This is a genomic window from Streptosporangium fragile, from assembly GCF_039534445.1.
Lineage (GTDB): Bacteria > Actinomycetota > Actinomycetes > Streptosporangiales > Streptosporangiaceae > Streptosporangium > Streptosporangium fragile.
This window is the reverse complement of record NZ_BAAAVI010000031.1, coordinates 1-55,055: the sequence shown is the minus strand read 5'-3', so window position 1 is coordinate 55,055 and position 55,055 is coordinate 1. Positions and strand designations below refer to the sequence as shown.

Sequence of the window (55,055 nt, the reverse complement as noted above, 5' to 3'; positions counted from 1 at the left end):
ACCGTGGCATGTCGACCGCCGAGTACGCAGTCGGCACCATCGCCGCCTGTGCCTTCGCCGCGCTCCTTTTCAAGGTGGTGACGAGTTCGGAAGTCCAGCAGATGATCACGGCGCTGATCAATCGGGCGCTGACAGTGGCCGGATGATCCGGCGGTGACGATGCTCGCCGCCCGCCGGTCGAGAGGGTCGGTGACCGCCGAGACCGCCGCGGTGTTACCCGCCCTGATGGTGGTGCTGGCAGCCGGGCTGTGGGCTGTGGCGGCGGTCGAGGCACAGCTGGAGTGCGTGGACGCAGCTCGCGCAGGAGCTCGGGCCGTCTCGCGTGGTGAGTCGTTGGAGCAGGTCCGGAGCAGCGTCCTGTCCGCGGTTCCATCGGGCGCGCAGGTGGTGGTGACCCGAAGTGTCGATGTGGCCCGGGTGGAGGTGTCGGTGCAGGTCAGGCCTCGATGGGGGGTTTCGCTCCCAGGCGTCACCGTTCGTGCGACCGCGGTCTCCGCTCTGGAGCCGGGAGTGGGCCGATGACCGCGGGGCCGCTTCCTCACCGGTGGAAGCAGGCCGGTGACTGCGGGCTGCTTTCCCCGCTTGAAAGCAGATCGGCGCTCGTGGGGCGCCTCCCTTCGAGCGGAGGCAGGCCGACGACCGTGGGCTTGCGAGCGGGGCGGGAGCAGGGGTCGGCGACGATCTGGACGGTCGGATTGGCAGCGTTGATATTCGCGGTGGCGATGGCGGTCGTGCTCGCGGGCTCGGCCAGGGTCGCGCGTCACCGGGCGCAGGGCGCCGCCGATCTCAGCGCGCTCGTCGCCGCCCGGCTGGCCTTCGCGGATCCTGAGCGGAGCTGCGTGAAAGCGTCCCTGCTCGCTGTGGGTAACGGTGCCGAGGTCATACGGTGCTCCGTCGGCGATGACGGGGTCGCCGACGTCCAGGTCGCCGTGCGGCTCTCGCTCCCCGTGCCGATTGGATCGGGCGGGGTGCGCGTCACGGCCAGGGCGCGTGCCGGGCCTGTTCACATCGCAGATCTTGGTGACTGAGACGAGCGCGCCCATGTCTCGTGTCACCGGCGGAGGGTCTTCCAGGACGAATAAGTGATCTCCCGAAACAAGGTCGCAATCGAATCACGAGTTTTTGGATGACATGTCCAAGAGCTGAAATCCTCACGTAAGGTTCCGCTTACCTGTGATCCGCCTGCTTTCAGCGGGGTGCGGAACGGTGAACCGCAGTTCATCCGGCCGTGCGGCGTAGCCGAGCGATCCGCCTCCCGCCACGATCACGGTTTCGCGGACCGGGCCGGTGCGAACCGGCCTGGGGGTGCTGACGCATCCGGTCACCGCGCGATCGTCGGCAGGGCAGGTGGCCGGACGGCGCACGACTCTCGACGAAGGGAAACGTGGTGACGACGGTTCGCAGACTGGTCGCTGTGGCCGCGATCGCGCCGATCATGTCCATGTCCGCGGTGCTCGCCGCCGCGAGTCCGGCGCAGGCCGTGGCGAGACTGGACGTCCCCTCCCGGGTGACCTCCGGTCAGACGGTGACGATCTCCGGCACGGTCGACCTTCTCTTTGACGCGATCCTGTTCGTCGACGGTCGGCAGGTGGCCAAGGGAGACAGGAAGGTCTCCTACCCATGGGATCCCAGCGAGCATCGCAACGGCAGTCATGAGATCAGGCTTGAGCAGAAAGGCAAGGTCCTCGGCGCCGAATGGCATCAGGTCAGGGAGACCCTCGTGCAGGCCGCTCCTCCGGCCACCCCGAGCGGGGTGGAGGCCCGGATACAGGGCGGAGGCGTGGTCGTCACGTGGAACAAGGGACCCGAGCCCGATCTCCGGGGATACGAGATCTTCGTGAGCGGAGCCGGCAGGGTCGGCTCGGTGCGGGTGGACAACGCCTGTTCCGGGGGCTCCTGCCGGGCGGCCCTCGCCGTCCCGGCCGGCGCCGCAGGCCGACGGGTCGGGTTCACGGTGCAGGCGCTACGGAGTGACGGCGGCGGGGGCACCCTGTCCTCAGGCGAGTCGGCTGCGGCCTCGGTGAGCATCCCCGAGGCCACGGCGTCGCAGACCGGCCGGAACCCGAGCGGTCAGCAGAGTGGGAGGGGAGAGAAGGAGAACGGGAGCCGGGAGAACTCAGGCCGGCGTGACTCCACCGGAACCGGTGGTGAGAAGGGCACCACGACCGCCGGAAAGAACCGGGACGGCAAACAGGCCGGCATCGAGGATCTTCCGCAGCTACCCGCCAACCCCACGACGGCTCCGCCCCAGGCGCAGAAGACGGCCGTCACGCCCACGAGGGCGCCACAGCCCCAGAACACGGTCAAGAACGGCCGCGAAGGCATCCGTGCGGCCGCGAAGCGGGGCGATGACGGCGACGGCGCGGGGAGGAAGACCACGGACTCTGTGGAGAAGGCCGACGATTCCGTGGCGACCACGACGGATGCCCTGCCGTCCGCGGACACCGGTATCACCGCCCAGTCGGCCGGCTCGCCGACCGGAGGGCTGTCCCAGTACGGCATCATCATCGCCGGTGGTCTGATTCTGCTCCTTCTCGGCGTACACGGTGGTGCTTGGCTTCGCCGTCGCTTTCTGACCGTGGAGGCCGGTGATACCGCCGATCCCGGCGCCGCCACCACGACCGCGAACTCAGCGGCCGGTGACACCCGGGCGGAAGGGAACGCGGACGTCCGGACGGCGTCTCGAACCGCGGGTACGGGTGCCGCCACGGCCGCCACCGGTGGGTCGCAGCCGACGGGCACGCGCAGAACCGGGCCAGTCGGCAGAACGGAGGCGGCCGGTTCGGTTGGTTCGATTGGTTCGGCCGGTAGGGCTGTCACGGTAGGTGCTTCCGGTAGGGCCACCAGGGCCACTCCGCCTTCACCCGTCGGTATGAACGGTTCGGGGAACGCGAACGATGCGGGGAGTGCGATCGATAGGGGCGGCACACCGGCAACGAACGGGACGGACGGCAGTGCCCGGGTACGGGACACGAGCGGCACACGCACCGTGAACGGAGCGAACGGCAGGACCAGCGCCCGGGTCGGGACAGGCGCGGGCGGCGCCGCTGCCGCGGCCGTGTCACGCCGGCCCGCGGTCATCCTCGCGGTGGTCAAGACCCGCTCCTCCGGTTCGGCCGCGCAGAACCGGTCGTCCGGTTCGCACGGCTCGTTGCCCGGTTCCGACGCGTCCGGTTCCCGTGAGCTGTCGCCCGACTCGCCCGGCTCACCCGGCTCGGAGGCTCCCGGTCCGCGGTGTCTGCCGTCCGGCTCACATGACTCGCCGTCCGGTTCCGACGGGGCGGACGCACGCGGGTCGCTATCCGGTTCCCCCGACTCGGAGTCCGATTCCCATGAGCCGGCACGGCGTGTTCCGCCCCGGCAGGGGCCGGCCCGGCCTGGTACGTCAGCGGTACCTCACCTCTCTGCCGAGTGCGCCCGAGCCCATCAGGCCCATCAGGCCCATCAGCCTTCGCCGTCTGACCCCCCAGCTCGGCGTTTTCCGGACGAGCATGCCCAGCGCCCCGTGGAGAGCAGGACATCGAGCGAACAGGTCTCGACCCCGTACACCGCGGATGAGCACGTCCCTGCCCGTCGTATTCCGGCCGAACGCCGACCGGTCCAGTGGGTTTCGGGCTCTGATGTGCCGCTCCGACCGATATCCGTCCAGCCGGCGTCGATCCGCCTGACCTCGGTCCACAGGTCCCCTGCCCGATATGGGGAGATCGAGGCGGATCATGTCCGCGAGACCCCTTCCGGGGAGGCCCTCAACGAGGTGGATCGCGCAAACGGGGGAGACCTCGGAACCGATCCCGGCTCTCGCCCCAGCCCCGGGCCTGGCCTCCACCTCAACCCCGGGCCTGCTCTCCGCTTTGGGCCCGGCTTCGGGTCAAACACTGAGTCCGGCTCCGGGTCCGGGTCCGGGTCCGGGTCTGGCTCTGGTTCCGGGTCCGGGTCTGACTCTGGTTCCGGTTCCGGTTTCGGGTCTGACTCTGGCTCTGGTTCCGGTTCCGGTTCCGGTTCCGGTTCCGGTTCCGGTTCCGGGTCTGGGGCTGGCTCTGAGGCTGGGTCTGGTTCCCGGTCCCGCCCGGACCCCACTCCTGACCGGTGGGACGGCTACCTGCCACCTGCTCCGCGCTCCCTGGAGGACAGCGGGTTCTGGGAGCGTCCGCAGCCGGGCGCCAACGATTTCTGGGCAGTCGATCGCGACGAGTACGACGACCACCCCAGGCGCCATGACCACGATCGCGACGACCGTCACGCTTACCACGATCGCCATGATCACCACGCTTACCACGATCGCGACGACCGCCATGCCTGCCGTGATCGCGACGACCGCGGCGTTCACCACGACAAGTCTGATGATCATGATTGCTCCGGTCCGCACGACTGGAACGATCATCACGATCGGAGCGATGGTCGAGCTGATCGTGTCAGCCGATACGGTGGTCGGCCGGTGAATCACCGTCACCACGATGACGCCTTTTCCTGACCGCAATGTTTCCGGCCTCATCGCGCTTTCCGCTTTGCCCGGCTCCGCGTCCCGAGGTCCTGCCGACTTCGTGTCCCCGGGGTCTTGTCGGCTTCGTGTCCTGAGCTTTTGCCGGCCTTGTGTCCCCGGGGTTCTGGCTCCGCGTTCCCGGGGTCTTGCTGGCTCCGCGTTCCTGGCTCCGCGTTCCTGGGGTCCTGGCTTCGCGTCCCGGGATCCTGGCGGCTTCGCATCCCGGGGCTCTGCCGGCTTCGCGTCCCGGGGCTCTGCCGACTCCGCATCCTGAGCCCTTGAACGTTCGGAGACAGGTCACGAAGGGCTCCTGTCCTGCTTGGGGCTACCGGTCCGTCGGGGTCACCCGGCCGGGGTGCGGGTCGAGATCGAGCAGGACGGCCAGGAGACGGAGGGCTCCGGCCTTGTCGAGGGGTTCGTTTCCGTTGCCGCACTTGGGCGACTGGATGCAGGAGGGGCAGCCGCGCTCGCACTCGCAGGAGGCGATGGCCTCGCGGGTGGCCGTGAGCCAGTCGAGGGCGCGGGCGTAGCCGCGTTCGGCGAAGCCCGCGCCGCCCTCGTGGCCGTCGTACACGAAGACGGTGAGCAGCCCGGTGTCGGGGTGCAGTTCGGTGGAGACGCCCCCGATGTCCCAGCGGTCGCAGGTCGCGAACAGCGGCAGCAGGCCGATGGAGGCATGCTCGGCCGCGTGCGCGGCTCCGCCGAGGTCGATGCCGTCCCGGGCCAGGGGGGCGACCGCCGAGACGGGCAGTGTCCACCAGACGGCGCGGGTCCGCAGCGTGCGCGGGGGCAGGTCCAGGGGTTCGTCACCGAGGAGTTCGCCGCTCTGGGTCCCGCGTTTGAGGTAGGACACGACCTGGCTGGTGACCTCCACCGTGCCGAAGTGGAGTTCTCCCGGTCCGAGGGCGTGCGAGCGGAGCGACTCGATGACGGAGATGTCGGTGACGTCCCTGGCGAAGGTCGTGTACTCGGGCCTGCCCGCCTCGACCAGGGCGACCCCCGCCGGGAGGTCGAGCTCGGCCACCAGGAACGTCTCGCCCTGGTGCACGTAGACGGCGCCGGTGTGCACCGTCGTGTGGGCGGAGGACTCGTCCACGGTGCCGAGCAGCCGCCCGGTGGACATCTCCACGACCTGCACCGGCGCGCCGCCCGCGCCGCGGATGTCGGCGAGGTCGGCGGCCCGCTCCCGGCTGGTCCAGTACCAGCCCGTGGCGCGTTCGCGCAGCAGCCCGTCCTTGACCAGGGTGGCGAGCACCTCCTCGGCGGTGGGCCCGAAGGTCTCCAGGTCGTCGCGGGTGAGCGGGATCTCCGCGGCGGCCGCGCACAGGTGGGGGGCGAGTACGTAGGGGTTGCCGGGGTCGAGCACGATCGTCTCCACCGGGCGGCCGAACAGCGCCTCGGGGTGGTGGACCAGGTAGGTGTCGAGGGGGTCGTCGCGGGCGATGAGCACCGCCAGCGCGTCCGTCCCGTCGCGCCCCGCCCGTCCGGCCTGCTGCCAGAGCGAGGCGCGGGTGCCGGGCCATCCGGCGATGAGCACGGCGTCCAGCCCGGACACGTCGACGCCCAGCTCCAGCGCGTTGGTCGTCGCCAGCCCGAGCAGGTCGCCCGAGCGCAGGGCTTTCTCCAGGTTCCGGCGGTCCTCCGCCAGGTACCCGGCCCGGTAGGCGGCGACCTTGCCGGGCAGGTCCGCGGGCAGGCCCGCGCCGGCGACGAGGTCCTCCAGCTTGGCCCGCGCGGTGAGGGACACGGTCTCGGCGGCCCGCCGGGAGCGGACGAAGGCCAGCGTGCGGACGCCGGACAGGACGAGGTCGGTCAGGAGTTCGGCGCTCTCGGCGGTGGCCGGGCGGCGCAGGGGAGCGCCCCCCTCGCCCCGCAGATCGGTCAGGGGTGGCTCCCACAGGGCGAAGGTCGTCGCCCCCCTGGGGGAGGCGTCCGCGGTCACCTCGGTCATCTGAAGGCCCGTCAGGCGGGTCGCGAAGGCGCCGGGCTCGCTGACGGTGGCCGAGGAGAGCAGGAAGGCGGGCCGGGAGCCGTACCGGGCGCAGACCCGGCGCAGGCGGCGCAGGACCTGCGCGACGTGCGAGCCGAAGACGCCCCGGTAGCCGTGGCACTCGTCCACGACGACCATGCGCAGCCGCCGCCAGAAGGCCGTCCACTGCGCGTGCCGGGGCAGGATGCCGCGATGGAGCATGTCCGGGTTGGTGAGGACGTAGTTGGCGTGCTTGCGTACCCAGATCCGCTCCTCGAAGGAGGTGTCGCCGTCGTAGACGGCCGCGCGCGCTTCGGGGGCGTCGAGTTCGCGCAGGACACGGTACTGGTCGGCGGCCAGCGCCTTGGTGGGGGACAGGTAGAGGATCGTGCCGCCGTCGAGCACCGCCGACAGGGCGGGCACCAGGTAGGAGAGCGACTTGCCGGACGCGGTGCCCGTGGCGATGATCACGTTTTGGCCACGGTGGACCAGGTCGGCGGCCTCGGCCTGGTGCGGCCACAGCCCGGGGACACCGTGGTTCGCCCAGCGCGTAACCAGTCGCTCGTCGACCCAGTCCGGCCAGCGCACTTCCCCCGCCTGACGTGCGGGAACGTGCTCCACGTGGGTTACGCGCTCCCGACGTGCGGGAACGCCGAGCAGGCGGTCGAGCGCGGTGCCCGCGCGGAGGGGCGAAGATGAGAGCGGAGTCACTGGTTTCCAGTCTTGCATCTGTGGGCAGAGTCGCCGGGAATCGTGATTTCGTATAGACACTGAGCGTACGCATGGTTGAATGCCGCGCGTCAGGGCTTGTCATCCGGGCCGCAGGTCGGTCCCGGGAGGCTCGCCCAATCAGTACTTCGCAGGCAAGGCGCTGGAGGATCTGTGGATCTGAAGTTGGACCACCATTCCGAGGACCGTCTCACCATCGTTGAGGTCGAGGGTGAGATCGATGTCTACACCGCGCCCAGATTGCGTGAGCTCCTGATCGACCTGGTCAACAAGGGGAACTTCCACCTGCTCGTCAACATGGAGAAGGTCGACTTCCTTGACTCCACGGGCCTTGGGGTCCTGGTCGGCGGGCTCAAGCGAGTTCGGGCGCACGATGGCTCACTGGAGCTGGTCTGCACCCAGGAGCGCATCCTGAAGATTTTCCGGATCACCGGCCTGACCAAGGTCTTCGGGATCTACGCCTCGGTTGAGGAGGCCAAGGAAGCTCACGGTCGAGACAAGTAGTCGTGGCTACCGTCGAGCTGACGTTCAGTGCTCTCCCCGCGCACGTCCGGACGGCGCGCCTGGTCGCCACGGCGATCGCACGGCGCACCGGTGTGGAGGAGTCGCTGCTGGACGAGGTACGGCTCGCTGTCGGCGAAGCGTGCTCACGGGCCGTGGAGGCGCACCGTCTCCACTGTCCGGGAGAGCCGATCCGGATCGAGCTACGTGATGACCTGGGGCGCTTCGAGGTGACCGTCACCGACTCCGCACCCAGTGACGAGTTGGAGCACGATCGCGGACTTCTGGGGTTCGACGATCCCTTCGGGCAGCTCCCCGATGCCCTGATGTCCGGTTTCGGCATCGCGGTCATCGCGGGGCTGGCCGACGACGTTCAGGTCTACCCGAGCCAGAAGGGCATGCGCATCCGCATGAGCTGGCCGGCGACCCCGAACGGCCTGTCCCCGGTCTGACAGACGACTTCGGCAGCCGGGCGCGTCCCTGTGGACGCGCCCGGCTGTTCGTATAGGTGTCTCTAATTTCGGTCAAAACATAATTTGCGGATATGTGGCCAGAAATAGGGAAGAAACGGGCGTGCGCGGGTTGGGCGTGGCGGTCTAAATGACCTTATAAGCAGGACGGTCGACAGAAGGCGCTTGACGCGTTGTCAATTGGGGGCTTGGAGAGGCTTCATATCCGCCTCTTCGCTGCGTAGACTCCCGGCACCGGCCAAGGTTTATCCTTCGGGGCGGCCCGCGAGCGAGCCACTCCGGAGGGGTCTGCGGACGCAACTGGAAGCGGCACTGCCAACCAATCCCGGATGTGCGCCGCTCCACCCGCCTACCACCTGAAGCAGCGCACTCCGGGCAGGACGTCTACCCGTCTTGCCAAGGAGAGTCGGATGTCTGTGCTCCATCTCGCCGCTGTCGACGAGCCAGCGGTATCCCTGAGCGGTTCCCATTTCACCATCGTGATCGTGGTCGCCGTCGTGGCCCTGCTCGCACTCGCCGTCGCCGGCGCCCTGGTGCGGGAAGTGCTGGCCGCCGGTCAAGGCACCGAGCGTATGCAGAACATCGCACGGGCCGTCCAAGAAGGCGCTTCCGCGTATTTGACGCGGCAGTTCCGGACGCTCGCGCTCTTCGTCATCCTGATCCCGTTCCTGCTGTACCTGCTTCCCGCCGAGTCGACCGGGGTCGCGATCGGTAGATCGCTTTTCTTCGTGGTCGGCGCGCTGTTCTCCGCGCTGACCGGATTCATCGGCATGTGGCTCGCGGTCCGCGGCAACCTCCGCGTCGCCGCGGCCGCTCGGGAGTCGGGCGAGAAGGTCGCGATGCGCATCGCCTTCCGCACCGGTGGAGTAGCAGGCATGATCACCGTCGGCCTCGGTCTGCTCGGCGCGGCCGTGGTCGTGATCACCTACGGCGGTGAGGCCCCGGCCGTGCTGGAGGGCTTCGGTTTCGGCGCCGCGCTGCTCGCCATGTTCATGCGGGTCGGCGGCGGCATCTTCACCAAGGCCGCCGACGTGGGCGCCGACCTGGTCGGCAAGGTCGAGCAGGGCATCCCCGAGGACGACCCGCGCAACGCCGCCACCATCGCCGACAACGTGGGCGACAACGTGGGCGACTGCGCGGGCATGGCCGCCGACCTTTTCGAGTCCTACGCGGTCATGCTGGTCGCCAGCCTGATCCTGGGCAAGGTGGCCTTCGGCGTCGAGGGCCTGGTGTTCCCGCTGATCGTGCCGATGATCGGTGTGCTGACCGCCATCATCGGCATCTTCACCACCGCCCCGCGCAGCCGCGACCGCAACGGCATGGCCGCGATCAACCGCGGCTTCTTCATCTCCGCGGCCATCTCGGCGATCCTCGTCGCCGTCGCGGCCTTCCTCTACCTGCCCAGCAGCTTCGCCGGGCTGACCGGCGTGAGCCCGGAGATCGCCGCGATCACCTCCGACCCGCGTCTGATCGCGGTCGGAGCGGTGCTCATCGGCCTCGTGCTGGCCAGCGCCATCCAGATCCTCACCGGCTACTTCACCGAGACGAACCGCCGCCCGGTGAAGGACATCGGTGAGAGCTCCCGCACCGGCCCCGCCACGGTCATCCTGTCCGGCATCAGCGTCGGGCTGGAGTCGGCGGTCTACTCGGCCCTGGTCATCGGCGCCGCCGTCTACGGCGCCTTCCTGCTGGGCTTCGGCAACGTCACCATCGCCCTGTTCGCCGTCGCCCTGGCCGGCACCGGCCTGCTGACCACGGTCGGCGTGATCGTGTCGATGGACACCTTCGGCCCGGTCTCCGACAACGCCCAGGGCATCGCCGAGATGTCCGGTGACGTCGAGGGTGAGGGCGCCCGGGTGCTCACCTCGCTGGACGCCGTCGGCAACACCACCAAGGCCATCACCAAGGGCATCGCGATCGCGACGGCGGTGCTCGCGGCGACCGCGCTGTTCGGCGCGTTCCGTACGGCGATCGAGACCCAGCTGGCCGCGGCGACGGATTCGGTGAAGGAGGCGCTGGGCGGTTTCGGCACGTTCAGCCTGAGCGTCGACTCCCCGAACGTGCTGGTCGGTCTGGTCGCCGGCGCCTCGGTGGTGTTCATGTTCTCCGGCCTGGCGATCCTGGCGGTCGGCCGCGCGGCCGGACGGGTGGTCATGGAGGTGCGCGAGCAGTTCCGCACCAAGCCGGGGATCATGCAGGGGACGGAGCTGCCCGACTACGGCAGGGTCGTCGACATCTGCACCCGTGACTCGCTGCGGGAGCTGGCCACGCCCGGCCTGCTCGCCGTGCTGACGCCGATCGCGGTCGGCTTCGCACTCGGGTACGCCCCGCTCGGCGCGTTCCTCGCCGGCGCCATCGCCTGCGGCACGCTGATGGCGGTCTTCCTGGCCAACTCCGGCGGCGCCTGGGACAACGCCAAGAAGCTGGTCGAGGACGGTCACCACGGCGGCAAGGGCTCCGAGGCCCACGCGGCCACCGTCATCGGCGACACCGTCGGCGACCCGTTCAAGGACACCGCGGGCCCGGCGATCAACCCGCTGCTGAAGGTGATGAACCTGGTGGCACTGCTGATCGCCCCGGCGGTGGTGGCGTACGCGGACAACGCGGCGCTGCGGATCGGCATCTCGGTGCTCGCCCTCGGCATCGTCATCGCGGTGGTCGTCGTCTCCAAGCGTCGCTCGGCCGGCATCGCGCCGGAGCCGGGGAGCAGCGTGGACCGCGAGCGGGAGCAGGTCGTCTCCAGCTGAGCAAGGCTTGACGGAAGGGGTGCACGGGTTTCGTGCACCCCTTCGGCGTGTGCGGGGCACCCCGGTGGGAAACTGAGCGCTGTGACTCCTCCACTTTCCGGCGGGAGCGGTTCCCCGTCTCCCTTCGCCGAGCGTCCCCTCGCCGAGCTTCCCCCGGCTGAGACGGGCGACGGCCGGACCCCGGCCGTCCGGAACGACAGAACCACGGCGGGGAGGTGATTCCTCTGACGGAAAAGCAGCCCTCAGGGGGCAAGGGACTCCTGCTCATCCTGCTGGCGATGGCCGCGGTGTTCGCGGTGCTCGTGGGCCTCGCCATCTGGGCGTCGAGGTGACCGTGCGCACGCTGATCGTTCTACGCCACGCCGCGGCGGCCCAGGTCCCCGGCCTCGCCGACCGGGATCGGCCGCTCACCGAGGGCGGTGAGCGCGACGCCCGCATGGCCGGGGAGACGATCGCCGGCCTGGGGCTCCGGCCCGACCTGGTGCTGTGCTCGCCGTCCGCGCGCACCAGGCGCACCGCCGAACTGGCCCTTCCCGGCGCGGACGTCGTCGTGGAGCCGGACATCTACGAGGCGTACGCCGACGAGTTGCTGATGATGATCCGGCGGAGCGACCCGGAGGTGCGCACGCTGGTCCTGGTCGGCCACAATCCCGGCGTCCACCAGCTGGTCCAGGACCTCACCGCGAGGGACGGGCACGCCGGGTTCCCACCGGGCGCGTTCGCCGTCATCGAGGTCGACGGGGAGTGGGCCGAGCTGGACGGCGGGCGCAGGGTCGCCCGGTGGAGCCCCGGGGAGCGCTGAGCACCGGGGAAGGCCCGTGGTGACCGCGGTGATCGGCCTTGGTCCGGTGTACCGCGCCACGGCTGGTGATCGGGGACGGCCCGTGGTGACCGCGGTGATCGGCTGGTGATCGGTCTTTGCCCGGCGTACCGCGCCACGGCCGACCGGGCGGTGCCGAGGGTGCCGGGCACCACCGTGGGCGCGGCGGCGTCCCGCGGTGGACGCGGGACGCGGGGACGGCCGCTCGGCGGCCGCGGGCGGCACGCTCGCGCTTACCGGGCGCGGGCTTCGCTGCCCGCGGTGCCGCCGTGCGGCCCGCGCCGCACAGCCCGCGCCGTACAGCCTGGCCGCGTAGTCCGTGCCGCGCGGAGGCCGTATGACCGGCCGCGCTCAGCGCTCGACGGCGATGACGCCGTCCTCGGCGTCGGCCTCCTCGACCTCGGCGCGGGGGATGCCGAGCAGGTAGAGGATCGAGTCGAGGTAGGGCACGTTGACGGCGGTGTCGGCCGCCTGGCGGACGACGGGCTTGGCGTTGAACGCGATGCCGAGACCGGCCGCCGCGATCATGTCCAGGTCGTTGGCGCCGTCGCCGATGGCCACGGTCTGGCTGATCGGGATGCCCGCCTCGCGGGCGAAGCGCTCCAGGGCCCGCGCCTTGCCCGGCCGGTCGACGATCTCACCGACGACTCGCCCGGTGAGCACGCCGTCGACGACCTCCAGCGTGTTGGCCGCGGAGTAGTCGATGCCGAGGTCCTCGACCAGGGCGTCGGTGAGCTGCGTGAACCCGCCGCTGACGATCGCGAACCGGTAGTCGAGCCGCTTCAGGGTCCGTACCAGCGTGCGGGCGCCGGGGGTCAGCACGACCTCCTTGCGGACCTTTTCGAAGACCTCCTCGGACAGGCCCTCCAGCAGCGCGACGCGGCGGCGCAGTGACTCGGCGAAGTCGAGCTCGCCGCGCATCGCCTCCTCGGTGACCCGGGCGACCTCGTCCAGGCAGCCGGCGTGCGCCGCCAGCAGCTCGATGACCTCGGCCTGGATGAGCGTCGAGTCGACGTCCATCACGATCAGCCGCTTTGCCCTGCGGTGCAGGCCGGACCGCTGCACGGCCACGTCGACCTGCTGGACGTGCGCCTCGGCGGCGAGGTCGGCACGGAGAGTGTCGGGGTCGGCACCGGACACGGACAGCTCGATGCACGTCACCGGGTAGCTGGACAGGCGTTCGATCCGGTCGATGTTGGCACCGGCCGCGGCGATCCGCCCCGCGATGCCCGCCATCGCGGAGGGCTGGAGGGGAGCGCCGAGCACGGTGACGTTGAGCCGCCCCCGCCTGCGCTTCTCCTTCGGGTCGGACCCGGTGGAGAGTTCCACGTGCAGGCCCAGGTCTTCGGCGGTGCGCTCGACGGCGGTCCAGAGCGCACCGAGGGTGCCTCCGGTACCGGTCGGTGTGTCGCCCGCGTACGAGACGAGGACGCCGAGCGTGAGCCGGTTGCGGATGACGACCTGCTCAACGTCGGCGACGACGACGGGGAAACCCGCCAGGACCGAGAAGAGTCGGGAGGTCACGCCCGGTCGGTCCGGGCCGGTCAACGTGATCAGGAGCGTGCGCTGGTTCATCGTGTCCTACGCTACTTGGCTCCCGATTCGGCCGTTAATGCGGTTCACCATCCGGACGCCTGGAGTTCGCGACCCTCCCAGGTCCCGCGTCATCTGCGACTGTCTTCATGAATCCATGACGACCCTTCCCGCTGAGCCGCGCGTCGCTCGCTACACCGTCGGGCTCGCCGGTACCGCTGCCGAGATGAGGCAGGCACAGCGCCTGCGTCACCGGGTTTTCGCCGAGGAGATGGGCGCCCGGCTGAACAGCCCCATCACCGGCCTGGACGTCGACCCGCTCGACGCCTACTGCGACCACCTGCTGGTACGGTGCGCCGACACGGGTGAGGTCGTCGGCACCTACCGGCTGCTCGCCCCACGCCGGGCCGACCGGCTCTACTCCGACTCCGAGTTCGACCTGGGCGCGCTGGAGGGGATACGGCCGGGCATGGTCGAGGCGGGCAGGGCCTGCGTGCATCCCGACCACCGGGGCGGCTCGGTGGTCGGGCTGATGTGGGCGGGCATCGCGCGCTACATGATCGCCGGGGGGTACGGCTGGCTGGGCGGGTGCTGCTCGGTCCCGGTGGCGGACGCCGCCGGGATCATGGAGCGGGTGCCGCTCTCCCCGCCGGAGTACCGGGTCACCCCCCGCCGTCCCTGGCGGGCGCACCGCACCCTTCCGCCGCGCACCGGGATGCGCGCGGCCTCCGCGTCCCCGGCTTCCCGGGGCGGTGCGACCCCGGCGTCGTCACACGCCGAGGCCGGTACGGCTTCGACACCGCCGCGCGCCGGAACTCGTACGGCCGCCGCGCCCCCGGCTTCCGGGGGAGACACGGCCACGTCGCCGCTCCCGCCGCTGCTCCGCGCGTACCTGCGGTTGGGGGCGTGGGTGTGCGGTCCCCCGGCCCACGATCCGGACTTCGGCACGGCCGACTTCTTCGTGCTGCTCCCGATGGGGAACGTGCACCCGCGCTACATGCGCCACTTCCTGGGCGGGGCGTCGTGAACCCGTGGCTGCCGGTGGCGCCGTGCATGCCCGCCACCTGCCTCACACCGCCGGACGCGAGGGCCGCCTGGCCGCGCAGGACCCTGCGGCTGATGGCCATGGCGCTGGTGCTCCTGGCCGGGGTGGTGCTCGCGTTCGTCGCCGCCGGTCTCGGTACGGGGAGGCGGATCCGGCTGACGAGCCTCTGGTCCCGGGCGGCGCTGCGGGCGATCGGCGTCCGGGTGGAGGTGCGGCAGGGGTTCGCCTTCCTGGCCGGTTCGGCCGCCGGGCCTCCGGTCGTCCCGGTGGCTGGTTCCGGTGCCGTTCCGGTGACCGGTTCCGGTGCCGTTCCGGTGGCCGGTTCCGGTTCCGTTCCGGTGGTCGAGCCCCGCGCCGTTCCGGTGGCCGGTTCCGATGCCGCTCCGGCCGCGCCGCCGCTGATCGTGGGCAACCATGTGTCCTGGCTGGATCCGCTCGTCATGGCGGCGGCGTGGCCGTGCCGTCTGCTGGCCAAGCGCGACGTCCTGAGATGGCCGCTCATCGGCGTGCTGGCGGCGGCCGCGGGGGTGCTGTTCATCGACCGGGAGCGGCTGCTCGCACTGCCCGGCGCCGTGGACCGGATGGCCGCGGCGCTCGCCGGAGGTCATCCGGTGGCGGCCTTCCCCGAGGGGACCACGTGGTGCGGCAGGGAGATGGGTGCCTTCCGCCCGGCCGTGTTCCAGGCGGCGCTGGACGCGGGAGCCCCGGTCAGGCCGGTGGCGCTCAGGTACCTGGGACCGGCCGGTGTCCCCGCGACCGGGTCCGCCTTCGTCGGGGATGACATGTTGTGGGCCTCGGTGCGCCGCGTGGTCGCCATGCGGCGGCTCACGGTGGAGGTGACGGTGCTGCCCGAGGTCCGGGGGCGCGACCGCAGGGCGCTGGCCTGGGCGGCCGAGTCGTCCGTCGCCTCGGTGACGGTCACCGGCGTCGCGCACGACGTCCCGGTCGCCGCCTGAGCCGCGAACGTCACGCTCGACCGACCCGTCCCGGCCGTTCTCGACCGCCCTGTTCGGCTGGTCTATCCTGGCTGTTCTTGGATGCGCTGTTCGGCCGGTCTGTCCTGGCCGTTGTCGACCGTCCTGTTCGGCTGGTCTGCCCCGACTGTTGTCGGATGCCCCGTTCCGCCGGTCTGTCCTGAGCATTTCCGGACGTCCCGCTCGGTCGGTCTGCCCCGAGCGTCGCCGAACGCCTCGTTTCCCCGGCCCGCCCCGGCCGATCGCGTCTCTCCCGCCCCGGCCGATCGCGTTTCTTCCGCCCCGACCGTCCGCGCCGGGCGTGTCACTGGCCCGGAGACGTCTGCTCTCTGCCCAGCTCCGCCGTGACCTCGGCCGCGGTCCGTTTGAGCGCCTCGGCGAGCGGCGAGTGGGTACCCGCCGGGACGGAGGAGGTCGTGCCGACGATCGCCATCGCGGCGATGAGGACCGAGCCGCGGAACACGGGGGCGGCGATGCTGCGCACGCCGTTGACGGACGGGGTGTTGGCCGAGATGTTGTCCTCGCGGATCTTCACGAGTTCCCGGCGGAGTTCGGGGGAGGCGTTCAGCTGCTCTTCGAGCCCGGGAACCTCCTCCGGCGGCAGGAAGGCGCAGAAGACCCGGCCCTGGGCCGACTCCGTCCTCGACAGCCGGGAGCCCATGCGGACGCTCACCCTTATGGTGCGGTCGGTGTTGTCGTCGACGCGCACGACGACGGCGGTGTCGCCGTCCCAGACGCTCAGCACGACGGTCTCGTCGATCTCCCTGACGAGCCGCTGCATGTACGGCCCGGCGATGCCGATCACGGGCATGCCGACGCGGGCGGCGGCGGACAGTGTCAGGATCTGCGGGCCCAGTGAGTACAGCGCTTCGCGCTCGTCGTAGCGCAGCAGGTTGCTCTCGCGCAGGGCTTTGGTGTATCGGTGCGCGGTGGCCTTGCTGGTCCCTAAGCTGGCGGTGAGCTGGTTGAGCGTCAGGTGCGGGCGGCTCACCGTGAACGCGCTGAGGATCATCGCGGCCCGCTGGACTGTCTGGATCGCCGGAGTTCGGTTCTCGCCGGCGGCACCCTGCCGGGTAGGCGCGCTGTCGTCACCCATGTCGCTTCCTTCGGGTTGTGTATGGAGGCACATCGTCGGGCGAACATTTTGTATTGTGAGACACCATCCTGTCATCCAAAACGCTTAATGTCGATGGCCCGTTCGCCGAGCGCGTGCCGGAGGGCGATCCCGGCGTACAGCCGCGCGAAGCGTGACAGCGTCTCCAGGGCGAAGACATCCCGCCGGGGGTCGGCCGGGTCCGCGGCGACGACCGGTCCGACCCGGGCGGTCGGGATCCCGTTGCCGCGGAGCACCACCCCGTCTGTCGAGCCCTTCCAGCCGGAGACGGCGGGCGGGGGCTCCCCGTGCTCGTCGTGCCAGGCGGCGACCGCCTGACGGATGACCGGGGCGTCCGGCGGGGTCACCCCGGCGGGGTGGACCATCCGGGCGTCCACGGCCACCCGGGAGCCGGCCAGTGGCCCGCCGGCGATCCCGGCCCGCAGCCGCGCCAGCACGGTCCCGGCGATCTCGTCCGGGTCGTCGCCGGGGACGGCGACCAGGTAGAGGTGGAGCTCCACGATGCCGGGCAGCAGGTCCGGCTTCTCCGGCATCCCGCCCCGGATCGCGCCGATGCCGACCTCGGCGGCGAGCTGGTGCCCGGCACCGGCCTTGGCGGCCAGGTGCTCGGCCCGCCACGCCTCCAGGATCGCGGTGGCGACGCCCACGTTGGCGAGGAGCCCGCCGGTGTCGTCCCGGGCGAGCACCGGCCGGTAGGCGCCGCCCAGCCGCACGCGCAGGAAGACCGCCCCCGGCTCCTCGTGGAGGACGCCGTGCGGGCCGCACTTGGCGACCACGGCCGCGGCGGGCAGAGGGTGTGACCGGAGGTGTTCGCCGATGCCGGTCGGTTCCGCCCGCTCCCGGCGGGCGAACGGCGACGAGTGGGTGCCTCCGCCCGCCAGGAGCAGGCGGAGGCGGTGCGGCAGGCCGGCGTGCCGGAGCGCCGCCGCGGCGGCGGTGTACCCCGCCAGCGCCGCGGCGGCGGGAGCGCGGGCGACGCCCAGGCCGAAGCCGCTGAGCAGGCCGGACACCGGATCCAGGGAGAGCGGCGCGACCGGTTCGTCGATCCCGGTCGCCCACCGGTCGTCTGCGATGTCGCCGGACAGCGAGGTGTCCAGATGGGAGTAGACGAGCAGTTCGGGCCCCGTGTCACCGGCGGTGGACGTCAGGTTCGCCCCCTCGTCTCCCACCTCCTCGACATGCCACGGCAGCTCGGGCCACCGGCTCCGCGCCCACGCCGCCAGCCGGATCGCGGTGGCGCGTTCCCGTCCCCGGCGGCTCGGGCCCTCGGCCAGCACCCGGATCGCCTCGACGATCAGATCACCGGAGATCGCGGCGGCGGCGGTCTGCCGCAGGTGCCGCAGGGCGTCGGTTGTCATGCCCACATGTTAACTCCATGCAAGACGCCATCTCGTATATTGACAAGCTTTGCGAGCGGCTCCTACTGTTCCCCCACGTTGACGACGAGGGAGGACTGATGGTCTACGTCGTGACTGACGCGTGTGTGGATGTGCAGGACAGGTCGTGTGTCGAGGAGTGCCCGGTCGACTGCATCTACGAGGGCGACCGGATGATGTACATCCATCCGGACGAGTGCGTGGACTGCGGCCGGTGCGAGCCGGTCTGTCCGGTGACATCGATCTTCCATCACGACGACCTCCCGGCGGAGGCGGCCCGGTTCGCCGAGATCAACGCCGGGTTCTTCGCCGGACTGGGCTCGCCGGGAGGCGCCAGGAAGGTGGGGCGGACCGGCCGGGACCATCCCGCCGTCGGCTCCGGTGACGGATCATGACGGTGCACGATGTCGACCTGGTGATCATCGGGGCGGGCCCGTCGGGGCTGTACGGCGCGTACTACGCGGGTTTCCGCGGCATGTCCGTCGCCGTGATCGACTCACTGCCCGAGCCGGGCGGCCAGATCTCCGCGCTGTACCCGGAGAAGGAGATCTTCGACGTCGCCGGGTTCCCCGCGGTGAAGGGACAGCGGCTGATCGACGAGCTGGTGGCGCAGGCGGCGCAGGCCGATCCGCTCTTCCTGCTCGGCGAGAGCGCCCTCGACCTGTGGCACGGCGAGGACTCCGTGGAGGTCGTCACCGACGCGGGCACCCGGGTGCGTGCCAAGGCACTGCTCCTGACCGGGGGTATCGGCACCTTCACCCCGCGGGAGCTGCCCGTGGGCGACGGCTACCTGGGCCGCGGCCTGCGCTACTTCGTCCGCAGACTGGACGAGGTGGCGGGCCACGACGTGGTGGTGGTCGGCGGCGGCGACTCCGCGGTGGACTGGGCCCTCGCCCTGGAGCCGCTGGCGCGCTCGGTGACGCTCGTGCACCGCAGGCCCGCCTTCCGCGCGCACGAGCGCAGCGTGGCCACGCTGCGGGCGTCGTCCGTGCGGGTGCTGACACCGTACGAGGTCGCCGAGATCAGCGGCGAGCCCCACGTCGGCGAGGTCGTCGTCGAGCGGGTCAAGGAGGGCGACCGCGTCGCGCTGCCCGCCCAGACGGTCGTGGCGGCGCTCGGCTTCATCGCCGATCTCGGCCCGATCCGGCAGTGGGGCCTGGAACTGCGCAAGCGGCATGTGCTCGTCGACCGGTCCATGAGGACGAGCCTGCCCCGGGTCTTCGCCGCCGGTGACATCAGCGACTACGACGGAAAGGTTAGGCTGATCTCAGTCGGGTTCGGTGAGGCCGCCGCCGCGGTCAACAATCTGGCGCCCCTGGTGAACCCGGCGTTCGACACGGTGCCCGGCCACTCTTCCGATGCGGCCTGAGTTCCGATGCGGCCGGGGTTCCGCAGTCGGTAGAGTCCCGTCCGGTACCAGCACACGGTTTCGCGCTGAGGAGTCGGCATGGCGGCGGATCAGGCACACCTCGGCGGCGCCGACGCCGCGGACGAGGCGCCCGCCATCCAGACGGTGCAGCGCGCCGCGCTCATCCTGAGCAGCTTCACCGTCGAGCGCCCCTACCTCAACCTCAACGAGATCACCGCGCGGCTGGGGGTGAGCAAGCCCACGGCCCATCGGTACGCCAGGGCGTTGCGGGCGGCCAACCTGCTCCGCTACGACCCGCACAGCGCGCTGTACTCCCTCGGTCCCCAGCTGCTCGGCCTGGAGGCCGCCGCGCGGGCCGGGCTGCCCATCGCCGCCGCGGCCGAGCCGTACCTCGAGACGCTGATGCGTGAGATCAACCAGACGGTCGTGCTCAGCGTCTGGAACGGCGAGAGTCCGGTGGTCGTCGGCTGCGTGGACAACACGGTCGGCGACATCCGGCTGAGCGTGCGCACCGGGTCCCAGCTCGACCTCGTGCGCTCTGCCCAGGGCCGGGTCTTCTGCGCCTACCTGCCCCCGGGGGAGGTCCCCGGGCTCGCGCGCCGGCTGCGGACGTCCCCGGAGCTGCGCGAGCTGCTGCAGGAGATCCGGCGCACCGGCGTCGCGGCCAACTCGCCGGTGGACCACGGGGTGCGCGTCCTCGCCTCACCCGTCTTCGAGGGCGACCAGGTGGTGGCCGCGATGGCGGTCGTCGGCACGGTGAGCTCGCTCGCCGGTGACCTGGAGCGGCAGGTCGTCGACGCTCTGCTCAGGGTGGCCCGCGCCCTCTCGCGGGAGCTGGGCGGCGTCGCGCCCGTCTGAGCGGGTCCTCCGGGGTCCGTCCGGGAGGCTCCGGCGGTGTCCGCTCCTCTCGGAGTGCCCACGGCGGTTCCCCGCGGTGGTTCCGCGTTCGGGTGCACCCGCGGAGGTCTCCGCCCGCCCGGGGATGTCCCCGGGGCGCTCACACCTGCCTGAAGCGCACGTCCGGACGTGGTGGTCCCCGCGCGCATCCGGGGCGCGTCTCCGGACGTGGCGGGCCGCGCGTACCGGCTGATCACGCCTCCTGCCCAGCGGCTCCACCCCATCGCTGAAAGCTTCACAACACGCCCGTAATATGACGCAATGCGAGATGTGGTTTCGCATCTTGACACACGTTGAGCGTTCCTCGTACGTTCGTGAAGCCCGGCCGCCCTGGCGCGGCGGTGGAGATCCCGTCACCGGTGAGGACGCCCGTCCGACGCCCCGATCGAAGACCGTCCCTGTGAACCCTCGCCGCCCCCGTTCCCGGCAGGCGGCGAGAGGACTAGGAGCAAGCATGGGTAAGCGACATGCGGGGAGCGTCACGGCTCTCACGACCGTTCTCCACGCCGGTGCCCGAGGTGGGGACCGGCCTTCGCCTCGGGAGGCCGGGGCGTGAACCTGCTGGTGACGCCGGAGGGCCTGGCGCGGCTCGACGGTGACGGCGCCGTCCTGCTCGATCTGCCCTTCGCCGACGTGGCGGCCATGCTCGCCGCCGGCGAGGGTTTCGCTCCCGCGCGGGCCGCGCGGGAGCGGGGCCGGATCCCGCTGGGCGAGCTCCGCGCGCCGCTGCGCCGCACCGGGGCCATCTGGGGCGTGGGGCTGAACTACCTGTCCAAGGCGCGTCTGACCGGGCGGCCGATCCCCGACGACCCCATCCTCTTCCTGCGGCCGCCCTCGGCGGTGTCCGCGCCGGGGGAGGAGGTGGTGCTGCCGGTGGATCGCTCCCGTCAGGTGGACTACGAGGGTGAGGTCGCCTTCGTGATCGGGCGGCGGATGCACCACGTCCCGCCCGGCGAGGTGTGGGACGGCGTCGCCGGGGTCACCGCGGCCAACGACATGACCGCTCGCGACGTCATGGCCGCGACCGGGACCCCCACCCTGGCCAAGTGCTTCCCCGGCTTCGGCGCGCTCGGCGCCTCGGTGCTCGATCTCTCGGAGGTCGACGACCCGGAGAGCATCGCCGTCAGCACCAGCGTGAACGGGACCGTCCGGCAGGACTCCAGCACGGCGGAGCTGATCTTCAGCGTGCCCGAGCTGGTCTCGCGGATCTCCCGTTTCGCCGTACTGGAGCCCGGAGACGTGGTGCTGACCGGCACCCCGGCCGGTACGGGCCAGGACCGTCAGGTCTTCCTGAGCCCCGGCGACGAGGTGGAGGTGTCCGTCGCCGGGGTGCTGCCGTTGCGCACCCGGTTCCGCTGAGCTCCGCCCGCTTCCCGAGTTCCCCGCGTCCCCCGAGTCCACCCGAGCTGAAAGACAAGAGATGACCGAGACTTCATTCGACCTGGTCCTGTCCGGCGGCACCGTCTTCGATCCCGTGGCGGGCACCCGCACGGTCACCGACGTCGCCGTGAACGGGGACCGGGTGGCACGTATCGCGCCCTCGCTCGCCGCCCGGGGCAGGGAGGTCGTCGACTGCGCCGGCGCGTGGGTCCTGCCCGGCCTGGTCGAGGCGCACACCCACATCTTCGAGAGCGTCTCCAAGGTCGGCGCCCCGCCGGACGAGGCCCACCTGCGCCGCGGCGTGGTCGCCGCGGCCGACGCCGGGACGGCCGGCGCCTCGACCTTCGCCGCCTTCGAACGGTTCGTGGTCCGGCCCGCCGAGATGCGCGTGGTCAACTTCCTCAACGTCTCGGTGCTCGGGCTGATCGACTTCCGTTTCGGTGAACTGCTCAACCCGGCCACGCTGGTCCCCGAGGACGCGCTGGCCGTGGCGCGGGAGCACCCGGACGTGGTCCGGGGCTTCAAGATCCGTCTTTCCGAGGACGTGGTCGGCCCCGCCTGGCGCTCGTTGCTCAAGACCTCCCTGCAGCTCGCGGCCGACGCGGGACTCCCCCTGATGGTCCATATCGGGGAGACGGAGGAGCCGCTGCCGGAGGTCCTCGGGCTGCTCCGCCCGGGGGACATCGTCGCCCACTGCTACACCGGCAAGCCCCACGGCATCCTGGACGACGGGAAGGTCCTGGCCGAGGTGCTCGACGCCCGGGCGCGCGGCGTGCTCTTCGACAGCGCCCACGGCAAGAGCAACCTCAGCTTCGAGGTCGCCAGGAAGGCGATCGCGGAGGGCTTCCTGCCCGACCTGCTCACCTCCGACACGAGCGGGCGGAACTGGCGCGGGCCGGTCTTCGACCTGGTCACCAGCGCGGCCAAGCTGCGGGCGCTCGGCATGTCGATGGACGAGATCGTGCCGCGGATGACCATCGCCCCGGCCCGGCTGCTCGGGCTGGACGCCGAGGGGTACGGCACCCTCGCCGAGGGCGGCCCCGCGCACGTCACGGTGCTGCGGGACACCCCGGAGACGACCCTGCCCGACGCGGCGGGCAACTCCATCGTGGCGCCCAGGCTGGAGCCGGCCCTCGTCCTGCACGGCGGGCGGCGGGTGGAGACGACGCCCTGGCGTGGCCTGGACCAGGACCGGTGACGGCGGGTGGAGACGACGCCCTGGCGTGGCTTGGACCAGGGCCGGTGACGGCGGGTGGAGACGGCGCCCCGGCATGGTCTGGATCGGGGCCGGTGACCCCGGTCACCGGCGTGCGGCGGCGGCTGCGGGCCGCGCTGACCGGCGGGGACCGGGTCGTGGGCACTTTCGTCAAGCTGCCCACCGTCGACTGCGTGGACCTCGCCCGGCAGGCCGGGTTCGACTTCGTCGTCGTCGACCTGGAACACTCCTCGCTGCCGGAGGAGAAGGCGCTCTCCCTGGTGCGGCACGCCGCCGCGACCGGGATCGCGGCCCTGGTCCGGGTGCCCGCCGTGGAGGCGCCGCTGATCAACAGGGTGCTGGAGGCGGGCGCGGCGGGGGTGCAGCTCTCGACGCTGACCGGCGCCGCGCAGACGGCGGCCCTGATCGCCGCCACCCGGTACGCCCCCCACGGGCAGCGCAGCGTCAGCCTCTCCCACCCGGCCGCCGCCTTCGGCGCCGTGGACCTGGCGGCCTACCTGGCGGCGGAGGCGGCCGATCCACCCCTGCTCGTCGGGCAGATCGAGACCGCCGTCACCGCCGACCCGACGGCGGAGCTCCTGGCCGGCCTAGACGTGGCCTTCGTCGGGACCACCGACCTGGCCGTCAGCATGGGGCTACCCGGACGGGAGGCGCTGCTCGCCCGGGTCGGCGAGATCGTCGGCACGGCCCTGTCCGCCGGGGTGGCGCCGGGCGGCTGGGTGGCCCGCGCGGACACCGGGTCCGTCGCCGGGAGCGGGCTCGGCGCGGCACGCTACCTCGTCGTCGGCTCGGACCTGCAACTTCTCGGATCGGCGCTACGCGAGGTGATGGCCCAGTGGAAGGGATGACCATGTTCAATCAGCAGCTGTACGCCACCGCCGTCAACTGGGACGACATCCCCGCCACGCAGATACGGCCGGGTGTCCTGCGCAAGGTGTACTCCACCGACGAGGTCATGCTCGCCTGGCACGAGCTGGCCGTCGGCATGCGGCTCAACCCGCACAGGCACGACGACTTCGACCAGCTCGTGCTGATCCTGCAGGGCCGGTGCAACTACTACGTCGACGGTGTGCCGCACGAGATGTCGGCGGGTTCGATGTTGCTCGTGCCCAGGGGCGCGGAGCACTATGTCGAGCCGACCGAGGGCCCGTGCGTCAACGTCGACGTTTTCAGCCCGCCGCGCGCGGACTTCCGGGACTCCGTCTGGCTGCCGGAGAGCGGCTGAGCGCACCCGGGCGTGTCCCGGGCGCCGCGTACCCGGGCATGGCCGGGGCTCCCGCGTACCCGGGCGTGTCCCGGGCGCCGCGTACCCGGGCATGGTCCGGATCCCGGCACGCCCCGGGTGCGACCCCGGTCCGGCGCTCCCGGTCCGGGGTCTCCGGCCTGAGCCGCCCCGCCCCGGCACGTGGAGCGCCGAGGCGCCGGTCGGCGGTCCTCCGGCCACAGCCGGGTCGCCTGTGCCGGGCGCGGTGTGGAAGCCGCGGACCGTCCGGGTGGCGCGCGGAGCCGGCGGTCCTTCCGACGCCTGATCATTTCGGCATGGAAACGACTCCGCCCCATGGTTCGATGTCAAAATACTTCGGTGAACGATCCAGACCTGGGCGTACGAGAGATGATCGATCAGTGGGCGGTGCGGCGGCCCGACGTCGACGCCCGGCCGATGGCGCTGTTCGGGCGGCTCAGCAGGGCCGATACCCTGGCGGGCGCCGCCATGGCGGCCACGCTGCGGCCCCATGGGCTCAACCGTGGCGAGTTCGACGTCCTGGCGACCCTGTACCGCCGCGGTACGGAGCTTTCCGCGGGGGCGCTGGCCTCGTCGCTGCTGCTCTCGCCCGCGGCGACCACGAACCGCCTCGACAGGCTCGAAGCGGCGGGCCTGCTGGCCCGGGTTCCCGACCCGGCCGACGGCCGCGGCGTGCTCCTGCGGCTCCTGGACTCGGGGCGCGTCCTGGTGGAGAAGGCCGTCGAGGACCACGTGCGCGGCCTCCAGGCGCTGCTCGGAGGGCTCTCGGACGACGAGCGGGACCAGCTCTCCCGGTTGCTGGCCCGGTTGCTGCAGAGCATGGCCGCCCGGTAGGGGGACAGGTCAGAGGGAGGGTGCGGGGGCCTTGCCGGGCGCGCTGTCCGGGAAGGCCGGCCGGGCCGTGCGCGCCGCCAGCCGGAGCGGAACGCCCGAGGTGGGCATGGCCAGGTTCATCGCGCGGCTCCTCGGGGAGGGGCGGGGCGGCTCCGCCTCCGGGATCGGGCCGGGGAGAGACGGGGCGCCTCCAGGTCTGGGGGTCAGGCTAGCGGTGAGAGATTCGTATCGTCAACGGAGATGGCATCCCGCTTCGTGACACGATTACGCTCCGAAGTCAGCCTTCCTGATCAGGCAGTGCACCCCCTTGACCGAGTCGACGACCTGGCTGACCTCGAAGTCCGCCGCCGCGCTGAGGTAGGCGAGCGCCTTGGCGCGCTCCATCCCCTGGGTGAGCTCCAGGAAGCTCACGGCGGCCCGTACGGCCTGCCGCATGGCCTCGTTCAGGTCGGTGTGCAGTCCGACGGGGATCCAGTGGGTCGCGGTCTCGGCGAACGGCTCGCCCAGCGCGCCGACGAGCGCCCCCGCCTCCTTGGCCGGGATCACCGACAGGCGCACCGTCGCGCGGAGCGGTGCCTCCAGCGCGGTCAGCGCGACCTCGCCGTCGCCCTGGGCGTAGTGCGGGTCGCCCGCGTAGAACCCGGCTCCGGGAACCTGGACCGGCAGGTACAGGCTCGACCCCACCTGCAGTTCGTTGATGTCGAGGTTCCCGCCGAAGGAGCCGGGCGGCACCGAGTGGACCGGGTCGCCCGTGTCGGCGGCCACCCCCATCAGGCCCAGGAAGGGCGCGAGCGGGAAGCGCGCCGCCCGCCCCGCGCCGAACGGGATCACCCCGTGCAGGCGTCCCGCCTCCTCGACCACCTCGGTGAAGACGCAGACGCTGTTGTACTCCCGGGGGCCGTCCCCGAGCGGGCCGGTGTCGGGTGCGGTCTCGGGGAACTCCCCGGGCAGCGCGCCGTACCCGTGGCGGCTGCTGATGAACCCGTACGGTGCCCGGAGCAGCAGGCTGAGCACCTCGACCCTGAGCACGTCGCCCGGCTCGGCCCCGGCGACCGAGATCGGTCCCGTCACCACGTGCGGGCCGTCCTCGTCGTAGTCGTGGGCGACGTCGGAGGCCGCCAGGTCGCGGGCGTCGGTGAGCACCCGGTCGGCGCCGACGCCGAACCCGGCGAGGTACGAGACCGGGTCGCGGCCCTGGTCCTCCAGGATCCCCTCGTGACTGAGAGTGTCGATCGTGACGGTGTCGCCGGACTCGACGCGCAGCACCGGCTCGTGGAGGCGGTTGGGCAGCCGGCCCCACAGGCAGGTGTCCGCGCTGGTCGGAAGGTAGTGATCGCCGTCGATACGGCCGGTCTTGGGGTGGAGCATTGTCCCTCCAGGGGATCCGTCGCTTTCACCGGCTGAGAAAACTGGAGGAGTGTTGCGACGCCGTTAACGGGGCGTAACCGAAGATTTCGGCGACGAGGCTCGCTCTTGACACCGTGAGGGCGCAGTAGCAGCATCACATAGCGAGATGGCATCTCGAATTCTCGTTCACGGTCCGCAGGAAGGCTGGGCACCTCGATGACGCAGCTGACACAGGGGTATTCGATCTCCTCCCTCGTGGAGGAGGACGAGGAGGCGTTGTCGTTCAAGGTGCACCGGTCCGCGTACAGGTCCGAGGAGGTCTTCCGGGCGGAGATCTCGCGCATCTGGGGGCACACCTGGCTCTACCTCGGGCACGAGACGGAGATCCCGAAGCCCGGCGACTTCAGGACCCGGACGCTCGGCGGCCGGCCCCTGATCTTCTGCCGCGACTCCTCGGGCGAGATCCAGGTCTTCTTCAACGCCTGCACCCACCGGGGCACGATCCTGTGCCGCCACAGCGAGGGCAACACCAAGTTCTTCCAGTGCTTCTACCACGCCTGGGCGTTCAGCAACTCGGGCGACCTCGCGGCGCTGCCCGGCGACGACGCCTACGCCGACTCGGCGGCCTTCCGCGAGGCGATGAAGCTGCGCTCGGTCCCCAGGATCCAGAGCCACGAGGGCTTCGTGTTCATCGCCTTCGACCCCGACGTACCCGACCTGATGACGCACCTCGGCCGGGCCGCGCACTACATGTCGCTGACCGCGAGTATCGGCCCGGCGGGCATGGAGACCCTGCCCGGCGTGCAGCTGTACGCGGTCAAGGGCAACTGGAAGCTCGCGGTCGAGAACGCGATGGACGGCTACCACTTCGCGCCCACGCACAACACCTTCGTGGGCTACCTGCGCGAGACCGGCTTCGCCGTCACCGACGACGACCAGTACGCCTACGACCTCGGCGACGGCCACGGGCTGCTCATCCTGACCGGCCACAACGGGCGGATCGGCATGGTGTGGGAGCCGCGGTTCGGTGAGGCGGAGAAGGAGCGCATCGTCGCCAAGCGCCAGGAGATGGAGGACCGGCTGGGCCCCGAGCGCGCCGCGGAGGTGGCCGACGCCAGCCGCATCCTCTACGTCTTCCCCAACCTGCTCCTGTTCGACCTGGAGGCGCTGACCATCCGCCAGCTCGAACCGGTCGCGCCGGGCCGCACGGACGTGCGGGCCTGGCAGTTCGTCGAGGTGGACGAGCCCGCCGACGTGCGGGCCCTGCGGATCAAGACGATGGTCAGCTTCGTCGGCCCCGGCGGCCTGGCCACGCCGGACGACATCGAGGCGTACGAGGCGGTGCAGCGCGGGATCGAGGCGACCGCCGACTCGGCCGACCCCCGCTACGACTGGAGCGACATGTCGCGCGGCATGGCCAACGAGAAGAAGGGCAACCAGGGCCGTTCCATCGACGAGGGTGCCATGCGCAGCTTCTGGCGGCACTGGGCCTCCGTCCTCGGTGAGGACTGAGCGGGTGGACTCGTCGGTAAGGACCGGGCCGGTGGAAAGGGAGAGCAACGTGGGCAGCAGGACCGTCACCCGAGCCGAGGCGGAGGACTTCCTCTACCGCGAGGCGATGCTGCTCGACGAGTGGCGCCTCGACGAGTGGTTCACCCTCTTCGAGGAGGGCGGGCGACTGGAGGTCGTCACCACCGACTGGAAGGGCTGGGACAGCGCCTCGGCCGGGTCCTTCATGTGCGACGACTACGACCTCATCAGGGCCAGGGTGAAGCGGCTCAAGAGCCGCAAGGCCCACGCGGAGAACCCGCACTCCAGGACCCACCGGATGATCTCCAATGTGATCATCCTGGAGCAGGGCGACACGACGGTCTGGGTGGCGGCGAACTTCATCGTCCACCGCTACCGCGACGGCGGCGCCTACACCTACGTCGGCCGTTACGAGCACGTCCTGCTCGTCGACGACGAGGGGCTCCGCTTCCGGGTCCGCAGGTCGATCCCCACCATGGAGGCCATGGACGCGGGCGCACGGCTGAGCTTCATCCTCTGATGATCAAGCACATACTGCTGTTCCGCTTCAGGGAGGACGTGCCGGCCGAGACGGCGGCGGCGGTCCTGGCGGAGCTAGAGACGTTCCCCGGCAGATATCCGGCGATGCGCAACTGGGCCAGCGGCCCCAACATCAGCACCCGCGACACGAGCATGACGCACGGCTTCGTCGTGGAGTTCGACTCCGAACAGGATCTCCTGGACTACCTGCACAGCCCCTCCCATGAGGAGTTCGTACGGCTGCGCTGGCGGCCGGTGATCGAGCGGCAGGCCATCGTCAGCTTCCCCTGCTGACGCCCCACGACAAGGAAGAGGAAGACCACCATGGCAGCTGACGACCGCCGCCGAGGGCCGTTCGGGATGGAGTACGCGAGGATCGCGGTGCCGGACATGGCCGCGACCATCGAGTTCCTCCAGTACCACGTGGGTCTCCAGCTCGAACAGCACAACGACGAGTACGCCTATCTGCGCGCCGACATCGAGCACCACTGCGTGGAACTGCTCAGCGCGCCGGACCTGGAGACGTCGAAGACCGTCGCGGTCGGCTTCAGCGTGGAGTCCGACGAGGTCCTCGACGACCTGCAGGAGAGGGTGACCGCGGCCGGGCTGGAGGTGCTGCCGCTGCACGACAGGATGAAGGGGCTGTGCGAGCGCGGCTTCGCCGTGCGCGACCCCAACGGGCTGATCGTGGAGCTGTTCACCGAGTTCCAGGAGTACGCCGAGCCGCCCCTCGTCGAGCTGCGCCCGCTCGACCTCGTGCACCCCTTCATCGCCACCGACAAGTACGACGAGTGCCTGGAGTTCTACACCAAGGTGCTCGGCTTCCTGCCCTCCGACTACGTCGGGGACGTCACCGTGTTCCTGCGGTGCGAGGACCGCTACCACCACAGCCTCGCCCTGCAGCGGAACAAGGAGCACTACGTCGCCCACCTGTGCTTCATGATGAAGAGTTTCGACCACGTCATGCGGGGCCGGGCACGCGCGCTGTACAAGAACGTGCCGATCGCCTCGGACCTGGTCAACCACTCCGCGTCGACCTCGATCGCCTTCTACCTGTTCGACCCCAAGCACGGGCCCAGGTACGAGCTGTGCGACGGCCACCGGGTCCTCACCCCCGAGGAGCACGAGACGCACCGGCCCCGCCGGATGGCCGTCGACCCGCGCAACATCGACGTCTGGCGCGCGGCGGCCGACGACTGGGGCCGCTTCTAGCGGCCTGTCTCCGGACGTCGGCCGGGCACCGCCGCCGGACGCCCGGCTCCGGCAGGAGCCGGGCGTCCCGGCACGGTCGGGTGACAGGCCACGGGGAGGGCTCGGTCCGTCTTCGCCATGGGCCGGTGAAGACCCGCAGTCGGCTGCAAGCGCTACGCAAGGCGACTTGAGCAGGCTATGGGGACATGGAACCCACCTGCGGAGGAAGCACGATGGACGTTGTGGCCCGTGACGGAGAGGCGGTGCTCCGGACTCCCGGTGAGCATGAGTACGTCGAGTGGGCCCGGCGTTGGCTCGGCGACCGTCCGGTCCCCGACGAGCTGCTCCGCCTGGCCGCCGTGTGGGCCGCCCCGGGCCGGGAGGCCGACCTCCCGTACCAGCTGGAGATCGACGTTCTGGGGCCGGGAAGCGGCCACCCGGTGTTCGGCGAATACGCGGGCTGCTTCGACGAGATGCTCCGCCACCTGTTCCCCGTGGTGTCCGCGGTCACCGGGGCGACGCTCGGCCCGGGCGTGTACGGCTACTGGCTGCACCCGGACGAGCGGGCCGACCCGCCCCCGATCGTCGCGATCGACAGCGAGGGCGCCTTCTTCGCCCCGCGTGGCAGGACCCTCGCCGAGGCGCTGGTCGCCGACTGCGCGGGCGACTGCGACGAGACGTTCGCGGAACTGGCCGGGTGGTTCGCCGGCATCGGCCTCCGGATCGCGGCGCGCGGCCCCGGCGAGATCCCTCCCTCGGCCGTCGTCATGCATCCGGAGGCGTTGGAGGAGAGGCTCGCGGCCGAGTTCCACCGCGACCGGCGACTCGCCGCGGGGGCCACGCCGTGACGCCGGAAGCACCCTGGAAGCACCCTGGAAGCACCCTGGAAGCACCGCCGCCGGGGCCGGCCTCCGCGGGACGGGGGCACCCGCTCCGGCCGGAGCGCCGGGCCCGGACCGGCCCGTCGAGCCGGTCTCCTCAATCGGGAGACTGACCCGGTGATCCCAGGTAGGCGATGACGGCCGCCACCCGGCGGTGGGTGTCGGGGCTGTTCTCCAGGGCCAGCTTCATGAAGATCGAGTTGACGTGCTTCTCGATCGCGGAGACCGACAGGTGCAGGGCTCGGGCGATGCCCCCGTTGGACAGGCCGTGGGCCATCTCCCTGAGCACGTCCAGCTCCCGGGGCGTCAGCTCGGCGGGTGGCGGACTGCCCCGCACCCCGCGCTTGGCCAGCAGCCCCTCGACCACCTTGGGGTCGATCACCGACCCGCCCTCGGCCACCGACCTGATCGCGCCGAGCAGCTCGTCGATGTCGCCGACCCGGTCCTTGAGCATGTAGGCCCGTCCCTCGGTGCCGTCCTTGAACAGGTCGAGGGCGAACATCGCGTCGGAGAACTGGGAGAGCACCACGACCCCGACGTCCTGCGACTCGGCGCGGACCCGGTGGGCGGCGTCGATGCCCTCCATCCCCGGGCGTACGAGCCCGGCGGACCCGGGCATCCGGATGTCGGTCACCACCGTGTCGGGCCGGAGCCGCCGGGTGGCGTCGAGCAGTTCGTCGGCGGTGCCCACGGCGGCGACCACCGAGATCTCCCCGGAGGCCTCCAGAAGGCGGCGGGTGCCCTCGCGTACCAGGTAGTGGTCCTCGGCCAGGACGACTCTCAGCTCAGCCATGGATCGCACGGCCTCCGGAACGTGTCATGGGGAGATCCTGCCCGGTCCGGGCTCGCGGCGCATATGAGGCTGCCCGCACTCTTGGCCGGTGACGTTCCCGGGAATTCACCGGGAAGGGCCTCGGGGGTCACCGTTTTGCGGGGAAGGGAAAGTTCATCCGGAGGGCTCGGATTATTTCCCCGGGCGCCATAAAAAGACGGCACGGCTCACCTAATAGGGCAATTCGTACAAAAGGGTTAGATGTGGTCAGGAAGTGTCCGGACTCCTCGCGCCCCGAGCGGTCGCCGGCCGGGTGCCCGGGACGCGAAAAGCCCCGTCTCCGAGGCGGGACGGGGCTCTCGTGCGGTGCGGCTAGTGGACGATCCTGGTCTTGACCTTCTTCACGAAGTACCAGCCCTTGATGCCCATGCGCTCGTACTCGTCCCGCGAGAGGTTCTCCGCCCCGTTCGGCACGTCGTAGGTGTCGACGCCCAGGATGGCCTCGGCGGTCCTGCCGGACTTCTTGCCGAGCTTCACGGTGACCTGGATGGCCTCGTACTGGCCCACCTTGAGGGCGTCAGGGGTCCAGCACCAGAAGCCGTCGCTGTAGTTGTCGCACACGGTGCCCTTGGGGGCGTGAATCGCGGTGATCTTGGAGCCCTTGGGCACGAGGCCGCCCATGTAGAACGTGTCGGCCAGGTGGGGGCCCTCGTTGACGGCCTTGATCGTGTAGGTGATCTTCCCGCCCGCCCTGACCTTCTTCGGCGCCGAGACGCTGACCTTGAAGGCGGAGTACGGCTCGTCCGCCGTCGCGGCGGCCGAGGCGGGGGCCTGGGCGGGGGCCGCGGAGGCGGGGGCGGTGAAAAGCATGCCGCCGGCCAGCGGGGCCACCAGGGCGAGGGCTGCGATCTTGGAGATCGGGTGGCGCATCAAACGTCTCCCAGTCGGTGAGTCGGGGGACGCTCGGAACGCCCCGGAAATACCGCAGCGTTTTATCACATATTCGGATGTATAGAGAAATTAAATTTCGTTCTGGATTTAGTCGGAGCGCCCGGATCGCACCGCGCCGGGCGGTCGGGGTCCCGCACCGACCGGCCGCCCCGCGCGGACGGTCTCCGGGCGCTCCGAGTCCTCGCCGGAGAGGTCTCTCACGGACGCGCCGGAGAGAGCCTCCCGGGGAAAGGGGCGGGGACTAGCGGAGGACCTTGGTCTTCACCCGCACGTACTTGATGTCGGTGCCGACGTCGATGCCGTGGATGTTGAAGGTGCCGAGCCCACCGGCGGGGACGTCGATCGAGGCCGAGCCGAACTCGGCGACGGCGGTGCCGCGGGCGTTGCGGTTCACCCACGCCTTGACCTTGAGGGTGGTCGACTTGCCGGGGTTGAGGGTGTCGAGCAGGCAGCCGATCTCACGGCCGGTGACCTCGCAGTACGCCCCGCGGGGCTTGCTCACGATGCGGACCTTGGAGACCTGCTTGGGCAGGTAGCCGCCGACGTAGGCGATGTCGGTGTACCACTTGCCGACGTTCTTGATCTTGAGCGTGTAGTAGATCGGGTCGCCCGGCCAGGTCACCTTCGGGTAGTTGACGGTCGTCTTCAGCGGCGAGAGGGGCTGGTCGGCCTGGGCCGCAGCTCCCTGCGGGGCGGCCTGCGGAGCCGCGGCGTGCGCGGTTCCGGGGGTGAGCAGCATGCCCCCCGCCACGGCGAGGGCGGCGAACGCGGTCAGGTGCCGGCGCATTTCTTACTCCAGTCGGAATTCGGTGATCCCCCGTTGGGTGCGAAGACAAGCATGCGACGTCCGACTTGGAAACCCCTTGTGACTGACTGTGCGGTGACCTGACGGCCGTCCCGGCTAGCCGGTGATGAGATGAACGTCGCCGAACTCGTGCCAGAGATACCCCTGCCTGAGCGCCTCCGCGTAGGAGCGTGACAGCAGCTCCCGCCCGGCGATCGCCGAGAGCATCAGCAGGTGGCTGGAGCGCGGCTCGTGCAGTCCGGTGAGCAGCCCGTCCACCGCCCGCACCCCCGTCCCGGGGGTCACGACGTGCGAGGTCCAGCCCCGTGCGGCCCGCACCCGGCCGGTGGCCAGCGCGGCCGTCTCCAGCGCCCGCACCACGGTCGTGCCGACCGCGACCACCCTGCGGCCGGACTCGCGCGCGAGCTCCACCTGCCGGGCCGTGCCCTCGGGCACCTCGAACCGCTCCGGGTAGGGCGGCTCGTCCTTCTCGGGTGACGCCACCCCCGTGTGCAGGGTGATCGGCGCGACGCCGATCCCGCGCGACACCAGGGCGGTCACCAGGCCGGTGGTGAACGGCCGGCCCGCGCTGGGCATCTCCGCGCTCCCCGGGCGCACCGCGAACACGGTCTGGTAGGCGGCCAGCGGCCAGTCCCGCTCCACGTACGAGTACCGGATGGGCACGCCGTACCGCCGCAGGTACCCGGGAACCTCGCGGTCCAGCGCGGCCCGCCACAGGCGGGGAGTCTCCCGCCCCAGCAGCCGCAGCGTGGCCCCGCCGGGCAGCGGCAGCCACTCCCCGTCCGCGCCGCCCGGGTAGGGCTCGCCGGCCGCCTCCGGCTCCTCGGTCTCCAGCGGCCCCCGCCCGGTGCCCTCCGGCACCCGCCGCTCCCTGCGCCGGCGCAGCTCGACCAGCCAGGTCCCGTCCTCGCGTTCGGTGGAGAAGTGCACCGCGAGCCGGTCGAGGCGGACCGCGGCCGGGAGCGTCCCGGAGTTGTTGACCACCAGCAGGTCGCCGGGGCGGAGCAGGTCCGGCAGGTCCGCGAACGTGTGGTGGCCGATCTCCCCAGTGTCGCGGTGCGAGGCGAGCAGGCGCACCCCGTCGCGGGCCAGCCCTCTGGCCTCGGGCGGTTCGTGCGCCTCCAGCTCGCGCGGGAGCTCGAAGTCGGCGGCCATGGCGTCTGTCGCGTTCACGACTCTCCTCCCATCCGCTTATCGGTGCTTGACCCGCCCGCTGGGCGGACGTTCGGCGATCAGCCGCCGCAGCGTGGGCACGACCGTCTCCGGGGTCGGGGCCGCCGCCGCCTCCTCGGGGCCGACCGCGTCGGCGAGCATGGCGGTGCGCATCTCACCGGGGTCGAACCACCAGACCGCGACGTCCGGCTCCTCCACGGCCAGCACGTGCGAGAGCCGCTCCAGGGCCGCCTTGGTCGCGCCGTACCCGCCCCAGCCCTCGTACGCCTCCACCGCCGCGTCCGAGGAGACGTTGACGATCGCGCCGCGCCGCTCCCTGAGCCCCCGCAGGGTCGCCTGGATCAGCGCGAGCGGAGCCAGCACGTTGACCCGCAGCAGCTCCTCCAGCGTGTCGACCGGATAGGTCGCCAGCGGTGGAAGCGGGACGGCGCCCAGCCCCGAGGCGTTGTTGACCAGCAGGTCGAGCCCGCCGCGGTCCAGCGCGGCGCGGGCGAGCCGCTCCCGGTGGGCCGGGTCGGCGACGTTCCCCGCAACGGAGAGGGCGCCGAGTTCGTCCGCGACGGGATCGAGCGCGTACGGATCCCGCGCGGTGAGGATGAGCCCCCAGCCGTCGGCGGCGAGGGAGCGGGCCAGCGCCAGGCCGAGGCCGCGGGAGGCGCCGGTGATGAGTGCGGTGTTCGTCATGCCCCGACGGTAGGAACCGCAGGTCGCGCGCGCATCGGCCGGGGGACCGGGTCCGCCGTGGGCTGATGGACCTAGGACCGATGGGGGAGCCCGGCGGCGTCCACCGGCGCCTAGAGTTTTTCCGTGACCTCTGCGCGGACCTCCGACGGCGAAGACCGGGACGCCGTCCTGCACGCGGTGAGCTCCGCCGTGCTGGCCGTGACCAGGCACCTGTCGGTCCGGGAGGTGCTTCAGGTCATCGTCCGCTCGGCGCGGCGGCTGCTGGACGCCCGCTACGCCGCCCTGGGCGTGCCGGACGACCAGGGGGCGTTCGCCGAGTTCGTCGCCGAGGGCATCTCGGACGAGCAGTGGGACGCGATCGGGCCCATGCCCCGCCAGCACGGCATGCTCGGCGCGATGCTGCGCGAGGGCACGCCGGTCCGGCTGCCCGACATCCGCAGGGATCCCCGGTTCGAGTACTGGCCGCGCGCCCACCCCGTGCTCAAGGACTTCCTCGGGGTGCCGATCCGCGACGGCGACCAGGTGCTCGGCATCGTCTTCCTGTCCAACAAGCGGGCCCCGGGCGGTTTCACCGAGGCCGACGAGCGGCTGCTCACCATGTTCGCCGCGCACGCCGCCATCGCGCTCACCAACGCCCGCCTCTACGAGCGCGGCCGGGAGCTCGCGCTGGTGGAGGAGCGCACCCGGATGGCCAGGGAACTGCACGACGCGGTGACCCAGAAGCTGTTCTCCCTCCGCCTCACCGCCCAGGCCGCCGCCTCGCTGGTCCCTCGCGACCCCGACCGGGCGCTGCGGGAGCTCGACCGGGTGGAGCGGCTGGCCGGGGAGGCGCTGGCCGAGCTCCGCGCGGTGATCGTGGAGCTCCGCCCGGCGGAGCTCGACCGGCACGGGCTGGCCGAGACGCTCCGAAAGCACATACGCCTGCTCGACCGGCTCCACCCGGCCTCCTTCTCCTTCGAGGAGACCCCGGTCTGCGAGCTCGAACCGGCGACGGAGGTCGCGATCCTGAGAGTGGCCCAGGAGGCGCTGCACAACGCCTCACGGCACTCCGGGGCGCGGACGGTCCACGTGCGGCTGGGCTGCGCGGGTGGGCGCGTCGTCCTGGAGGTCCGCGACGACGGGACGGGGTTCGACGTGACCGCCGCGGCGGGGCGGGGCCTGGGCATCGCCTCGATGAACGACCGGGCGCAGGCCCTCGGCGGGAGCGTCCGGGTGAGCTCGGAGCCCGGCCGCGGAACGCTTGTCCGGATGGAGGTGCCCACATGATCCGTGTGCTGATCGCCGACGACCACCCGGTCGTCCGGCAGGGCCTGCGCACCTTCCTCGGCCTCCAGGACGACCTCGACGTGGTCGGGGAGGCCGCCGACGGCGCCGAGGCGGTCGCCCTGGCGGAGTCGCTCGCGCCGGACGTGCTGCTGCTCGATCTGAGGATGCCGGTCCTCGACGGCCTGGGCACGCTGGCCCTGATGGCGGAGCGCGGGCTCTCGCCGAAGGTGCTGGTGCTGACCTCCGTCAGCGATCGGGAGGACGTGGCCCCGGCGATGCGCGCGGGGGCCGCGGGTTTCCTCTACAAGGACGTGGACCCGGGAGCGCTCGTCCAGGCCATCCGCGCGGTCCACGGCGGGCAGGTGCTCCTGGCCCCCGAGGCCGCCGAGGCGATGCTGTCCGGCCCGGCCCCCGGTCCGGGACTCTCCTCCGGCGCCTCCCCGGCCTCGCGTGTGGCGCCGTTGACCGACCGGGAGCGCCAGGTGCTGGCGCTGATCGCGTCCGGACGGTCCAACCGCGAGATCGCCAGGGAACTGGCGGTGGCCGAGAAGACCGTCAAGACCCACGTCTCCAACGTGCTGATGAAACTGGGCGTGCAGGACAGGACCCAGGCCGCCCTCTACGCGGTGCGCAACGGCCTGGCCTGAACCCCCGCGCGGCCGGGCGGCTCTCGGCGGGTCGCCCGGGCGGGCTGTCGTTCCGCCGGGCCGCTCGGGTGGAGGCCCTCGCCCGGGCCACTCGGGCAGGCGGCCGCGCGGCCGGGCCGCCGCTCAGACGAGCTCGGTGATGGCGTGGTGGGCGGCCACCCGCGCCCGGCGCACCGCGCGGTCGAGGTCGCGCAGGGCCTCCGCGCGGGCGGTGACCTGGCCGGAGGTGAGGCCCCGGTCGTCGGCGACGCGCAGCGCCGCGTCCAGGCGCGCGGCCAGGGCGGCGACCCGGTGGGCGCGGGCAGGGTAGCCGGGGGCCAGGCCGTCGTCCATGACCGGCAGCCGCCGGTGGCCCTGGGCCGGGCCCTCCACCCCGAGCAGCGCGTCGGTCGCCGCGCGCATCGCGCGGGTCAGGCCGTGCTCGGCCTCGGCCAGCGAGGGCAGGTCGGGTGCCGCGCACCGGGCCTCCAGCACGCTCCACCGAACCCCGGCGTACGATGACCCGCGGCGGTCCTTTGCCGGGACCATGCCGAGGCATCTCTCGCCGAGCACGGCTATCGCCGCCTGTCCGGCCTCGATGGCCGCGGAGTTGAAGGGGGGCGGTCCGGTGAGCCCAAGCGGGTCGCCCGCGACGGGAAGGGCCAGTCGCAGCGATGTCATGCCCTCGATCCGCAGCTCGGCAAGGAAACCGCGCAGGGGGGTGTCGCCGGTCTCCGCGGCGACGAGTTGGGGGCCGCCCTGCCGCTCCACGCGGTCGGCGGCCTCGTCGAGGCCGACCTGTCCGGCGAGCCAGGCGTTGCCCCAGCAGACCAGGGTGGCCGAGATCGGTGAATCAGGGTGCACCGATCCACGATATGCGCTTGTCCTGCAATAGGTTTTGTTCCAGCGATAACGAGGAGGCGTAACGCATGGGCGGTCAGGTGCTTCGGCTACAGGACGTCGCCGTCCGCAGAGACGGGGCGGCCCTGCTGCGGGACATCGACTGGACCGTTCACGAGGACGAGCGGTGGGTGGTCATCGGCCCCAACGGCGCGGGGAAGACGACCCTGCTCCAGGTGGTCGGGGCGATGCTGTTCCCCACCGAGGGCATCGTCGAGATCCTCGGCGAGCGGCTCGGCCAGAGTGACGTCTTCGACCTGCGGCCCCGCATCGGCCTCGCGAGCGCCGCGCTGGCCGAGAAGGTGCCGCCGGACGAGAAGGTCATCGACCTGGTCCTGACGGCGTCGTACGCCATCCTCGGGCGCTGGACGGAGGAGTACGACTCCCACGACGTCACGCGCGCCGTCGAGCTGATCGACCAGCTGGGCTGCGCGCACCTGATCCGGCGCCGGTTCAACACCCTCTCGGAGGGGGAGCGCAAGCGCGTCCAGATCGCCCGCGCCCTGATGCCGGATCCGGAGCTGCTGCTGCTCGACGAGCCCGCCGCGGGCCTCGACCTGGGCGGGCGCGAGGATCTGGTACGCCGCCTGGCCACGTTCGCGCAGGATCCGAAGGCGCCGACGATGGTGCTGGTCACCCACCACGTGGAGGAGGTGCCCGCCGGGTTCACCCACGCGCTGCTGCTGCGGCACGGCTCGGTGGTGGCCCAGGGCCCGATCGAGCACGTGATGACCGCGGAGAACCTCTCGCACACCTTCGGCGTCCCGCTCACCCTGGAGCGCGGGCGCGACGGCCGGTGGTACGCCCGGGCACACCAGCTCTGAGGTCCTTTCGGTCGTTCCACGGCCGGTCAAGGGAAAAGCAAATATCCTGCGAGGACAAGAGCTCCACGTGACTCGACCGCCCGGGGTGTCTCATGGAATCGCTCATCGCAGCACTCGTCGTCGTGGCCATAGCGGTGCTCGCCGTCTACCGGACGGTCCATGTCATCCCGCAGGCCACCGCGGGGGTCGTGGAGCGGCTCGGGCGCTACCACCGGACGCTCGACCCGGGGCTCAACCTCGTGGTCCCGTTCATCGACCGCATCAAGGGGACGGTCGATCTGCGCCGGCAGGTCGTCTCCTTCCCGGCGCAGCCGCTGGTCACCGCCGACAACCTCGCCGTCTCCGCCGACACCGTCGTCTACTTCCGGGTGGTCGACGCCCGGGCGGCGACGTACGAGATCGCCAACTTCCTGCTGGCCGTCGAGCAGCTCGTCGTGACCACGCTGCGCGGCGTGGTCGCCGGGATGGACCTGGAGCGCGCCCTCGCCTCGCGCGAGGAGATCAACGCCGAGCTGCGCGGCGCGCTCGACCAGGCCGCCGGTGTGTGGGGCGTCCGGATCGACCGGGTGGAGCTGAAGGCGATCGACCCGCCCGTCTCCCTCCAGGACGCGATCGAGAAGCAGCTGCGCGCCGACCGCGACCGGCGGGCGGCGGTGCTGGCGGCGGAGGGGGAGAAGCAGGCGGCCATCCTCACCGCCGAGGGGCAGCGGCAGGCCGCGGTGCTCAGGGCGCGAGGCGAGGCGGAGGCCGTGGTGCTCAGGGCGCAGGCCGACGCCGAGGCCAGGGCGATGCGGGCCAAGGGCGAGGCCGACGCGATCTGCATGGTCTTCCGTGCCGTCCGCGAGGGCGGGCCGGACCGGGAGATCCTCGCCTACGAGTATCTGCGGGTGCTTCCCGAGATAGCCAAGGGCGACGCCAACAAGGTGTGGATCGTCCCCGCCGACCTGAACAAGGCGGTCGAGAGCCTCCGTGACCTTTTCCCCAGGGAAGACTTCAGGTTCCCCTGGAACGACCTTAAGGACAGACCTGTATCGCCTGTTAAGGACACCCCCGCCACCGAATAGCTGTTGATCTCCTCCTAGCATCCGGTGAGTGCCGTGCACCCGTTCCCGGGCGCGAGCTGCACGAGTGAGGGGTAGCGCATGACGCCGTGGGAGGCAGTCGCGATCTTCGCGGCCGGAATCGGAGCCGGGGGCATCAACGCCGTCGTCGGCTCGGGATCCCTGATCACGTTTCCGACGATGGTGGCCCTGGGACTGCCGCCGGTCGTCGCCAACGTCTGCAACAGCATCGGCCTGGTCCCCGGATCGCTGACCGGCGCGCTCGGCTACCGCGCGGAGCTCAAGGGGCAGCGCCAGCGGCTGGTCCGGCTGGGTGTCCCCACGGTCGTCGCCGCGCTGATCGGCGGGGTGCTCCTGCTCTACCTTCCCGAGGAGACCTTCGACATCGTCGTGCCCGTGCTGATCGGCGCGGCCTGCGTGCTGGTGGTGATCCAGCCCAGGCTCAACCGGTGGCTGAGCGCCCGGCGGGAGCACGCTCACCCGCACGGCGGTCCCTGGTTGTGGATCGGCGTCTTCGCGTGCGGCATCTACGGCGGTTACTTCGGCGCCGCCCAGGGCGTGCTGCTCATCGGCCTGCTGGGCAGCTTCCTCGACGACGACCTGCAGCGGATCAACGCGACCAAGAACGTGCTCTCGCTGCTGATCAACGCGGCCGCCGCCGCGCTGTTCATCGTGATCGCGGAGATCGACTGGCTGGCGGTGCTCATGGTGGCGCTGGGCGCCGCGATCGGCGGTTTCCTCGGCGCGAAGGTCGGCCGGAAGCTTCCCGCGCCGGTGCTGCGCGCGTTCATCGTCTGCGTCGGCGTGGCGGCGATAATCAAACTGGTGTCCAGCTAAACCTGTCGATTTTTGGGCATGAAACAGGCATGAAGGGTGACAAGGTCGAGATTGTCATCGACGCGGGGGACACCTCGCGTACCTACGAGGTCATCGCCACCCGCGCGGGCCGCCGCGTGGAGATCGCCAACCGCCGCGGCGGCGTGGTCGAGGTGAGCGAGGTCACCCGCAGCGGCACGGCCGTGCGCACCGCCCGGTTCATGTCCAGCCGGGTCCTGGCCCTGGTCGAGCACCCCGCGGACGGCGGGCCGGAGGAGTAGGGCCGCGCGACCGGCGGGGTCCTGACGGGGGCGGATCGGCCCGTCAGGTTCGCGCCGGAGCGGTGGGATCCTGACGGGGGCGGATCGGCCCGCCAGGTGCGCGCCGGGCTGTCCCGCCGGGCTTCGGGCGGGACGGTCTGCCCGATCCGGAGCGGGCGTCCCCCGGTTTCCCGGAGGGCGGCCCGTCAGGTCTGCGCGGGACGGACCTGCAGGATGCCGTCGCGGCGGATCCGGGTCTGGAAGGACGGCTGGGGCGCGGTGGCGGGGCCGTGCACGACCGCCCCGTCGGCGAGGCGGAAGGTGCTCCCGTGCCACGGGCACACCACACAGGCCATGCCGTCCTCGGAGACCAGGCGCCCCTGGTGGAGCGGCCCGGCCAGGTGGGCGCAGTGGTCGGCGAGCACGGTGACGTTCCCGCCGACGCGCAGCACGAACAGGTCGATGTACCCCAGCCGCCGGGTCACCGGCCGGCCTTCGGGCAGGTCGCCGATCTCGCACAGGTCGTGCCAGCCCAGCGGGACCAGGTGGCTGACCGACTCGGCGTGGTTCGCCCCGGCCGCCTGCCGGTAGGCCATGTGACCGCCGAGGTAGCCGCCCACACCCGACGCGCCCAGCGCGGCGAACGACAGCATCCGACCGATCCGCTCCCGCCCGGCCATCCGCAGCGCCAGCGAGCCGGTGTAGAGCCCGAACGCGGTCAGGTTGGAGATGGCGTGCACGAACCCGATCCGTTGCTGCTCACGGTGGAGCACGGACCAGTCGGTGATCCCCGCCGCCGCGGCGGGCATCGCGGTGGCGATCCCCCCGGCGATCAGCACCCGCGCCGCCCGAGGGTCGGAGTGGGTCACGTCGAGCACCGCCGCCGCCGCCCATAATCCCAGGCTGACGTTGGCGACCGGTGGGTGGAGGGGTTTGCCGAGGGGAACCCCGTGCAGCAGATCGCGCAGCCATCCGGGGCCGATCCGCCGGCGCACAGCCTTGGCCAGCACCCGGATCGGTCTGTCGGCTCTGGTCGACTGCTCGATCCGGTCGGTGATGTCGACCGGAGGCATCAGACTCCTCAAGGTCCGGCGCCCTGATTTGACTGTTTCCTTCACCATCGCCCCCTTCTCAACCGATAGGGACCTACCCGGGAAAGGGGTTATGCACGCGCCAGATGTCCCCGGCTGACGGAGAGGGCGATGAGTTCGGTGGCGTAGGCGCCCAGGGTCGGCGAGCCGTCCTCGATGATTTTCACCTTCTCCAGCACCTGCTCGGCCGTCACCTTGTAGAGCGACCAGGTGCCGCCCTCGTTGTGGTGGTTGGCCATGATGGGCGCGATGCGGTCGAGGGCCTTGGCGAACTTCGCCTCCGGGGTCTCGCGCTCCTCGAACTCGTCCCAGAGCGCGCGCAACCGCTCGGCCTGGTCCTCGGGGAGCAGGCCGAAGATCCGGTCGGCGGCCTTGCGCTCGATGCCCAGCTGGGCCTCCACCGCCGGGGTGTCGTAGATGAAGGTGTCGCCCGCGTCGATCTCGACGATGTCGTGGACGAGCAGCATCGCGACGACCTTGCCGATGTCGGTGCCCGGTGGGGCGTGCTCGGCCAAGACCATCGCCAGCATGCCCACGTACCACGAATGCTCGGCGTCGTTCTCGCGCCGCGACCCGTCCATGAGGGTGTTGCGGCGGACGATGCGCCGGAGCTTGTCGATCTCCATGGCGAAGGCGAGCTGAGCGTGCAGGCGGTCCTGTGCTGGAGGGATGGTCACCCGCGCAAGCCTAGTGCGCGTCGGTCCTCCTTTTCCGAGTGATCATGGGATCATGCGCGGCCGAGTGTGACCGGAACCCCGTTGAACACGGCGTTTCCCGACGGAACATCGATGACGGAATCATCCGTCAGCGTGTTCGCGTTGACCCCCGCGTGCTCGGCCGCGATCTGCTGCGCGGTCCCGGCGTGCCCCCATCCGTGGGGCAGGCTCACCACCCCCGGCATGATCGTTTCGGTGGGTTCGAGCGGGACGACCAGCTCTCCCGCGGCCGATCGCACCACGGCGCGCTCGCCGAGCCCGAGCCGGCTCACATCGCGCGGGTTGATCTGCAGGGTGCACCGGTTGGTACCGCCGACCAGGGGCTCCACGTTGTGCAGCCAGCTGTTGTTGGAGCGCAGGTGACGCCGGCCGATCAACACGATCCCCGTCGGCGGCGCGGCCAGCCGCGCGCGCAGCCGGGCGACGTCCTCGACAAGCTGGGGCGGGGCCAGTTCCACCCGGCCCGAGGCGGTGCGGAGGATCTCCGTCAGCCTCGGCTGCAGCGGACCCAGGTCGACGCCGTGCGGGTTGGCGAGGAGCTCGGCCAGGGAGAGCCCGTACGGGCCGAGCTTGAGCATCGCGTCCAGGCGTGCCTCCGCCCCGCTGCCGCCGTCCAGTGAGGCGCGCAGCTCCACCGGATCCCTGCCCTCCACCGGCGAGCCCGGCGTCTCGACGGCCTTGCGGAGCATCTGGTCGAGGATCAGCTCGTCGAGCAGGGCCGGGTCGGCGTCCGCCCCCTGCCCGGAGGCGATCATCGTCAGCCGCGCCAGGATCTCGGCCTCCGACGGCCGTCCCGGCTCCAGCGGCAGCACGGGCGGGGAGAACCTCGCGTAGTTGCGCACCGCGACGAAGAGCAGCGACAGGTCGTAGTGCGGTGACTGCATCACCCGGGGCGGCGGGAGGATGACGTTCGCGTGGCGGGTCGTCTCGTTCAGGTACGGATCCACGCAGACCATGAATTCCAGGCCGCTGAAGGCGCGGTCCAGCCGAGGACCGTTCGGGGCCGACAGCACCGGGTTGCCCGCGACCATCACCAGGCCCCTGACCTGCCCCTCGCCCGGGGTCTCGATCTCGTCGGCGAGCGTGGCCACCGGCAGCTCGCCGTTGGCCTCCGGCAGTCCGCGGACCCGGCTGCGCCAGCGCCCCGTGACGTACGGCTTGCTCCTGCGACCGTTCTCGACGGCGGTCTTGGCGAACATGACCCCGCCAGGACGGTCGAAGTTGCCGGTCAGGACGTTGACGACGTCGACCAGCCACTGCGCGACGGTGCCGAACTCGGCGGTGCAGGTGCCGATGCGGGCGTAGACGGCGGCCGTGGGCGCCGCGGCCAGCTCGCGTGCCAGCCGTTCGATCTCCGCGGCGGGCACGCCGCACACGGGCGCCACCGTCTTCGGGGTGAAGTCCTCCGCCAGCCGCCTGACCTCCGCCAGCCCGCCCACCTCGACGCCGACGGCGATGAGGTCCTCGGCGAAGAGGGTGTGGACGATGCCGAACAGCAGGTAGGCGTCGGTGCCCGGCCGGATGAACAGGTGCTCGTCGGCGAGGGCGGCGGTCCGGGTGCGGCGCGGATCGACCACCACGAGCTTGCCGCCGCGTCCGCGCAACGCCTTGAGGCGGCCGGGGAAGTCAGGGGCGGTGCAGAGCGAGCCGTTGGACTCCAGCGGGTTGGCACCCAGCATCAGCAGGTAGTCGGTCCGGTCGAGGTCGGGCACCGCGACGGCCAGCGGGTCGCCCAGCATCAGGCCGCAGGCGACGTGCTTGGGCATCTGGTCGGCGGTGCTCGCGGAGAAGACGTTGCGGGTGCCCAGGGCCCGGATCAGCGGCGCCCCGTACAGCGCGCCGGCCATGGAGTGGGCGTTGGGGTTGCCGACGTAGACGGCGAGCGCCTGGCGACCGTGGGCGTCGATCACACCCTTCAGGCCCGCCTCGACGGCGCGGAACGCCTCGTCCCAGCCCGCCTGACGCCACTCGCCGGCTGTGCGGATCATCGGGGCGCGCAGCCGGTCGGGGTCCTCGTCGAGGCGGCCGAGGCTCGCGCCCTTGGGGCAGATGAATCCCCGGGAGAACGGGTCGTCCGGATCGCCCTTGACCGACGTGACGTGCCCGGTGTCATCGAGGGTGAGCCGGAGGCCGCAGACGGCTTCGCAGAGGGGGCAGGTCCGGTGCGCTGTTCTCATCGGCACTCCTGAGTTCGGCAAGTGAACTCATCATGGCCGCGGGCCCGGACGAGGGGAAGCCCCGAAATTCGTGCTCCGGGGCTCGGATGGCCGCCCGGGGGAACCCCGGGCGGCCCGGTCTGCGGGGGTGGGACCGTGCGAAACCGCGCGGCCGAGACGGTGTCCTGCGGGTGCGCGGGCTCGCAGGCCGGGGTGGCGGCCTGCGGAGAGGGACGGTGTCCTGCGGGTGGGTGCGGGCTTGCGGGCCGGGGTGGCGGCCTGCGGAGAGGGACGGTGTCCTGCGGAGGCGGAGCCGGGGCGGACTACGCGGCCAGGGGGAAGGGCTTGGTGCCGGGACCGGTATCGGGCTCCTCCTGCGCCGCCCCGCTCGGGTGCAGGGTCGACCAGTTCGCCCGCCCGTAGAAACGGTCGAGCCCCACCACCGGCCCGGGGCCCTCCGGCCGGCGGATCACCTCGACCAGTACCAGGTGCGCCCGGTGCCGGTGCCGGGCGACCACCACCTCGCGGGCGTAGCACGCCGACGCGATCTCGCCGGAGAAGGCCGCGAAGTCCTCCGCGCAGATCCCGGCCCTGGTGAGGACGAGAGCCTTCTCACCGGCCGCCGACGGGGTGATCCACAGGATCAGCGGGATCCGTCCCGACCGGGTGTGCATGCGCGTCTCCAGGCACACCCTCTGGATACGGTGCCGGGAGACCAGGCACCAGGCGTGCGCGGCCGACCAGCTTCGCCCGTACCGGGAGGTGGCGAGCGCGGCGGTGGCGCCGAGCAGCACCAGGAGCGGCCAGGGGTCGCCGTCGCGCAGGGCTCCGGCCACGGTCACCGCGGCGGTGCCGCCACCGGCCAGGAGGGCGATCTCGGTACGCCATCGCCACAGCCGGACAGCCAGGCCCGCCCCGGGGAGCGGCCGGTCGTCCGCGCGCTCGTAGCGGTTGTTGCGGAGATCACGCCGGGGCATCGCCGCCCGCCTCCCGCCCGGGGGTGGGCACCGGGGCGTCGGGGACGGGGGCCAGGGCGAGCGCGGGGGCGGTGGCCCGCGCCGCCTTGAGCAGGTCGAATCGGGGGTCCCGGTAACGCCGGGCGCCGAATCCGACGGTTGTCACGGTCCAGCCGAGCCGGTAGGCCCATTCATCCTGGTCCATGCAGAGTTCGCGGTCGGCCCTGTAGATCAGATCGAGGAAGGATGTCTTGATTCCGTAGAGTCCCTTGGTACCGTGGGAAGACATAGGAAACTCCTTCTGCGGCTTTGACGTGGAGTTCTTGTGCCAACCGGGTCGGTGGCCGCCGGCCCGGTGTTCTTTGTGGCGCCTCGTCGGGCGCCTCGCGGCGCGTGCGACACCGAACGGTCGCCGGCAGGCTGGTCTGCTCCCCCTCGTGGCCTCCCCGTTTGCTCCGACACGTGAGACGCGGCGTCGTTGCCGATCGGATGCGCGCCCGGCCGGATCCCGCGCGCCGCTCACAGAGGCCCCGCGAAGACGCCCCACCGGGTGATCGCCGGTGCTCTCCCCGATCTTCCGGGAACCTTCCTGTTCCGATAGTCGCTCAGGAGAGATTTCCCTGCAAGGCTTGCTGTAAGGAAAAAAGCAATAAACTTCCTCAGATGCACTGCAATGATCCGTGTAATTTGCACTACGATGCCTCTGGTTCCTGTTGAGGCCATGACACCCGCCTACCCGTCATGGTGAGGAGGTCGTGATGCCGGAACGCGGTAGTCCAGCGCTGCGCCGACGCCGGCTGGGCATGGAGCTGCGCCGACTTCGCGAAGCTCTGGACCTGACCGGAGACGAGGTGTCCGACCGCCTGGGGTGGTCGACCGCCAAGATCAGCCGGATCGAGAACGCCAAGAATCTGGTCAGTCAGGCGGACGTCGAAGCACTGGCCGAGGTCTACGGGGTCGACGATGTCCTGCGGGGGAAACTGCTCGGCCTGCGCCGCGACGCGGCGCAGAAGGGGTGGTGGGAGAGGTATCGCAATTCCATTCCCGACGACTACATCACGCTCATCGGGATGGAGGCGGAGGCCACCGCGTTCCGGAACTGGGAACCTCAGATCATCCCCGGCCTCCTCCAGACGGAGGACTACGCCCTGGGCATCTTCTCGGCCAGCCAGCGGGCCTACCAGCTCCCGCCGAGCTGGCTCCAGGACCGGAGCGCGGTGCGGATGGCGCGGCAGCGCACCTTGCTGTACGAATCCGACCCGCTGACTCACATAAGCGTGTTCCATGAGTCCGTGCTGAAGAACCAGTACGGCGACGCCCGCGTCATGCGGGACCAGCTCGTGCACCTGATCGAGGTCTCCGAGCTGGAGCACGTGGAGATGAGGGTTCTCCCGCAGGAGGTTCCACCACCGGTGTCCACGGGTGCGTTCGTGCACCTGACGTTCGACGATTTCCCCGACGCCGTCTATCTGGAGTTCTTCCACGGCGGACAGTTCGTGGAGGACGCGGAGAGCGTCTACGCGTATGAACGCGCTTTCGACCACCTGATGGAACGCGCTCTCGGGGAGGCGGCGTCACAGGAGCTGATCAAAAAGACAATCGAGTACTGGAACAGATAGCGACGGGTTCTCGCCCGCCGCTTCACCGTCATTTCTGGAAAGAACGATGAACGCAATCAATCTAAGCGCTGCGACGTGGAAGAAGAGTGCGCGGAGCGCTGCCGGGGGAAACTGCGTCGAGGTGGCGAGCCTCGGCGGCGGGCACGTGGGGGTCCGCGACAGCAAGGACCGGTCCGGTCCGGTTCTCGTCTTCACTCCTGAGGAGTGGAAGGCCTTCGTCGGGGGCGTGAAGGACGGGGAGTTCGACCTCTAGCAGAAGCGGCTCCGGCACTCACGAGTGAGAACGGGAGCCGCCCCCCGCCGCGATCATTGCGTTTTCATCATTTCCGTCCACCGGGTGGATTGGCTGCCCGCCGGTGGGGCGGGAGAGAATCATCGCACACCGGGGAATCCACGGATTGAGGTGCCCGGTCAGGACTTGCCTGATGTCTTGCAAGTTCTTCATCACCCCTTCATCCTTAAGGTGCCTTATGGTCCCTTAAGGGAGAAGGGGTGAGTTGTGTCGGATATTGACCTATCCGCGGCGGTGTGGCGGAAGAGCCGGCAGAGCGCCGCCGACGGCAACTGCGTGGAAGTCGCCCGCCTGCCCGGGCGGAAGTTCGCGGTCAGGGACAGCAAGGACAGCGAGGGGCCGGTGCTGATCTTCGGCGGGGCCGGGTGGGCCGCGTTCGTCGCCGGGGTGAGGAGCGGGGAGTTCGATCTCTGAGAGATGGCTGTCCGGCAGAGGACGGGGGCTTGCCCAACGGCGGGACAGGCCCCTTTCGTGTTGTCGGGGGACAGCCGTACGGCCCGCACCCGGCGGGGGCACGGGCCGTACGAACGGGGTGACTACTCGGCGGTGACGCCCAGGCCCCGGGCCACGCCCTGGCCGAGGTCCTTGTGGATGTTGGTCCAGTACTCCACGACGCGCTTCTTCATCTCGGCGGTGACCTCCGGGGCGGAGGCGTGGCCGACGACGTTGCTCACCAGGTGGGCGCGGTCGGTCTCGGACAGGACGTTCTCCCACAGGGCGCGCGGCTGGACGTAGTCGTCGTCCTCGCGGTGCAGGGTGTAGGCGGAGCGGATGATCTCACCGGCCACGTGGTAGTTCTCTCCGGCGAACAGCGTCGGGTCGGCGGCGGGGCCACCCACGGTGTTCGGCGCGTAGACCGGGTCGGCGGGGTTGGTGAAGGCCATCTGCCCGTCCTTGTTGTAGCTGCGGACGGGCGACTTCGGCGTGTTGATCGGCAACTGCAGGTAGTTGCCGCCGATGCGGTAACGGTGGGCGTCGGGGTAGGAGAACAGGCGGCCCTGGAGCATCCTGTCCGGGGACGGGCCGATGCCCGGCACCAGGTTGGCGGGCTCGAAGGCGGCCTGCTCCACCTCGGCGAAGTAGTTGTCCGGGTTGCGGTTGAGGACGAACCTGCCGATCGTGATCTCGGGGTAGTCGGCGTGCGGCCACACCTTGGTCAGGTCGAACGGGTTGAAGCGGTAGCCGGCGGCCTCCTCGAACGGCATGATCTGCACGTTCACCGTCCAGGACGGGTGGTCACCGGCCTTGATCGCGTTGTACAGGTCGCGGATGTGGTAGTCGGCGTCCTGCGCGACGACCGCGGTCGCCTCGGCGTCGGTGAAGTTCTTGATGCCCTGGTCGGTCTTGAAGTGGTACTTGACCCAGAACTTCTCGCCGCTCGCGTTGTACCAGAGGAAGGTGTGCGAGCCGAAGCCGTGCATGTGACGCCAGGAGGCGGGGGTGCCGCGGTCGGTCATCAGGAAGGTGACCTGGTGCGCGCTCTCCGGCGAGAGCGTCCAGAAGTCCCACTGCATGTTGTGGTCGCGCAGGTTGTTGTCCGCGCGGCGCTTCTGGCTGTGGATGAAGTCGGAGAACTTCTGCGGGTCACGGATGAAGAAGATCGGCGTGTTGTTGCCGACGATGTCGTAGTTGCCCTGGTCGGTGTAGAACTTGATCGCGAAACCGCGCGGGTCGCGCTGCGTGTCGGGGCTGCCGAGCTCACCGGCGACCGAGGAGAAGCGCAGGAAGAGGGGCGTCTCCCTGCCCTTGGTGAACAGGCTCGCCTTGGTGTACTGACTGACGTCCTCGGTGATCTGCAGGATGCCGTGCGCGCCGCCGCCCTTGGCGTGGACCACCCGCTCGGGCACGCGCTCCCGGTTGAAGTGGGCCATCTTCTGGATGAGGTAGTGGTCCTGCAGCAGCAGCGGGCCGTTGGGGCCGACCGACTGCGAGTGCTCGTCGCTCGGCGCGGGGATGCCCGCGTCGGTTGTGGTGACGGGCCTGATGCTCATGAAAGCGATCCTCCGGGGGTTCTCTTCATCGAGTGACTTCGGACCGACAACCGGGGCAGACGCCCCAGAAAATGACGTCCGCCTCGTCGACCAGGTATCCGGCGCCGGAGACCGGGTCGAGGCAGGGGGGACGGCCGACGGCGCAGTCGACGTCGGTGACCTTCCCGCACTGACGGCAGACCAGGTGGTGGTGGTTGTCGCCGATTCGTGTCTCGTAGCGAGCGGGACTGCCCGCGGGTTCTATCCGCCGCAGCAGGCCGGCCCGGTGTAGCGCGTGCAGGGAGTCGTAGACGGCCTGGAGGGAGACCTGGCCGACCCGGTCGAGCACACCGCGGTAGACGGCGTCCACGTTCGGGTGGTTGCCCTCGCGCACGGTCTGCATGATCGCCAGCCGGGCCGCGGTCACCCGCAGGCCCGCCTGCCGGAGCCGGTCCTCGTCCTGCATGGACACACGTTATGTCCTAAACCTGAATGATTCAAATATACGATTAATCCAAGTTTGGCGGAGAGCGATCTCATAGGGCGAGTCCTCCCGCTGACCGCCGATGAGATGGCATCCTCGGATACCGATGGACACGTACTCTGCGCGCCGCCTCGCCGCCGCCACCGCGATCACCGTCTCAGCCGCGCTCCTCGCGGCCTGCTCGGCGGCCGAGTCGGCCGCCCCGGGCGCGCCGCCGGACGTCGCGGAGAAACCGACCACCACGCCCGCCTCGGCCAAGCCGACGCCCGAGCGGCGGCCGTACACCATCTCCTTCGGTGGAGACGTGCACTTCGAAGGCGTGCTGCGAACCCGGCTGAACGCCGATCCCAAGACCGCGCTCGGTCCCATCGCCCGGGTGCTCAGGCGCTCGGACCTCGCGATGGTCAACCTGGAGACCGCGATCACCACCGGTGGCAACCCGGCCCCCGGAAAGCAGTACACCTTCCGCGCCCCGGCCACCGCCCTGACCGCGCTCAAGGCCGCCGGGGTGGACGTCGCGTCGATGGCCAACAACCACGGCATGGACTACATGCAGAGCGGGCTCGCCGACTCCCTCGCCGCTATAAAACGCTCCAAATTCCCCGTCGTGGGCGTCGGCAAGAACGAGGCCGATGCCTACAAGCCGTGGCGGACGACCGTCAACGGCAACCGTGTCGCCATCATCGGCGCCACCCAGGTGCTCGACGCCGAGTTCATCCAGTCGTGGACGGCCTCCGGCAACCAGGGCGGCCTCGCCTCGGCCAAGAACGAGGCCAGGCTGATCCAGGAGGTGCGCAGGGCGCGCAAGAACTCCGACACCGTCATCGTGCACCTGCACTGGGGCACCGAACTGCAGAAGTGCCCGAACGAGGCCCAGCTCGGCCTGGCGCCGAAGCTCGTCGCGGCCGGCGCGGACGTCATCGTGGGCGGCCACGCGCACATCCTGCTCGGCGGCGGCTACCTGAAGAGCAGCTACGTCAACTACGGCATGGGCAACTTCGTCTTCTACAACTGGGGCCCGGAGACCGGCAGGACCGGCGTGCTCACCCTGACCATCAACGGCCGCAAGGTCCTCAAGGACCAGTGGACCCCGGCCACCATCCAGGGCGGCGTGCCGGTCCCGCTGACCGGCGCGAGCCGGCAGCAGGCCATCACGAACTGGAAGGGCCTGCGCGGCTGCACCGGCCTGGCCGCCAAGCCCACCGACTCCGGCAGCTGATCCCCGCCTCCGGTCCGGGGGCCGGTTCTCGTGCCGGGATCCGGTTTCCGTGCGGGAGTGGTTGCCGGTTGGGGGCGCTCCCGCACCGCCGGTGTCCTGCGGGTGAGCGCGGTACCGCACCCCTGGTGTCCTGCGGCCGGGCGCGGTTGACAGAATATGGTTCTGTCCGGTAGCCGTCGAACATCCGTCCAGCAGGAGGCCGTGATGCGGTGGGTCGAGTCGGGTGACGTGCGTCTGGCGCTGTACGAGCAGGGCGACCCCGCCGCCCCGACGGTCCTGCTGGTCCACGGTTACCCCGACACCCACCGGGTCTGGGACGAGGTGGCCGGGCTGCTGGACGACCGTTTCCACGTGGTCCGCTACGACGTCCGCGGGGCCGGGAACTCCACTGCTCCCCGCGACGGCGACTACGGCTACGACCGCCTCGCCGCCGACCTGGCGGCGGTCCTCGACACGGTGGGCAAGCCCGGCGTGCACCTCGCCGGCCACGACTGGGGCTCCATCCAGGCGTGGAACCTGATCGGCCGGCCGGGGATCGGAGAGCGGATCCTCTCCTTCACCTCGCTCGGCGGCCCGCACCTGGACCAGGCCGCCCACTTCGTGCGGCACGGCGCCCGGCGGGAGGTCGCCGGGCAACTGCTGCGCTCCTGGTACATCGGCGCCTTCCAGCTTCCCGTCCTCCCCGAGGTGGTCCTGCGCGCGGTCCTGCCGCGTGGCCTGGAGCGGCTGTTCCGGGCAGCCGAGGGGGTCGTCCCCCGCGACGGCCACCCCGCCGACACGGTCGTCAGGGACGCGTTGAACGGCCTCGGCCTCTACCGGGCCAACATGCTCACCGGCCGCCACGCGCTCGGCGCCGAATTCACCGTCGAGACGCCCGTCCAGCTCATCGAGGCCACCCGGGATCCGTTCGTCTCCTCCGCGCTCCTGGCCTCGACGCACGGGTGGGTGCCCAGGCTCTGGCACCGGCGCGTCCCCGCGGGCCACTGGGCGCAGCGCAGCCACCCCCGGGTGGTCGCCCGCATGATCGGCGAGTTCGCCGCGCACATCGAGGGGGCACCGCCCTCCCGGGAACTGCGCAGGGCCCGCGCGGGCGACCGCGGGCCGTACGACGACCGGCTGGTGGTGGTCACCGGAGCGGGCAGCGGGATCGGGCGGGCCACCGCCCGCGCCTTCGCCGCGCACGGGGCGGAGGTGATCTGCGCGGATGTCGACCTGGCCGCCGCTCGTCGCACCGCCGGCGGCCTCGCCGGAAGCCGGGGCACGGCGCACGCCTACCGGGTGGACGTCGCGGACGCCGCGGGCATGGAGGAGTTCGCCAGGCTTGTCAGGGACCGGCACGGCGTGGCCGACATCGTGGTCAACAACGCGGGCGTCGCGGTGGCGGGCCCGTTCCTCGCGCACTCGGTCGACGACTGGCGGCGGACCCTGGATGTGAACCTCTGGGGCGTCGTCCACGGCTGCCGTCTGTTCGCCGCACAGATGGTCGAGCGCGGCGAGGGCGGTCACATCGTGAACATCGCCTCGCTCGCCGCCTTCGCCCCCAGCCGGCTGCTGCCCGCGTACTCGACGTCCAAGGCGGCGGTGAAGATGCTCGGCGACTGCCTGCGCGCCGAGCTCGCCGGGGAGGGGATCGGGGTCACCACGATCTGCCCGGGGTTCGTCTCCACCGCGATCGCGGAGAACGCCGTCTACGCCGGCGCCCCGGAGGGGATGTCGCGGACCCGGGAGAGGGAGGCCGCGGAGAAGGCGCTGGCCTGGCGCGGCTATCCACCCGAGCGGGTGGCCGCGCACATCCTGCGGGCCGTCCACCGGAACCTGCCCGTCGTCGCGGTCAACGCGGAGGGGAGGATCGGTTACGCGCTCTCGCGGATCTCCCCGGCGGTCATGCGCGGCCTGGCGCGGCTCACCGGCGGCCGGGAAAACCCGGGATTGGCCGATAAGCGCTGACCCGGAGGGGTCCGGGCAGGCAAGATAGTCAGGTGACGATGCCTGCCGAGGAGTCCGGTGAAGCTCCGCTGCGGCGCCGGCCCACCCAGCGACGGAGTGCCCGCCGCGTCGAGCGGATGCTCGACGCATGCGCCGACCTGTTGGACGAGGTCGGTTACGACGCGCTGTCCACCACCCGGATCGCCGAGCGCGCCGGAGTCGCGATCGGTTCGATCTACCAGTTCTTCCCCGACAAGCGGGCCATCGCCCAGGCGGTCACCCGCCGCCACGTCGAGGGATTCGTCTCCCGGATCGGCAGGCGCTTCCTGTCGGAGGAGTACGACGGCTGGTGGGACGCGGTCGATGCGATCATCGACGAGTACGTGGAGATGCACAGGACCGTCCCCGGCTTCCGGTCCCTGCACTTCGGCGACGTCGTCGATCTGAACCTGCTCGACGCGGTCTCCGACAACAACACGGTGATCGCCGGGCGGCTCCGCGGTCTTCTGCTGCAGGAGTACGGCCTCGCCGACAGTGAGGAGCTCGACCTGGCCATCCTGGTGGCCGTGGAGGCCGGTGACGCGGTGCTCAAGCTGGCCTTCCGGCGCGATCCGAACGGTGCACCGGAGATCGTGGCCGAGGCCAAGCGGCTGATCCGCGGTTATCTGAACCGTCAGTTCGCCGGCACTTCGGTCTGAGGGTGCTCGGGAAGGTCGGGTTCCGCGGAGCGCAGGGGCATTTGATCGCTGCCGACCGAGCCCGGCTCGGGAACGATGATCTCGTCCTGCAGGTCCTGCGTGGCGGTGATCTCCTCCCGCCGCGGTCCCGCGCTTTCGTGCTCACGTTCGACCCACCGGCGTTCCTTCCGGGAGGCCCGCTCGGCGATCGCCGCCTCGCGCCGCTGCTGCTCGCGCCGGCGCGCCTCGCGCTGTTCCACCGGGTCGAGCTCCGCGGGTGCGAGCGTGGTGGGTCCGGGCGCCTTCCCGCCGGTCTTCCCGGGCACCTCGCGGGACTTGCGAGAGATCTCACAGGGGGCGCGGGCCGGCGCGGAGACCGGTTGGGTCCGGCGCGTGCGCTCCGCCTCCTCCGCCTGCGCGACGAGCCTCTCCTGGCGCAGACGATTCTCCAGTGCCAGGAGTTCGCGGTGTGCGTGCTCGATGGCCTCCATCTTGGCCGACAGGTATCCCGCGGAACCCGGGACGACGACGGAGAAGGACACCAGGAGCGTCAACGCGAAGGTCGTCTGCTTGGACATCTCCATCGCAGCTCCTCCCGGTGATGCACTCCGCTAGCAGGAGTCCTCCGGCATATGCCCGCTTTACTGGAGAAACACGCGCACCGTGACGGTTCGTTTACCCAAGGTGGTGCGACCAATACCTGGCGTTGGCCGTACGGAATCGAGCATCGCTCGGTACCCTCGCGATGTGGCGTATGTGACACGTGAGCAACTTGATCGATTGCTTGAACAGGCACTTCTGGCCGACGATCACGACGACCTGGCCCGGCGGCTGGAAGCCCTGGCGGAGTCATACGTGTCCGGCGACATATCGCGGGCGGCGATCCTCGTCCTCGCCGCCGAGGAGTGGCGGCAGGCCGGGCAGCCCGCCCACGCCCTCGACTGCTTCCAGCGGGCGGTCGACGACGGCGGCGAGGTGAGCGTCGACCCCCGGGCCGGCATCGCCGACACCCTTTTCGAGCTCGAACGGCCCGACGAGGCGCGGGAGGTGATCGCGGCGATCCGCGCCGCCGACGGCGTCACCGCCGCCACCGCGCTCACCGTCGCCGAGACCCTCGTCGCGTACGGGGACCTCGGCGAGGCCCACCACTGGGCCACGGAGGGGGCCCAGCGGGCCACGCAGGGCAGCGGTGAGTACACCGCCCTGCTCAGGACCCGTTACCGGATCCGTGTCGATCTGGGCCTGCCGGAGGACGAGCTCGACGCCCTCCTGGACGCCTCACACTGACCACCCGCCCGGCGGGCCGGTCCGCGGGGGAGGCCCGTTCCGGACGCCACGGCGGTGTCTCGGCGCCGGGCCGGTCCGGACGGGCACGCGGGCCGTGATCCGCCCGGATCACGGCCCTGTCCGTCGTCCCGCCGGTGACGGTCAGCGCGGGCCGCCGCCCGGCAGGGCCGCGCCCGGCGCGGGAAGGCCGGGAACGTTCGCCGTGTCCCGCGCCGACACGGCGCCGCCGGCCGGGTCCTCCGGCAGCGCCGGAGTCTCCGGCCGGCCGGCGGTGGGCAGTCCCGCCGAGGGCAGGCCGTCGATGAGCCGGTCCGCCGAGGGCAGGCCGCCGGTCAGCCGGTCCGCCGAGGGCAGGCCGC

Annotated in this window: 55 protein-coding genes and 1 pseudogene (1 of these 56 running past the window's edge); 36 read left to right on the top strand and 20 right to left on the bottom strand. The window is 71.2% G+C overall.

Going from position 1 to position 55,055, the window contains the following annotated elements; all coding sequences use genetic code 11:
* The 4 genes from ABD841_RS21440 to ABD841_RS21425 form a co-directional block, all read left to right on the top strand.
* Positions 1-146 carry the 3' portion of a DUF4244 domain-containing protein gene (locus ABD841_RS21440; protein ID WP_344974510.1) on the top strand. 91 nt of this gene lie to the left of the window's left edge, so 146 of the gene's 237 nt are visible here — the last part of the coding sequence; its start codon lies beyond the left edge, outside the window; the stop codon is at positions 144-146.
* A 13-nt stretch (positions 147-159) separates the two neighbouring features.
* Positions 160-522 carry a TadE family type IV pilus minor pilin gene (locus ABD841_RS21435; protein ID WP_344974613.1) on the top strand — a complete coding sequence of 121 codons (363 nt, stop codon included), beginning with the start codon at positions 160-162 and terminating at the stop codon, positions 520-522.
* Positions 447-1,028, top strand: a complete 582-nt coding sequence (locus tag ABD841_RS21430; protein WP_344974506.1) for an Rv3654c family TadE-like protein — start codon at positions 447-449, stop codon at positions 1,026-1,028. The genes ABD841_RS21435 and ABD841_RS21430 overlap by 76 nt, the downstream gene beginning before the upstream one ends.
* Before the next feature lie 3,186 nt (positions 1,029-4,214).
* Positions 4,215-4,439, top strand: coding sequence for a hypothetical protein (locus ABD841_RS21425; protein WP_344974503.1), 225 nt, complete (start codon positions 4,215-4,217; stop codon positions 4,437-4,439).
* A 366-nt stretch (positions 4,440-4,805) separates the two neighbouring features.
* Here the strand turns inward: ABD841_RS21425 and ABD841_RS21420 are convergent, their stop codons facing one another.
* Positions 4,806-7,178 (bottom strand): DEAD/DEAH box helicase, encoded by a 2,373-nt coding sequence (locus ABD841_RS21420; protein ID WP_344974501.1) that lies wholly within the window; start codon positions 7,176-7,178, stop codon positions 4,806-4,808.
* 153 nt (positions 7,179-7,331) lie between these two features.
* Here ABD841_RS21420 and ABD841_RS21415 point away from each other — a divergent pair, with 153 nt between their 5' ends.
* The 4 genes from ABD841_RS21415 (at position 7,332) to ABD841_RS21400 (ending at position 11,698) form a co-directional block, all read left to right on the top strand.
* The gene (locus tag ABD841_RS21415) at positions 7,332-7,682 is read left to right on the top strand and encodes an STAS domain-containing protein (protein ID WP_012887265.1); all 351 of its coding nucleotides are present in this window, start codon (positions 7,332-7,334) and stop codon (positions 7,680-7,682) included.
* A gap of 2 nt (positions 7,683-7,684) precedes the next feature.
* The gene (locus tag ABD841_RS21410) at positions 7,685-8,131 is read left to right on the top strand and encodes an ATP-binding protein (RefSeq protein WP_344974498.1); all 447 of its coding nucleotides are present in this window, start codon (positions 7,685-7,687) and stop codon (positions 8,129-8,131) included.
* 428 nt (positions 8,132-8,559) lie between these two features.
* Positions 8,560-10,896, top strand: coding sequence for a sodium-translocating pyrophosphatase (locus ABD841_RS21405; protein ID WP_344974495.1), 2,337 nt, complete (start codon positions 8,560-8,562; stop codon positions 10,894-10,896).
* Between the two features lie 334 nt (positions 10,897-11,230).
* Positions 11,231-11,698, top strand: a complete 468-nt coding sequence (locus tag ABD841_RS21400) for a SixA phosphatase family protein (protein WP_344974493.1) — start codon at positions 11,231-11,233, stop codon at positions 11,696-11,698.
* Between the two features lie 369 nt (positions 11,699-12,067).
* Here ABD841_RS21400 and serB read toward each other — a convergent pair whose 3' ends face one another.
* Positions 12,068-13,291 carry a phosphoserine phosphatase SerB gene (gene serB / locus ABD841_RS21395; RefSeq protein WP_344974490.1) on the bottom strand — a complete coding sequence of 408 codons (1,224 nt, stop codon included), beginning with the start codon at positions 13,289-13,291 and terminating at the stop codon, positions 12,068-12,070.
* A 184-nt stretch (positions 13,292-13,475) separates the two neighbouring features.
* Here serB and ABD841_RS21390 point away from each other — a divergent pair, with 184 nt between their 5' ends.
* On the top strand, positions 13,476-14,276 hold the full coding sequence (locus ABD841_RS21390; protein WP_344974487.1) for a GNAT family N-acetyltransferase: 801 nt from the start codon (positions 13,476-13,478) through the stop codon (positions 14,274-14,276).
* Complete coding sequence (locus tag ABD841_RS21385) at positions 14,273-15,250, top strand: lysophospholipid acyltransferase family protein (RefSeq protein ID WP_344974485.1); 978 nt, start codon at positions 14,273-14,275, stop codon at positions 15,248-15,250. Before ABD841_RS21390 ends, ABD841_RS21385 begins: the two co-directional genes overlap by 4 nt.
* Positions 15,251-15,572: 322 nt before the next feature.
* On the opposite strand, the gene ABD841_RS21380 is transcribed toward ABD841_RS21385, so the two are convergent.
* The gene (locus ABD841_RS21380) at positions 15,573-16,364 is read right to left on the bottom strand and encodes an IclR family transcriptional regulator (RefSeq protein ID WP_344974482.1); all 792 of its coding nucleotides are present in this window, start codon (positions 16,362-16,364) and stop codon (positions 15,573-15,575) included.
* Positions 16,365-16,435: 71 nt separating this feature from the next.
* On the bottom strand, positions 16,436-17,740 hold the full coding sequence (locus tag ABD841_RS21375) for a zinc-binding metallopeptidase family protein (protein WP_344974480.1): 1,305 nt from the start codon (positions 17,738-17,740) through the stop codon (positions 16,436-16,438).
* A gap of 98 nt (positions 17,741-17,838) precedes the next feature.
* Here ABD841_RS21375 and fdxA point away from each other — a divergent pair, with 98 nt between their 5' ends.
* The 8 genes from fdxA to ABD841_RS21335 all read left to right on the top strand — a co-directional run bounded on the left by fdxA (position 17,839) and on the right by ABD841_RS21335 (position 24,697).
* A complete protein-coding gene (fdxA, locus tag ABD841_RS21370) occupies positions 17,839-18,153 on the top strand; it encodes a ferredoxin (RefSeq protein ID WP_344974610.1) in 315 nt (104 codons plus the stop codon).
* A complete protein-coding gene (locus ABD841_RS21365; protein ID WP_344974478.1) occupies positions 18,150-19,127 on the top strand; it encodes an NAD(P)/FAD-dependent oxidoreductase in 978 nt (325 codons plus the stop codon). The genes fdxA and ABD841_RS21365 overlap by 4 nt, the downstream gene beginning before the upstream one ends.
* A gap of 78 nt (positions 19,128-19,205) precedes the next feature.
* On the top strand, positions 19,206-19,985 hold the full coding sequence (locus ABD841_RS21360; RefSeq protein ID WP_344974475.1) for an IclR family transcriptional regulator: 780 nt from the start codon (positions 19,206-19,208) through the stop codon (positions 19,983-19,985).
* Positions 19,986-20,576: 591 nt separating this feature from the next.
* Positions 20,577-21,383, top strand: a complete 807-nt coding sequence (locus ABD841_RS21355) for a fumarylacetoacetate hydrolase family protein (protein ID WP_344974472.1) — start codon at positions 20,577-20,579, stop codon at positions 21,381-21,383.
* 61 nt (positions 21,384-21,444) lie between these two features.
* Positions 21,445-22,602, top strand: coding sequence for an amidohydrolase family protein (locus ABD841_RS21350; protein ID WP_344974470.1), 1,158 nt, complete (start codon positions 21,445-21,447; stop codon positions 22,600-22,602).
* A 92-nt stretch (positions 22,603-22,694) separates the two neighbouring features.
* On the top strand, positions 22,695-23,468 hold the full coding sequence (locus ABD841_RS21345) for an aldolase/citrate lyase family protein (protein ID WP_344974467.1): 774 nt from the start codon (positions 22,695-22,697) through the stop codon (positions 23,466-23,468).
* A complete protein-coding gene (locus tag ABD841_RS21340; RefSeq protein WP_344974464.1) occupies positions 23,465-23,845 on the top strand; it encodes a cupin domain-containing protein in 381 nt (126 codons plus the stop codon). Before ABD841_RS21345 ends, ABD841_RS21340 begins: the two co-directional genes overlap by 4 nt.
* Positions 23,846-24,202: 357 nt before the next feature.
* Positions 24,203-24,697: a MarR family winged helix-turn-helix transcriptional regulator gene (locus tag ABD841_RS21335; RefSeq protein ID WP_344974461.1), complete on the top strand. Its 495-nt coding sequence runs from the start codon at positions 24,203-24,205 to the stop codon at positions 24,695-24,697.
* Positions 24,698-24,961: 264 nt separating this feature from the next.
* On the opposite strand, the gene ABD841_RS21330 is transcribed toward ABD841_RS21335, so the two are convergent.
* Positions 24,962-26,065 (bottom strand): acetamidase/formamidase family protein, encoded by a 1,104-nt coding sequence (locus ABD841_RS21330; RefSeq protein ID WP_344974458.1) that lies wholly within the window; start codon positions 26,063-26,065, stop codon positions 24,962-24,964.
* A gap of 195 nt (positions 26,066-26,260) precedes the next feature.
* On the opposite strand from ABD841_RS21330, the gene ABD841_RS21325 reads away from it, so the two are divergent.
* From ABD841_RS21325 to ABD841_RS21305, 5 genes are all read left to right on the top strand, one after another.
* Positions 26,261-27,556 carry an aromatic ring-hydroxylating oxygenase subunit alpha gene (locus ABD841_RS21325; protein ID WP_344974455.1) on the top strand — a complete coding sequence of 432 codons (1,296 nt, stop codon included), beginning with the start codon at positions 26,261-26,263 and terminating at the stop codon, positions 27,554-27,556.
* A gap of 31 nt (positions 27,557-27,587) precedes the next feature.
* Positions 27,588-28,094 carry an aromatic-ring-hydroxylating dioxygenase subunit beta gene (locus tag ABD841_RS21320; protein WP_344974452.1) on the top strand — a complete coding sequence of 169 codons (507 nt, stop codon included), beginning with the start codon at positions 27,588-27,590 and terminating at the stop codon, positions 28,092-28,094.
* The gene (locus tag ABD841_RS21315) at positions 28,094-28,387 is read left to right on the top strand and encodes a Dabb family protein (protein WP_344974449.1); all 294 of its coding nucleotides are present in this window, start codon (positions 28,094-28,096) and stop codon (positions 28,385-28,387) included. Before ABD841_RS21320 ends, ABD841_RS21315 begins: the two co-directional genes overlap by 1 nt.
* 30 nt (positions 28,388-28,417) lie before the next feature.
* Positions 28,418-29,305 carry a VOC family protein gene (locus ABD841_RS21310; RefSeq protein WP_344974447.1) on the top strand — a complete coding sequence of 296 codons (888 nt, stop codon included), beginning with the start codon at positions 28,418-28,420 and terminating at the stop codon, positions 29,303-29,305.
* A gap of 212 nt (positions 29,306-29,517) precedes the next feature.
* Positions 29,518-30,132, top strand: coding sequence for a hypothetical protein (locus ABD841_RS21305; RefSeq protein WP_344974444.1), 615 nt, complete (start codon positions 29,518-29,520; stop codon positions 30,130-30,132).
* 130 nt (positions 30,133-30,262) lie between these two features.
* Here the strand turns inward: ABD841_RS21305 and ABD841_RS21300 are convergent, their stop codons facing one another.
* The 5 genes from ABD841_RS21300 to ABD841_RS21280 all read right to left on the bottom strand — a co-directional run bounded on the left by ABD841_RS21300 (position 30,263) and on the right by ABD841_RS21280 (position 34,550).
* Positions 30,263-30,958 (bottom strand): response regulator transcription factor, encoded by a 696-nt coding sequence (locus tag ABD841_RS21300; RefSeq protein WP_344974441.1) that lies wholly within the window; start codon positions 30,956-30,958, stop codon positions 30,263-30,265.
* Between the two features lie 351 nt (positions 30,959-31,309).
* A complete protein-coding gene (locus ABD841_RS21295) occupies positions 31,310-31,867 on the bottom strand; it encodes a hypothetical protein (protein ID WP_344974438.1) in 558 nt (185 codons plus the stop codon).
* Positions 31,868-32,129: 262 nt separating this feature from the next.
* Positions 32,130-32,675 carry a hypothetical protein gene (locus tag ABD841_RS21290; RefSeq protein WP_344974436.1) on the bottom strand — a complete coding sequence of 182 codons (546 nt, stop codon included), beginning with the start codon at positions 32,673-32,675 and terminating at the stop codon, positions 32,130-32,132.
* Positions 32,676-32,789: 114 nt separating this feature from the next.
* Positions 32,790-33,866 carry an S-adenosylmethionine:tRNA ribosyltransferase-isomerase gene (locus ABD841_RS21285; protein ID WP_344974433.1) on the bottom strand — a complete coding sequence of 359 codons (1,077 nt, stop codon included), beginning with the start codon at positions 33,864-33,866 and terminating at the stop codon, positions 32,790-32,792.
* An 18-nt stretch (positions 33,867-33,884) separates the two neighbouring features.
* Positions 33,885-34,550, bottom strand: coding sequence for an SDR family NAD(P)-dependent oxidoreductase (locus tag ABD841_RS21280; RefSeq protein WP_344974430.1), 666 nt, complete (start codon positions 34,548-34,550; stop codon positions 33,885-33,887).
* Between the two features lie 123 nt (positions 34,551-34,673).
* On the opposite strand from ABD841_RS21280, the gene ABD841_RS21275 reads away from it, so the two are divergent.
* Positions 34,674-35,816, top strand: coding sequence for a GAF domain-containing sensor histidine kinase (locus tag ABD841_RS21275; RefSeq protein WP_344974427.1), 1,143 nt, complete (start codon positions 34,674-34,676; stop codon positions 35,814-35,816).
* Positions 35,813-36,463, top strand: a complete 651-nt coding sequence (locus ABD841_RS21270) for a response regulator (protein ID WP_344974424.1) — start codon at positions 35,813-35,815, stop codon at positions 36,461-36,463. Before ABD841_RS21275 ends, ABD841_RS21270 begins: the two co-directional genes overlap by 4 nt.
* 123 nt (positions 36,464-36,586) lie before the next feature.
* Here the strand turns inward: ABD841_RS21270 and ABD841_RS21265 are convergent, their stop codons facing one another.
* On the bottom strand, positions 36,587-37,306 hold the full coding sequence (locus ABD841_RS21265; protein ID WP_344974421.1) for a hypothetical protein: 720 nt from the start codon (positions 37,304-37,306) through the stop codon (positions 36,587-36,589).
* Between the two features lie 65 nt (positions 37,307-37,371).
* Between ABD841_RS21265 and ABD841_RS21260 the strand changes: the two genes are divergently transcribed.
* The 4 genes from ABD841_RS21260 (at position 37,372) to ABD841_RS21245 (ending at position 40,324) form a co-directional block, all read left to right on the top strand.
* Positions 37,372-38,166 (top strand): ABC transporter ATP-binding protein, encoded by a 795-nt coding sequence (locus ABD841_RS21260; RefSeq protein WP_344974418.1) that lies wholly within the window; start codon positions 37,372-37,374, stop codon positions 38,164-38,166.
* 92 nt (positions 38,167-38,258) lie between these two features.
* The gene (locus tag ABD841_RS21255; protein ID WP_344974415.1) at positions 38,259-39,230 is read left to right on the top strand and encodes an SPFH domain-containing protein; all 972 of its coding nucleotides are present in this window, start codon (positions 38,259-38,261) and stop codon (positions 39,228-39,230) included.
* A 78-nt stretch (positions 39,231-39,308) separates the two neighbouring features.
* Positions 39,309-40,064: a sulfite exporter TauE/SafE family protein gene (locus ABD841_RS21250; RefSeq protein WP_344974412.1), complete on the top strand. Its 756-nt coding sequence runs from the start codon at positions 39,309-39,311 to the stop codon at positions 40,062-40,064.
* 29 nt (positions 40,065-40,093) lie between these two features.
* Positions 40,094-40,324 carry a hypothetical protein gene (locus ABD841_RS21245; protein WP_344974409.1) on the top strand — a complete coding sequence of 77 codons (231 nt, stop codon included), beginning with the start codon at positions 40,094-40,096 and terminating at the stop codon, positions 40,322-40,324.
* A gap of 185 nt (positions 40,325-40,509) precedes the next feature.
* Here the strand turns inward: ABD841_RS21245 and ABD841_RS21240 are convergent, their stop codons facing one another.
* The 5 genes from ABD841_RS21240 to ABD841_RS21220 all read right to left on the bottom strand — a co-directional run bounded on the left by ABD841_RS21240 (position 40,510) and on the right by ABD841_RS21220 (position 45,511).
* A complete protein-coding gene (locus ABD841_RS21240; protein WP_344974406.1) occupies positions 40,510-41,376 on the bottom strand; it encodes a Rieske (2Fe-2S) protein in 867 nt (288 codons plus the stop codon).
* Between the two features lie 89 nt (positions 41,377-41,465).
* Positions 41,466-42,071, bottom strand: a complete 606-nt coding sequence (locus ABD841_RS21235; RefSeq protein WP_344974403.1) for an HD domain-containing protein — start codon at positions 42,069-42,071, stop codon at positions 41,466-41,468.
* A gap of 50 nt (positions 42,072-42,121) precedes the next feature.
* A complete protein-coding gene (locus tag ABD841_RS21230) occupies positions 42,122-44,287 on the bottom strand; it encodes a molybdopterin-dependent oxidoreductase (RefSeq protein WP_344974400.1) in 2,166 nt (721 codons plus the stop codon).
* Positions 44,288-44,589: 302 nt separating this feature from the next.
* Positions 44,590-45,243 carry a hypothetical protein gene (locus tag ABD841_RS21225; RefSeq protein ID WP_344974398.1) on the bottom strand — a complete coding sequence of 218 codons (654 nt, stop codon included), beginning with the start codon at positions 45,241-45,243 and terminating at the stop codon, positions 44,590-44,592.
* Positions 45,230-45,511 (bottom strand): hypothetical protein, encoded by a 282-nt coding sequence (locus tag ABD841_RS21220; protein ID WP_344974396.1) that lies wholly within the window; start codon positions 45,509-45,511, stop codon positions 45,230-45,232. The genes ABD841_RS21225 and ABD841_RS21220 overlap by 14 nt, the downstream gene beginning before the upstream one ends.
* Positions 45,512-45,980: 469 nt before the next feature.
* Here ABD841_RS21220 and ABD841_RS21215 point away from each other — a divergent pair, with 469 nt between their 5' ends.
* The 3 genes from ABD841_RS21215 (at position 45,981) to ABD841_RS21205 (ending at position 47,547) form a co-directional block, all read left to right on the top strand.
* A complete protein-coding gene (locus ABD841_RS21215) occupies positions 45,981-46,841 on the top strand; it encodes a helix-turn-helix domain-containing protein (RefSeq protein ID WP_344974393.1) in 861 nt (286 codons plus the stop codon).
* A gap of 46 nt (positions 46,842-46,887) precedes the next feature.
* On the top strand, positions 46,888-47,094 hold the full coding sequence (locus tag ABD841_RS21210; RefSeq protein WP_344974390.1) for a DUF397 domain-containing protein: 207 nt from the start codon (positions 46,888-46,890) through the stop codon (positions 47,092-47,094).
* 246 nt (positions 47,095-47,340) lie between these two features.
* Complete coding sequence (locus ABD841_RS21205) at positions 47,341-47,547, top strand: DUF397 domain-containing protein (RefSeq protein ID WP_344974388.1); 207 nt, start codon at positions 47,341-47,343, stop codon at positions 47,545-47,547.
* Positions 47,548-47,669: 122 nt separating this feature from the next.
* Here the strand turns inward: ABD841_RS21205 and ABD841_RS21200 are convergent, their stop codons facing one another.
* Positions 47,670-49,124, bottom strand: coding sequence for a catalase (locus ABD841_RS21200; RefSeq protein WP_344974385.1), 1,455 nt, complete (start codon positions 49,122-49,124; stop codon positions 47,670-47,672).
* Between the two features lie 25 nt (positions 49,125-49,149).
* A complete protein-coding gene (locus ABD841_RS21195; protein WP_344974384.1) occupies positions 49,150-49,569 on the bottom strand; it encodes a Fur family transcriptional regulator in 420 nt (139 codons plus the stop codon).
* A gap of 124 nt (positions 49,570-49,693) precedes the next feature.
* On the opposite strand from ABD841_RS21195, the gene ABD841_RS21190 reads away from it, so the two are divergent.
* From ABD841_RS21190 to ABD841_RS21180, 3 genes are all read left to right on the top strand, one after another.
* Entirely contained in the window at positions 49,694-50,806 is a 1,113-nt protein-coding gene (locus ABD841_RS21190) for a CapA family protein (protein WP_344974381.1), read from the top strand.
* Between the two features lie 204 nt (positions 50,807-51,010).
* Positions 51,011-52,753 carry an SDR family oxidoreductase gene (locus ABD841_RS21185; RefSeq protein WP_344974379.1) on the top strand — a complete coding sequence of 581 codons (1,743 nt, stop codon included), beginning with the start codon at positions 51,011-51,013 and terminating at the stop codon, positions 52,751-52,753.
* A 38-nt stretch (positions 52,754-52,791) separates the two neighbouring features.
* Positions 52,792-53,430, top strand: a complete 639-nt coding sequence (locus tag ABD841_RS21180; protein WP_344974607.1) for a TetR/AcrR family transcriptional regulator — start codon at positions 52,792-52,794, stop codon at positions 53,428-53,430.
* Here the strand turns inward: ABD841_RS21180 and ABD841_RS21175 are convergent.
* On the bottom strand, positions 53,406-53,993 hold the full coding sequence (locus tag ABD841_RS21175) for a hypothetical protein (RefSeq protein ID WP_344974377.1): 588 nt from the start codon (positions 53,991-53,993) through the stop codon (positions 53,406-53,408). The two genes, ABD841_RS21180 and ABD841_RS21175, sit on opposite strands and share 25 nt — an antisense overlap.
* Before the next feature lie 196 nt (positions 53,994-54,189).
* Between ABD841_RS21175 and ABD841_RS21170 the strand changes: the two genes are divergently transcribed.
* Positions 54,190-54,696, top strand: coding sequence for a hypothetical protein (locus tag ABD841_RS21170; protein WP_344974374.1), 507 nt, complete (start codon positions 54,190-54,192; stop codon positions 54,694-54,696).
* A gap of 141 nt (positions 54,697-54,837) precedes the next feature.
* On the opposite strand, the pseudogene ABD841_RS21165 reads toward ABD841_RS21170, so the two are convergent.
* A pseudogene (locus tag ABD841_RS21165) lies at positions 54,838-55,055 on the bottom strand (hypothetical protein); the annotation flags it as partial.

Bases quoted from the DNA above. Each gene is read 5' to 3' on its own strand.
- ABD841_RS21255 (WP_344974415.1), top strand. From the start codon at position 38,259: ATGGAATCGCTCATCGCAGCACTCGTCGTCGTGGCCATAGCGGTGCTC.
- ABD841_RS21180 (WP_344974607.1), top strand. From the start codon at position 52,792: ATGCCTGCCGAGGAGTCCGGTGAAGCTCCGCTGCGGCGCCGGCCCACC.
- ABD841_RS21230 (WP_344974400.1), bottom strand. From the start codon at position 44,287: ATGAGAACAGCGCACCGGACCTGCCCCCTCTGCGAAGCCGTCTGCGGC.
- ABD841_RS21375 (WP_344974480.1), bottom strand. From the start codon at position 17,740: ATGACAACCGACGCCCTGCGGCACCTGCGGCAGACCGCCGCCGCCGCG.
- ABD841_RS21315 (WP_344974449.1), top strand. From the start codon at position 28,094: ATGATCAAGCACATACTGCTGTTCCGCTTCAGGGAGGACGTGCCGGCC.
- fdxA (WP_344974610.1), top strand. From the start codon at position 17,839: ATGGTCTACGTCGTGACTGACGCGTGTGTGGATGTGCAGGACAGGTCG.
- ABD841_RS21175 (WP_344974377.1), bottom strand. From the start codon at position 53,993: ATGGAGATGTCCAAGCAGACGACCTTCGCGTTGACGCTCCTGGTGTCC.
- ABD841_RS21310 (WP_344974447.1), top strand. From the start codon at position 28,418: ATGGCAGCTGACGACCGCCGCCGAGGGCCGTTCGGGATGGAGTACGCG.
- ABD841_RS21280 (WP_344974430.1), bottom strand. From the start codon at position 34,550: ATGACGAACACCGCACTCATCACCGGCGCCTCCCGCGGCCTCGGCCTG.
- ABD841_RS21200 (WP_344974385.1), bottom strand. From the start codon at position 49,124: ATGAGCATCAGGCCCGTCACCACAACCGACGCGGGCATCCCCGCGCCG.
- ABD841_RS21425 (WP_344974503.1), top strand. From the start codon at position 4,215: ATGACCACGATCGCGACGACCGTCACGCTTACCACGATCGCCATGATC.
- ABD841_RS21435 (WP_344974613.1), top strand. From the start codon at position 160: ATGCTCGCCGCCCGCCGGTCGAGAGGGTCGGTGACCGCCGAGACCGCC.
- ABD841_RS21185 (WP_344974379.1), top strand. From the start codon at position 51,011: ATGCGGTGGGTCGAGTCGGGTGACGTGCGTCTGGCGCTGTACGAGCAG.
- ABD841_RS21325 (WP_344974455.1), top strand. From the start codon at position 26,261: ATGACGCAGCTGACACAGGGGTATTCGATCTCCTCCCTCGTGGAGGAG.
- ABD841_RS21380 (WP_344974482.1), bottom strand. From the start codon at position 16,364: ATGGGTGACGACAGCGCGCCTACCCGGCAGGGTGCCGCCGGCGAGAAC.
- ABD841_RS21225 (WP_344974398.1), bottom strand. From the start codon at position 45,243: ATGCCCCGGCGTGATCTCCGCAACAACCGCTACGAGCGCGCGGACGAC.
- ABD841_RS21195 (WP_344974384.1), bottom strand. From the start codon at position 49,569: ATGCAGGACGAGGACCGGCTCCGGCAGGCGGGCCTGCGGGTGACCGCG.
- ABD841_RS21210 (WP_344974390.1), top strand. From the start codon at position 46,888: ATGAACGCAATCAATCTAAGCGCTGCGACGTGGAAGAAGAGTGCGCGG.
- ABD841_RS21220 (WP_344974396.1), bottom strand. From the start codon at position 45,511: ATGTCTTCCCACGGTACCAAGGGACTCTACGGAATCAAGACATCCTTC.
- ABD841_RS21215 (WP_344974393.1), top strand. From the start codon at position 45,981: ATGCCGGAACGCGGTAGTCCAGCGCTGCGCCGACGCCGGCTGGGCATG.
- ABD841_RS21350 (WP_344974470.1), top strand. From the start codon at position 21,445: ATGACCGAGACTTCATTCGACCTGGTCCTGTCCGGCGGCACCGTCTTC.
- ABD841_RS21190 (WP_344974381.1), top strand. From the start codon at position 49,694: ATGGACACGTACTCTGCGCGCCGCCTCGCCGCCGCCACCGCGATCACC.
- ABD841_RS21430 (WP_344974506.1), top strand. From the start codon at position 447: ATGGGGGGTTTCGCTCCCAGGCGTCACCGTTCGTGCGACCGCGGTCTC.
- ABD841_RS21295 (WP_344974438.1), bottom strand. From the start codon at position 31,867: ATGCGCCACCCGATCTCCAAGATCGCAGCCCTCGCCCTGGTGGCCCCG.
- ABD841_RS21260 (WP_344974418.1), top strand. From the start codon at position 37,372: ATGGGCGGTCAGGTGCTTCGGCTACAGGACGTCGCCGTCCGCAGAGAC.
- ABD841_RS21405 (WP_344974495.1), top strand. From the start codon at position 8,560: ATGTCTGTGCTCCATCTCGCCGCTGTCGACGAGCCAGCGGTATCCCTG.
- ABD841_RS21290 (WP_344974436.1), bottom strand. From the start codon at position 32,675: ATGCGCCGGCACCTGACCGCGTTCGCCGCCCTCGCCGTGGCGGGGGGC.
- ABD841_RS21300 (WP_344974441.1), bottom strand. From the start codon at position 30,958: ATGGCTGAGCTGAGAGTCGTCCTGGCCGAGGACCACTACCTGGTACGC.
- ABD841_RS21360 (WP_344974475.1), top strand. From the start codon at position 19,206: ATGGCGGCGGATCAGGCACACCTCGGCGGCGCCGACGCCGCGGACGAG.
- serB (WP_344974490.1), bottom strand. From the start codon at position 13,291: ATGAACCAGCGCACGCTCCTGATCACGTTGACCGGCCCGGACCGACCG.
- ABD841_RS21340 (WP_344974464.1), top strand. From the start codon at position 23,465: ATGACCATGTTCAATCAGCAGCTGTACGCCACCGCCGTCAACTGGGAC.
- ABD841_RS21270 (WP_344974424.1), top strand. From the start codon at position 35,813: ATGATCCGTGTGCTGATCGCCGACGACCACCCGGTCGTCCGGCAGGGC.
- ABD841_RS21240 (WP_344974406.1), bottom strand. From the start codon at position 41,376: ATGCCTCCGGTCGACATCACCGACCGGATCGAGCAGTCGACCAGAGCC.
- ABD841_RS21420 (WP_344974501.1), bottom strand. From the start codon at position 7,178: ATGCAAGACTGGAAACCAGTGACTCCGCTCTCATCTTCGCCCCTCCGC.
- ABD841_RS21305 (WP_344974444.1), top strand. From the start codon at position 29,518: ATGGACGTTGTGGCCCGTGACGGAGAGGCGGTGCTCCGGACTCCCGGT.
- ABD841_RS21390 (WP_344974487.1), top strand. From the start codon at position 13,476: ATGAGGCAGGCACAGCGCCTGCGTCACCGGGTTTTCGCCGAGGAGATG.
- ABD841_RS21245 (WP_344974409.1), top strand. From the start codon at position 40,094: ATGAAGGGTGACAAGGTCGAGATTGTCATCGACGCGGGGGACACCTCG.
- ABD841_RS21365 (WP_344974478.1), top strand. From the start codon at position 18,150: ATGACGGTGCACGATGTCGACCTGGTGATCATCGGGGCGGGCCCGTCG.
- ABD841_RS21330 (WP_344974458.1), bottom strand. From the start codon at position 26,065: ATGCTCCACCCCAAGACCGGCCGTATCGACGGCGATCACTACCTTCCG.
- ABD841_RS21250 (WP_344974412.1), top strand. From the start codon at position 39,309: ATGACGCCGTGGGAGGCAGTCGCGATCTTCGCGGCCGGAATCGGAGCC.